The sequence below is a fragment of the Sphingomonas pokkalii genome (assembly GCF_003096275.1).
In the GTDB taxonomy this organism is placed as follows: Bacteria; Pseudomonadota; Alphaproteobacteria; order Sphingomonadales; family Sphingomonadaceae; genus Sphingomonas; species Sphingomonas pokkalii.
This window is the reverse complement of the sequence record NZ_QENQ01000001.1, coordinates 113252-169774: the sequence shown is the minus strand read 5'-3', so window position 1 is coordinate 169774 and position 56523 is coordinate 113252. Positions and strand designations below refer to the sequence as shown.

Sequence of the window (56523 nt, the reverse complement as noted above, 5' to 3'; positions counted from 1 at the left end):
CTGGGACTGGCGCTATTATGCCGAGCAGGTGCGCAAGGAACGTTTCGCGCTCGATGAGGGCGCGGTGAAACAATATCTGCTGCTCGACAACATGGTCGCAGCGCTGTTCGATACGACCAACAAGCTGTATGGCATCACCGCGCACGAGCGGAAGGACGTGCCCGTCTATGCCGAGGGCGTGCGGGTGTGGGAATTGTGCGAGGCGGACGGGCGCAAGATCGGTCTGTTCTATGCCGACTGGTTTGCACGACCGACCAAGCGGCCCGGCGCGTGGATGAACAGCCTGCGCGACCAGAACGACCTGTTCGGCGAGCATCCGATCGTCGTGAACAACCAGAATATCGTGCCGCCGGCGCCCGGCCAGCCTGCGCTGATCTCGCTCGACGAGGCGCGGACCCTGTTCCACGAATTCGGCCACGGTTTGCACGGCCTGCTGAGCAAGGTGCGCTATCCCAGCCTTTCCGGTACCGCGGTGTCGCGCGATTTCGTCGAATTCCCGAGCCAGGTCTATGAACATTGGGTCATCGAGCCCGAGACGCTGCGCAAATATGCCCGCAACGCGGCCGGCGAGCCGATGCCGGAGGCGATGCTGCTGGCGCTGCAGGAATCGCGGACTTTCAACCAGGGCTATCTGACCGTCCAGCAGCTGTCCTCCGCGATTCTGGACATGCGGTTGCATTCGCTGACGGGCATTCCCGCCGATTTCGATGCCCGCGCGTGGGAAGCGGCGGAACTGAAGGCGCTCGACGTGCCGGAGGAAGTGGGGATGCGTCACCGCCTTGCCCAGTTCAGCCACATCTTCGACGGTGGTTATTCGGCCGGCTATTACGCCTATACCTGGGCGGAAGTGATGGACGCAGATGGCTTCCAGGCCTTCAAGGAGGCAGGCAACATCTACGATCCGGTACTGGCGGCGAAGCTGCGCCATGAGGTGCTGGAACGCGGCAACACCCGCGATCCGGCGAAGAGCTATGCGGCGTTCCGCGGGCGCATGCCCACTGCCGACGCGCTGCTCCACAATCGCGGACTGGACTGACCCGGCCGCACCAAGCGTATTCCGGGCATCGCTCTCTTCGCGACGTGCTTGTTGTACAACGCGTGCGAATTTGCCATGGCGACTCTCATGATACATTATATCATCAGAGTCGCCATGGCCCTCTTCCGAACTTCCAGGGCCCTCCACGCATCGCGCGGCGGCGGCAGACATGAGGGGATGGGCGTGCGAGTCACGGGGGCCTCGTCGTGAAAACCCCCTGCATCAGCGTCTGCCGGTTTGACGGGCGTACCGGATGGTGCGTCGCGTGCGGGCGCACCCTGCCGGAATGCCGCGAATGGAAGAAGGCGCCGCGCCCGCGGCGCCTCGCGATCAGCAAGGCATTGCCGGCGCGGCTCGCGAAGCTCGATGCGCGGGGCGTTCGGGTGATCGAGGCGGAAGCATGATGGCACTTTCCGCCCTTTGGCTGATGTTTCTGCTCGGGCTGCGCCACGGGCTCGACCCCGATCATGTCGCCGTGATCGACAATATCGTGTTCCGCGCCGCCGAGGTTCGTCCCCGGCTCGCTCTATGGGTCGGCACCTTGTTCGCGTTCGGTCACAGTCTGTCGGTCGCGGTCGTCGCCATCGGCGTGTCGCTGGCGGCGGATGCCTTCGCGCTGCCTGCCTGGACCGCGCCTCTGATCGATGTCGCCGTCATCTTCCTTTTGCTGGTCGTCGGCACGCTCAATCTGCACGCGTTGCTGACGCAGGCACGCTATACGCCGGTGGGATGGCGGAGCGGGCTGGTGCCGAAGCGGCTGCGCAACAGCACGCATCCGCTGGCCGTGGTCGCGATCGGTGCGATCTTCGGGCTGGTATTCGACACCGCCACCCAAGCGGCCGCCTGGGGTGCCGCAGCGACCGCCGAGGGCGGCACGATGGCGGCGCTGGTGATCGCGGCGACTTTCGCCATCGGCATGATGCTGGCGGATACGCTGGACAGCCAGATCGTCGGGCGGCTGCTTCGCACCGGCGGCCGCTCGACCGCAACCGTGCGCCGCTATCGCCGCGCGGTCGGCTGGCTGGTGGTGGCGTTGAGCTTCGGTACCGCGGGCTATGCGATGGCCGCGCTGGCTGGGCTGGAGATTCCGCTGTCCGATGCGGCATGCACGGCTATCGGTGGCGCCTCCGCAGCAACGATCATCCTGCTCCTGCTCGCCAGCCGCTGCCGCGCAGGATCAGGCAAGCGCGCCTGAGCGCCGCCGCCACCATTTCGAAGGGGGATTCAGCATCACGATGAAGCGATGGGCGGTCTTGCCTGTACCCCGGTGGTCGTGCGCTATCTGGCCGATGGACGCGCCGCGCGCATCGATGCCGAAGCCCGGCGGATCGTGCTGCTGCCGCTGGCCGCTCGTGTAGAGGCGGCCAGACGACCGGGCGCTTACAGGCCAATATCATGTCATCGGCCGCTAGCGCCAAAGCCGCCCCCGCCGGGGGTTTCGATGACAATCCGGTCCCCGCTACCCAGCTCGACGCGCGCGGTGCCGCCGATCGGCTCGATGCGGCCGTCCGCGCGTTCGATCCGCTGGTTGCCAGGCTGACCCGGGCTCCCACCGGCAAGCCCGAACGGTGCCACCGTCCGACGCGAGGCGACCAGCGTCACCGTCATCGGCTCCAGCATCGTCACCGCGCGCACTGCGCCGTCGCCGCCCGGCCATTGCCCCGCCCCGCCCGATCCGCGCCGGATCGCGAACCGGTCGAGCCGCACCGGGTACCGCAGCTCCAGGACCTCGGGATCGGTGATCCGGGTATTGGTCATATGGGTGTGCACCGCCGAGGCGCCGGCGAAGCCCGGCCCCGCTCCCGCCCCGCCGCAGATCGTCTCGTAATATTGATGATGGTCGTTGCCGAACAGGAAGTTGTTCATCGTCCCCTGCGAGGCCGCCGCCGCCCCCAGCGCGCCGAGCAGCGCGTTGCACAGCGCCTGGCTGACCTCGGTATTGCCGGCCACCACCGCGCTGCCCGGCGGCGGCGCGAGGAAGGATCCTTCGGGGATGACGATGCGCAAGGGGGCGAGACAGCCTTCGTTGAGCGGGATCGCCTGCCCCGCCAGGCAGCGAAAGGCATAGAGCACCACCGCGCGCGTGACCGAGGGCGGTGCGTTGAAATTGCCCGCGCTCGCCGGGCCGGTGCCGGTGAAGTCGATCACCGCGGTGCGCGTGCCCGAATCGATCGTCACCGCCACCTTGAGCGGCGCCCCGCTGTCGAGCCGGTCCTCGAACGCGCCGTCGCGCAGGCCCGCGACCACCCGGCGGATGCTCTCCTCGGCATTGGCCATGACATGGCCCATATAGGCGCGGACCATCGGCCAGCCGCGCGCGGCGACCAGCGCCTGCAGCTCGGCCACGCCGCTGGCATTGGCGGCAAGCTGCGCCTTGATGTCGGCGACGTTGACGTCGGGGTTGCGCGCCGGCCATTCGGCCTCGGTCAGCAGCCGGCGGAAGGCAGCTTCCTGGAACACGCCGCCGTCGACGAGCAGGAAATCGTCGATCACCACGCCTTCTTCGGCGAGCCGCGCCGATTCGGGCGGCGTCGATCCCGGCGTGAGCCCGCCGATATCGGCATGATGCCCACGATTGGCGACGAAGAAGCGGAGCGCGCCGCCATCGAATACCGGGGTGATCACGGTCACGTCGGGCAGATGCGTGCCGCCATGGAAGGGATCGTTGAGCGCGATCGCATCGCCCGGCTTCAGCGTCGCACCGCGCCGCGCCAGCACCGTGCGCACGCTGTCGCTCATCGCGCCGAGATGCACGGGGACGTGCGGCGCATTCGCCACCAGCCGCCCCTCGGCATCGAACAGCGCGCAGGAGAAATCGAGCCGCTCCTTCATGTTGACGCTGCTGGAGGTGTTGCGCAGCACCACCCCCATCCGCTCGGCAATGCCCATGAACTGGGTGTTGAACAGCTCCAGCTGGACCGGATCGGCGATCGCCGGATCGGCCTCGATTCGCGCACCGGCGCCGTCATGGTCCAGCACCAGCTCGCCGCCGTCGCGCACGCCGAGCACCCAGCCGGGTTCCACCATCGTCGTCGCGGTCGCCTCGCGGATCAGCACCGGCCCTTCCAGCCGGTCGCCGGGGCGCAGCGTCGCGCGGTCGCGCACCGGCACGTTATGCTCGGCGCCGCCGGTCCATACCGGCACCACCGCCAGCGGCGCAGGCAGCGGCCCGTCGCGCGGCGGCAGCGGCGGCGGCGCGGCGGGTTCGCCGGGCAGCACCGCCTCGACCATCAGGCTCTCGATCACGATCGCGCGACCGGGGCTGGCAAAGCCGAACCGCGCCTGATGCGCGGTTTCGAACGCCGCCCGCATCGCCGCCGCCGTATCGAGCGGTACGCCGAGTGCCGTGTCGGTGCCGGCATAGCGCAGATGCGCGGTGGCGGTGCGACACACCGCGCCGCCGCCGCCGAGATCGTCGGCGGCCTCGTCGCCCAGCGCCGCCGCGAGCGCGTCGAGATCCGCGACGACGGCCTCGGCGAGGACCTGCTCGACCGAGCGCTGGCGCAGCGCCGCGCGGTCCGCCAGCCCCATGCCATAGGCGGAAAGCACCCCCGCCAGCGGATGGATCAGCACCTGGCGCATGCCGAGCAGCTCGGCGACGCGGCAGGCATGCTGCCCGCCCGCCCCGCCGAAACATTGCAGCACGAAGCCGGTGACGTCCTCGCCGCGTTCCAGGGCGACGCGCTTGATCGCCGCCGCCATATGGGCGACCGCGATCGAAAGATAGCCTTCCGCCACCGCGCGCGGGTCCTGCGGCGTGCCGGTTGCCGCCGCGATGCGCGCCGCCAGCGCGGCAAAGCCCGCTGCCACCGCGTCCCGGTCGAGCGGCTGGTCGCCGGTGGGGCCGAACACGGCGGGAAAATGCTCGGGCCGGATCTTGCCGACCAGCACGTTCGCGTCGGTCACCGTCAGCGGCCCGCCGCGGCGATAGGCGGCGGGGCCGGGGTTCGCGCCGGCGCTGTCCGGCCCCACCCGATAGCGCGCACCGTCGAAGTGCAGGATCGATCCGCCGCCGGCGGCGACCGTCTCGATCGCCATCATCGGCACGCGCATCTCCACCCCGGCCACCTCCGCATCGAACACGCGCTCGAAGCGGCCGGCATAAAGCGCCACGTCGGTGGAGGTGCCGCCCATGTCGAAGCCGATCACCCGGTCGAACCCCGCGCGCGCGGCGGTCCGCGCCGCGGCGACCACGCCCCCGGCCGGGCCGGAAAGGATGGCGTCCTTGCCCTGGAAATGCGCGGCATCGGCCAGCCCGCCATTGGACTGCATGAAATGGAGCGGCGTGCTGCCCAGCGCGCCCGCCACCCGATCGACATAGCGGCGCAGCACCGGCGACAGATAGGCGTCGACCACGCTGGTCCGCCCGCGCGCGACCAGCCCGATCAGCGGGCTGACTGCATGGCTGGCGGAGACCTGCGCGAACCCCGCCGCGCGGGCGAGCTCGGCCACCCGCGCCTCGATCGCCGGATAGGCCCAGGCATGGGTGAGCGCGATCGCCACCGCCGCATGGCCCGCCGCCCGCGCCGCGCGGAGATCGGCCAGCACCGCCGCCGCGTCGAGCGGCACGACGGTACGGCCGTCGCGATCGATCCGCCCGCCGATCTCCAGCACGCCGTCATGGAGCGGCAGCGCCGGCCGAATCGCCAGATCGAACAGCGCCGGCCGCGCCTGGTTGCCGATCGCCAGCAGGTCGGCAAAGCCGCGATCGACCACCAGCAGCGTCCGCGCGCCCTTGCGTTCGAGCAGCGCATTGGTGGCGACGGTGGTGCCCATCTTCACTTCGTCGATCGCGCCCATGGGCCAGGGATCGTCCGCCCCGAGCCCGAGGATCTGGCGGATCCCGGCGATCGCCGCATCGGCATAAAGTTCAGGATTCTCGCTGAGCAGCTTGGCGGTGGAAAGGGTGCCGTCGGGCGCGCGCGCGACGATGTCGGTAAAGGTGCCGCCACGATCGATCCAGAACCGCCACCCGCCCATGCCGCGCATCCCCACTTACAATTTATCGACGAATCGCAGCATAAATGTTGACAGTTCGCTTGCATAGCGCAACCTTGCGACTGCAAGCGGGAGGGACGCATGGCAGGTCAGCAAGGGGCAAAAGCGATCGTCTCGTCGGCGCATCTTGCCGATGGCGCCGCGCCGGCCTTGTCGGAGCTGGAGTTCAGCCTCACCCTCGCCGCCACCGCCTATCATCGCTGGATCGCGCGCTGCGCCGCCGCCGCCGGCATCGCGCTGGCCCCGCTTGAGGTGCTGATCCTCCATACCGTCCGTCACCGCGACCGGCCCAAGCGGCTCGCCGACATCGCGCTGGTGCTCGACATCGAGGACACGCACCTCGTCACCTATGCGATCCGCAAGCTCGAAAAGGCCGGGCTGGTGTCGACGCGCCGGGCGGGCAAGGAAAAGCTGATCGGCGCGACACCGGCGGGCGTGGCATTCTGCGCCGCCTATCGCGCGATCCGCGAGACGGTGCTCGCCGAGCCGATCGCCGGCGACGGCCCGGACGCGGCGGCGCTGGCCCAGGCCGCCGGGCTGCTCCGCCGCCTCTCCGGCCAGTATAACCAGGCGGCCCGCGCCGCCGCCACGCTGTAGGGGCGGCGATGCTGGTCCTGTCGGGCGTCGTCATCATCGTCCTGGGCTTCGCGCTGCGCGTCCATCCGCTGCTGGTGGTCACCGCCGCGGCGTTCGCCAGCGCGGCGGCGGCCGGCCATGGCCCGCTCGCGGTGATCGCGCTGATCGGCAAGGCCTTTGTCGATGCGCGCTTCCTCGCCGTCGCCTGGCTGGCGCTGCCGGCGATCGGGCTGCTGGAGCGTGCCGGGCTGCGCGAACAGGCGCGCGCGGTGGTGCAGCGGCTGCGGCGCGCGACGGCGGGGCGCGTGCTGCTCGGCTATTTCCTGCTGCGGCAGGCGGCGGCGGCGCTCGGCCTCACCGCGCTGGGCGGGCATGTGCCGATGGTCCGCCCGATCGTCGCGCCGATGGTCGAGGGCGCCGCCGAACGCGACGCCGACGCCCCGCTCGACGACGACACCCGCCAGCGCCTCCGCGCCCATGCCGCCGCGGTCGACAATATCGCGCTGTTCTTCGGTGAGGACGTGTTCATCGCGGTCGGCTCGATCCTGCTGATCCGCGCGATCCTGCAGCAGGAGGGCGTGACCGTCGCGCCGCTGGAAGTGGCGCTGTGGGCGATCCCCACCGCGCTTGCCGCGCTGCTGATCCATGGGGCGCGGCTGCTGCGACTGGATCGGACCCTCTCGCGATGATCGGGCTCGACGCGATCGGCATCGCCGCCGCCATGCTGCCCGCCGCGGTCGCGCTGCACCATGCCCGCGACACGGGGGCGCCCCGGCATTGGCGCAACGCCGCTTTCTGGGGCGCCTTTGCCGTGACGCTCGGCGCGGGGCCTTGGCTGCCCGATCTGGTCAATGGCGGCCTCGTCCTCGCGATGGTCGCGCTGGCGACGCTGGGCCTCCGGCCCGCCCCGGTCGCGACGAGCGACGAGGCGACCCGCGCCGCGTTTGCGCGGCGATGGGGCGCGCGGCTGTTCCTGCCGGCGCTGGCGCTGCCGATCGTCACGCTCGGCGGCACGCTGGCGCTGCCCGCGGGGCGGCTGGGGGGCCTCGCGCTGGTCGATCCCAAACAGGTGACGCTCGCTGCGCTCGTTGCCGGGGCGGCGATCGCGCTGGTCCTCGCGCTGCGCCTCACCCGCCCGCCGCGCGGCACCGCCGCCTGCGAGGCGCGGCGCCTGGTCGACGGGATCGGCTGGCCGATAGTCCTGCCGCAGATGCTGGCAGCGTTGGGCGGCATCTTCGCGCTGGCCGGCGTCGGCAAGGTGGTGGCGGGCGGCGTGCTCGGGCTGGTCGCGATCGACACGCCCCTGGTCGCGTCGCTGGTCTATGGCCTGGGCATGGCGCTGTTCACGATCGTGTTGGGCAATGCCTTCGCCGCATTCCCCATCCTAACCCTCGCCTTCGGCGTGCCGATCCTCATCCAACAGCTGCATGGCGATCCCGCCGCGGTGGCGGCGCTGGGCATGTTGTCGGGCTTTTGCGGCACGCTGCTCACACCGATGGCGGCCAATTTCAACATCGTGCCCGTCGCCGCGCTGGAACTGCGCGACCGGTTCGCGGTGATCCGCGTGCAGGCACCGACCGCGCTGCTGCTGCTCGTCTTCAACATCGCGGCGCTGACGCTGCTCGCCTTTCCGGGAGGCCCGAAATGACCCCTGATCTCGCCGCCCGCTTCGCCCGCATCGCGCTCGGCCATGTCGAGCGCGCCTATCCGCACAAGGCGGACCATGTGATGGGCGGCGATGCGGACGCCTATCTCCCGCAGGTCGTCCACCCGATCTTCTACGGCAGCTTCGACTGGCACAGCTGCGTCCATGGCTATTGGCTGCTCGCGCGCATCCGCCGGCTGTTCCCCGACCTTGCGGAAGTAGCCGCGATCGACGCGCTGTTCGCCCGCGCGTTCACGCCCGAGAAGGTAGAGGCGGAACGGGCCTATCTCGATCGCGCCAGCGCGCGCGGCTTCGAGCGACCCTATGGCTGGTCCTGGGCATTGATGCTGGCCGGCGAACTGATCGTCGCGGACAGTCCCCATGCCCTGACCGTCCAACCATTGGCGGATGCGTTCGTCGCGCGCTTCCAGGATTTCCTGCCCAAGCTGCACTATCCGGTGCGCGCGGGCTTCCACTCCAACACCGCCTTCGCGCTAGTGCTGGCGGAGCGCTATGCGCGGGTGGCGAACGACGGTGCATTCCGCACGCTGCTCCGCGATCGCGCGTGGCTATGGTTCTCGAACGATCGCAGCGCCCAGGCCTGGGAGCCGAGCGGCGAGGATTTCCTGTCCCCGACGCTGACCGAAGCGCTGGCGATGCAGGCGCTGCTGCCGGCAGAGCAGTTCGCGCCGTGGTTCTCCGCATTCCTGCCCGATCTCGCCGCCGGCCGGCCCGCCGCGCTGTTTACGCCGGCGCAGGTCAGCGACCGCAGCGACGGCAAGATCGCCCATCTCGACGGCCTCAACCTCAGCCGCGCTTGGGCCATGCGAAGCTTGGCACGTTCGGTCTCCGATTCAGTCGCAAGCGTATTGAACGCAGCCGCAGCGCAGCATCTCGCAACGGCCATCGACGAAGTGGCCGGGGACTATATGGGGGAGCATTGGCTCGCCAGCTTTGCGATGCTTGCGCTGACCGGTACCGACGGTACGCGAAGGCAATAGGTTCGACGATCAACGCATCCTGTTTCGACATCCGGCACCCGGCTGATCCGGCGAACCTGCTGCCCGGGCCGGCGCGGTCGCGGCATCGATCTGGACATCGCCGGGCAGGTGTTGCCCGGGTGGACGGTGCCCGGTTCGCCAACGCGCACCAGATATGCGCTGCTTTCGGCAAATGCCCCGCACGCGGTCGTCCCGCAGCAACCGCGCGACATGCACAGCCTCTATGCAACCTATCGCTTCAAGATTGCGGAGGGCGTCAGCGACGGCGTGGCGGGCTGCCTGTACGGACGATCGAGCTCGTTCGCCAATCTGCTGGGGCAACATGTCGTGCCGGCATCGCGTCAGGTCGTGTCGGACTGAGTGAAACGTAGCGAACCAAAACCGCTGATTTGTAAGGGTTTTCTGGCAATTTTTGAGCGACTTGGCGAGCCCCAAAAAGGGCGCAGGTGGCGGAGCGGGAGGGATTCGAACCCTCGATACGGTTTTGCCGTATACTCACTTTCCAGGCGAGCGCCTTCGACCACTCGGCCACCGCTCCGCAGGATACCTGGAAGGCGCGTGCCCTACCGTTCCTTCTCGCCCTAGGCAAGCGTCGGTTCGCATGCGAAGCTACATCCATGGTAAAATCCCTGCTCGCCCTCGTCGCTACCATCACGATCGCGCCGCTTTCCGCCCAGAATTCCCCGCAAACGGCGGCCCCCCTGCGGCCGAACGCGGCCGCAGCCGAACCGGCGGCGGAGGATTGGCGGGACATCCCCGCGGACGAGATTCTGCTGCTGCAGCTGAAGAGCGGTCGTCAGGTGGTGGTCCGGCTGGCTGCGCGGCTCGCACCGGCGCATGTGAACAACATCCGCAAGCTGGCGATGGCGCGCTGGTGGGACGGCGAAAGCGTCTATCGCGTGCAGGAGAACTGGGTCGCGCAATGGGGCGACCCGACCGAGAAGAAGCCGCTGCCGCCCGAAATCCTCGCTCGGCCGCCATCGGAGTTCGAGGTTGCGGGGGTCTCGCCCGCGCTGCGACTTTCGAAACCCGATTCCTACGCCAGCGCCACCGGCATCACCGCCGATGGCTGGCCAATCGCTACCGACGGCAAGGCGACGTGGCTCACCCATTGCTATGGCATGGTCGGCGTGGCGCGCGATCAACTGCCCGATACCGGCACCGGCGCCGAGCTGTTTACGCCGATCGGCCAGTCGGCGCGGCGGTTGGATCGCAACTATACCGTGGTGGGGCGAGTGATCGAAGGGATGCAACATCTTTCCGGTCTGCCGCGGAGCGACGCGCCGATGGGCGTCTATGCGGATGCGGCGGAGCGGACGGGAATCCTATGGGCACGACTCGCCAGCCAGTTGCCGCCGGACGAGCGCCCGCATTTCCAGTATCGCGCCACCGATAACGAACGCTACGCCGCAATGATCGCTCTGCGGGAACACCCGGCGCCGCCAACCGTGGCAACGGGCCTGAACGTCTGCGATCTGCCGGTAGCGGTGCGCCGCCGCCCCTGACGTGGGAGGGCAGGGCTATTTGCCGAGCCAGTCCGCGACCTCCGCGGCAACCTGGTTCGCGGCCTGATTGAGCGCCGGTCCGATGCTGGCGTTTTCGATCGCCTGCACCGGCACCCGCGCCTCGAAGCGGCGGCGTTCGAAGCCCTGCGCGCCTTCGCGACCGATCGCGGCGTCGAAGGTGACGACAGCCTCCATCCGGGCCGCATCGACGCCGAAAGCGCGCAGATCGCCGCCCAGGCTCGCGCTGGGCGTGGTGAGCGACTGCCGGCGGCTCAACACGATCCGCCCCGTTCGTGCGGCGATCGTATCCGCCAGAAGCCGGCCGAACAGGCTTGCCGGGCCTTCGACCCACTGGGCTTCCTTCACATAGGCGATCGTCGTGCCGTTCGGCCCCGAATGGACCGGGACACGCGTCGTCGCCAGCTCCTGCGGCGCGTTGATCGGTGCGATCGCGACGGCCTTCACGTCCGCGGACTGCTGTACCGCGCCGGCAGGCAGCGCGGCTGCGGGCTGCAGCGTCAGCAGGGAGGGCGGCGGCTTGGCACCGAACGAGATGCACGCCGACAGCGGCACGGCAGCAAGCAGCGCGGCGGCGATGGCAGGCTTCTTCATCCGGGTCCTCACTTCTTCGGCTTATAGGTGGGCAGCGCAGGCGCGGAGATCAGGCTGGAAGCTCCCCCCTGATCCAGCCGGTGCGCGACATTGGTGAGCGCGATCGACATTTCGCGCAGATCCTGCACGAGCTGGCCGACCTCGGGCATCGTCTTGTTCGAAAAAGTCTGGATGCCGGGCCGCGCATCGCCGATCGTTGCATCCAGCGTCTCGACGCTCTTGCGTGCCGCGGTGATCGTCGCATTCAGATTGGCGATGGTCGGCTTGATGTCGCTTGCCATCATCCCGTTGGTCGTCTCGGCGAGCTGGCCGATCTGCTGCGCGGCCATGCCCGCCTGCTGGATGGCGACGCGGGTTTCCGCCAGTGTCGCGGCGATTTCGGGACCGCGATCGGCAAGCGACTTGGTCAACCTATTGGTGTTCGCGAGAATGCCAGAGATCGAGGCCTGGTTCTTCGCATCGAGCAGGTCGGAGACGCGTTCGGTGAGCGTGGTAAGGCGTTCGAGAAGCTTCGGCGCCGAGCTGAGCAGCGCGCCCAGGCCGCCCTGCTTGGTCGGAATCACCGGCACGCCCAGCGGGCAGGCGGCGAGGGGATTGTCCTTCGGGCATTCGATCGGCGGCTGGCCCTTCACTGCCCCGTCCAGCTGCACGGTGCTGGGGCCGGTGAAGCTGCCCTGGATGGTGGCGTTGGTGCCTTCCAGGATCGGCACGTCCGGCCGCACGCTGATGCGCACGCGCACCAGGCTGGGATCGGGCCGCCAGAACTGGATTTCCTTCACCTGTCCGGCGGGCACGCCCGAGAAGCTGACCGACGAGCCGGGGCTCAGGCCGTCGACGGACTGTTTGAAGAAGATGTCGTACTGGCGCTCGTCGCCGCCGCCCAGCCGCGACAGCCAGACGATGAACAGCGCGAGCACCGCGAGCAGGATCAGCACCACCGCGCCGACCAGCACATGATTCGAACGCGTTTCCATCAGCCCCTCTTATCCTCATGCACGCGCCGGTTCGGGCCCGCGACCGCGGCGCGCCCGCGCGGTCCGTTGAAATATTCCTGGATCCACGGGTGGTCCAACGCCAGCAGCTCATCAATGGTGCCGACCGCGATCACGCGCTTGTCCGCCAGCACCGCCACGCGATCGCAAATGGCATAGAGCGTATCCAGATCATGGGTGATCAGGAACACCGTGAGGCCGAGCGTCTTCTGGAGCGAGGCGGTGAGTTCGTCGAACGCCGCAGCGCCGATCGGATCGAGCCCGGCCGTCGGTTCGTCGAGGAACAACAGATCGGGATCGAGCGCCAGCGCGCGGGCAAGGCCGGCGCGCTTCTTCATGCCGCCCGAAAGCTCGGCAGGATATTTTGGCGCAGCCTCGGGAGGGAGGCCGGTCATCACCACCTTGTAGGCGGCGATTTCCTCCAGCAGCGCCTGATCGAGCCCGGGATAGAATTCCTTGAGCGGGACCTGCACATTCTCGGAAACGGTGAGCGTGGAAAACAGCGCCCCGCCCTGGAACAGCACGCCCCAGCGCTTGCGCATCGCCACGGCATCGGTTTCCTCGCGGCCCAGCGAATTCTCGCCGAACACTTCCACGGTGCCGTCCAGCGGGGGCTGCAGGCCGATGATCGAACGCATCAGCACCGACTTGCCGGTGCCCGAACCACCGACCACGCCCAGGATTTCGCCACGGCGCACGTCGAGATCGAGATTGTCGTGGACGATCTGCTCGCCGAATCCGTTGCGCAGGCCGCGCACGCGGATCAGGATTTCCTGTTCGTCAGAGGATTGGTTCATATCCAGCCGATCTCGCTGAAGAACACGGCGAAGAAGGCGTCGAGCACGATCACCAGGAAGATCGCCTGCACCACCGCCGTCGTCGTGCGCTGGCCGACCTGCTCGGCATCGCCTTCCACCTGCATCCCGTGGAAGCAACCCGCCAGGGCGATGATCGCGCCGAACACCGGCGCCTTGACCAGCCCGACCCAGAGATCGGTGAGCGGCACCACTTCGCGGATGCGCTGGATGAAGGTGACGGGCGGGATATCGAGGCTGACCCAGCAGAGCAGGCCGCCGCCGATGATCGAGATGATCGAGGAATAGAAGCCGAGCAGCGGCAGCATGAACACCACCGCCAGCGTGCGGGGGAGCACCAGCGCCTCCATCGGCGATACGCCGATCGTGCGCATCGCATCGATTTCCTCGGTCAGCTTCATCGTGCCGATCTGCGCGGCGAAGGCGGAACCGGATCGACCTGCGATCATGATCGCGGTCATCAGGATGCCAAGTTCGCGCAAGGTGATGCGGCCGAGGAGATTGATCGTGTAGATTTCCGCACCGAACTGGCGCAACTGCACCGATCCCTGCTGGGCAATGACGATGCCGATCAGGAAGCTCATCAGCCCGATGATGCCGAGCGCGCCGACGCCGACAACCTCGAAGCGCTGTACCGTCGCGTTGAAGCGGAAGCGACGCGGATGGGTGATGACGTTCCACAGCGCGATCACGGTCGCGCCCATGAAGCCGAGCAGGCCATACAGCGTCTTGCCCGAATTCACGACCGCAGCGCCGATTTCGTTGAGCGCACGGGTAAACGACCCTGGCGACGGCGGCGGGAGCTGGATCGGATGTTCGGCGGCGACCACCTGGTCGAGCAGGTGCTGTTCGTCGGCATCCAGCCCGTCGATCGTCGCGCCGCGATCGCGCGCAAAGCGGTGGATCACCCAGGCGCCAACCGTATCCATCCGGCCTACGGCGCTGAGATCGAGGCGCGTCACCGCACCGTCGATGGCTTCCAGCCTATTCGGAAGGTCGCCCAGAAAGGCGAGCGACAGATCACCGGAGAAGCGGAGCACCGCTTCCCCGTTTGCGTCGGTCCGTTCGAAATCGGCTGCTGCCCTCATCGAATCACCCTTTCCGCGATTCCTGCTGGAACAGCAAGTTTTCCCGTGGCTAGAGAGCGCAATGGAACGCCTCGCAATCTACGACATGGACAAGACGATCACCGCGAAGCCGACTTGGACGCGGTTTCTGCTCCACGTTGCGCGGGCCCGTGCGCCGTGGCGGCTGGCCTTGCTGCCGATCGCCGGCCTGGGCGGCGTCGCCTATCTGCTGCGGCGCATGGATCGCGCCGCGCTGAAGCGGCTCTCCCATCGGCTGATGCTGGGCCGGGCGCTGCCGCCGGCGGAGCTGGCGGCGGTTGCCGAAGCCTTTGCCGAGCTGGAGATGCGCGAAGGCGTGCTGCGTGGCGCCCAGGACCAGATTGCCGCGGATCGCGCCGCCGGATACCGGCTGGTGATGGCAACCGCGTCCCACCGCTATTATGCAGAGGCGATCGGCAGGCGGCTGGGCTTCGACGATGTGATCGCCACCAATGCGAAGCGGGATGGGCGCGGGCATATTCTCTCCGATCTCGAGGGCGAGAACTGTTACGGCCCCGTAAAGCTCCACATGATTGAAAATTGGTTGGCGGCGGCAGGGCTGAACCGTGCCGACTGCCATGTCCGTGCCTATTCGGACCATGTCTCCGATGCGCCGCTGCTCGCCTGGGCCGACGAGGCCTTCGCCGTCAATGCCCATGGACCGCTGGCGCGACTCGCGGCGGTGCGGGGATGGCCCCTGCTGCACTGGCGCGGGTGACGCTTTTTTCGAACCTATGCAAAGGTTCGCAACCGAAACAGCGGCTTGTGCATTATCCTGCCCGATGCGATCGTGATCGTGAGGAAGCGCGTGGGAAGTGACGAGGTGGAAAAGCCGGCAGCGACCGGGGTGCCTGCGGGCACCGACCTGAAGGACGGCACCTCCTACAGCCCGACCGGCGCCAACCCGACGCATCACTGGAAGCGGTCGACGGTGATGGTGCCGGGCCTGGGCGATCGCGGCACGATCTTCTTCGCTGCGCTGCAAATGACGCGGATGCCAATGATCATCACCGATCCGAGGCAGAGCGATAACCCGATCGTCTTCGCGAACAAGGCGTTTCTCGACCTTACCGGATATGAGGAAAGCGAAATCCTCGGTCGCAACTGCCGGTTCCTGCAGGGCGCGGAGACCGATCGAGACGCGGTCGCCGAACTGCGCGAGGCGATCCGGCAACGAGAAGCCATTGCGCTGGAACTGATCAACTATCGGCGCGACGGATCCCCCTTCTGGAACGCGGTGTTCGTCGCTCCGGTTCTCGATGCGGATGGTGAACTGCTTTACTTCTTCGCCAGCCAGTTGGACGTGACGCGGCGCCGCGCCTCGGAGCAGGCATTCCGCCAGGCGCAGAAGATGGAGGCGATCGGCCAGCTGACCGCCGGCCTTGCACATGATTTCAATAATCTGCTCCAGGTCGTCTCTGGCAATATCGACATCGTCGCGACGCAGGTGGCGGACGAACGGCACCAGAGACTGCTGACCAACGCGGCGCGTGCCGCCGATCGCGGATCGAAGCTGACGCGGCAGCTGCTCGCCTTCGCCCGCAAGACGCGACTGGAACCGAGGCGGGTAGAGCTCAACCAGCTGATCCATGAATTCGGCGATCTGCTCGACAACACGGTGGGCGCGCAGATCCGGCTGGTCACGACGCTCGAGCGCCGGCTGCCCCCGGTGCAGATCGACCCGACCCATCTCGAAATGGCGATCCTCAACGTGTTGCTGAACGCGCGCGATGCGATGCCCCGCGGCGGCACCGTGACGATTTCGACGCGGCTTTGGAAGCTCAACGGTGACGCACCGATGCACCAGCTGCCCGAAGGCGATTATGTGGTGCTGACGATCCGCGACGAAGGCACCGGCATGACGGAGGAAGTGCGCCGCCGCGCCATCGAACCCTTTTTTACGACCAAGGGCGCCGAGCGCGGCACCGGCCTGGGCCTGGCCATGGTGCACGGCTTCGTTCAGCAATCGCTGGGTCGGCTGGAAATCGACAGCATCGCCGGCGAGGGAACCGAGGTGCGAATGCTGTTTCCCACCGCGACCAGCGCCGCCACGGTCGCACCGCCCCTGGCGCCAAAGCTGGAGGCTGGCGCCGGCGTGGCGGGGGGCAGCGAGACGATCCTGCTGGTGGAAGACAGCGACGACGTCCGTGCGCTCGCACAGGAACAGCTCATGGCGCTCGGCTATCGCGTGCTGCTGGCCGCCAGCGGCGAAGAGGCGCTGGAGCGGATCAAGACCGAGACGATCGACCTTCTGTTCACCGATATCGTCATGCCCGGCGGCATGAGCGGGCTCGAACTGGTCGAGCAGTTTCGTACCCTTCAGCCGGAGACGCCGGTGCTGATGACCACGGGCTATAACGAGGATCTTGTCGCCGACATTCCGCGCGGCACCAATCTGGACGTTATCGGCAAGCCCTATCGCCGGGAGCAGCTGGCAGACCGCATCCGTTCGGCGCTCGACCGGCGTTCGCCGGAGCCGCGACGTAAGGGGAATCCGTTCGGCGCCGTGGAGGCCTGAACCGCCCGCCCGCCGATCAGCCGTCAAGGATGCGGCGGTACAGGGCGATATACCGATCCGCCATCGCCTCGACCGAAAAGCGGGCTTCGACGGCGGCGCGGCAGGCGGCGCGATCGATCGCTGCGGCGCGATCCACCGCCACCACCGCTTCCTCCGCCGAGGAGAGCAGCAGACCCGTTGTGCCGTCGTCGATGAGCTCGGGCATCGATCCGCGACGGATGGCGATCACGGGGGTGCCGCAGGCCATGGCCTCGATCACCGACAGGCCGAAGGGTTCGTCGAAGTGGATCAGGTGGAGTAGCGCGCGGGCGCTGCCCAGCGCCCGGATGCGCGCCTCGCCGCCGACCGGGCCGTGATAGACGATGCGGTCGTCGAGGTGCGGCTGCACCGCGCGCTCGAAATAGCCGTGATCCTGAATGATACCGTACAGGTTCAGGCGGCGGCCGGTGGCCTGTGCAACCGCGATCGCCTCGGCCGCGCCCTTGTCCGGATGCATCCGGCCGAAGAACAGCAGGTCGTCGCTCCCGGTCGCGTCGAAGGTGAAGTCGTCCAGCGGGATGCCGTGGTGGATCGTCGCGGCATAGCGCAGCGCCGGGTGCCGATCGGCATCGGAGATCGCGACATAGTGCACCCGGTCCTGAAAGGGCTGGTACATCGGCAGGATCCGCTCGGACGAAAAGCCGTGGATCGTCGTGACCATCGGCGTGTCGACCAGCGGCGCGAAGGCGTGGGCAGGGAAATCGGCCTGGTTGTGGATCAGGTCGAACTCGGCGGCGCGGGCGAACAGGTGCGAGAGATGGGCGAACTCCCATACTTTCGCGTCGATCGCCGGATCCTCTTCATAGCCGCGCGGCACCACCCCGGCGAGGCGGGCGGTGGTGACCGAATCCTGCGTGGCGAACAGGGTGACGTCCACGCCCCTGGCGACCAGCGCCTCGGTGAGCAGGCTCGTTACCAGCTCCCACGGGCCATAATGTCGCGGCGGGGTGCGCCAGGCGATCGGCGCGAGCATGGCGATCTTCATACGGCTATGCCCGAAGCGGTGCCGTGCCCCTGCGAAAGCAGGGGCCCAGGGTTGGAGAGCGAATCGCGTGTGGCACTGGGCCCCTGCTTTCGCAGGGGCACGGACGGGGTGGTCATGCGAGCAAAATGCCTTGGTTCGGGGCGAGGGAGAGGACAGCGCCATCCGCAATCCCGCCGTCATCCCCGCGAAGGCGGGGATGACGGGTAGGGGGCGTGGTGAGCGCGGGCGTCAACGTTTCCGCCCATGCCGGCAACACCAGCGTCTGCGCCGCATTCGACAGGTTCAGCGCCACCAGCACCCGCTCCTCGCTATGCCGCCGTTCATAGGCAAGCACCGCACCGTCGCTCGACACGGCGTGCCAGCTCCCCACGGATAGTGCCCGATGCGCCCGTCGCAGCGCGAGCAGCGCGCGGGTGAAGGTGAGCATCGAGCCTGCGTCGTCCCGCTGCACCATCACGTTGCGCTCGGCCCAGTCCGGGTTGAGCGGCAACCAGGGCTCGACCGTGCTGAACCCGGCATGCGCGCTGGCATCCCACGGCATCGGCGTCCGGACCTCGTCGCGGTTGAAGGCGGTATCGGGCTCGCGCAGCGCCTGCGGGTCCTGCACCCGCTCGGGCGGGATGGCGACGTTGGGCATGCCCAGCTCGTCCCCCTGGTACAATGTCGGGGTGCCGCGCAGGGTGAGCAGCAGCAGCATCGCAACCGCCGCCTGCGCCGGCCCCACCCGCGAGGCCACGCGCGGCTTGTCGTGGTTGCCGAGCACCCAGTTGGGCCAGCCATCGGCGGGCAGCGCGCCTTCATAGTCGGCGATCAGCTGCGCCAGCGCCCCGGCGTCCCAGCGCGCATCGAGCAGATGGAAGTTGAAGGGCAGGTGCACGCCATTGCCGCCCTCGCCATAATAGGCGACGAGGCGCGGGATCGGCAGGTAGATCTCGCCGATCAGCACGCGCTCGGGATAGGCGTCCGCCACCTCGCGCATCGCGGCGATGATTCCCATCATCTCGGGCTGGTCGGCCGAATGGGCGGGCAGCAGCCGCTCGATGTCCTGCATCCCCACGCGCCAGTCCGGATTGGCGGGGTTGTCGGGGAAGTCGGGGTGCTTGATCGCCAGCCACAGGACGTCGATGCGGAAGCCGTCGACCCCGCGATCGAACCAGAAGCGCATGGCATCGAGCATCGCCGCGCGCAGCTCCGGGTTGCGCCAGTTGAGCTCGGGCTGTTCCTTCAGGAACTGGTGGAGATAATATTGGCCGGTCGCCGCGTCCCATTCCCACGCGCTGCCGCCGAAATAGCTTTGCCAGTTGTTGGGTGGGCCGCCATCGGGCGCGGGATCGCGCCAGATATACCAGTCGCGCTTGGGGTTCGTGCGTGACGACCGGCTCTCCAGGAACCAGGGATGCTCGCTCGAGCTGTGGTTGGGCACGAAATCGAGCAGCAGCTTGAGGCCGCGCGCGTGGGCGGCGTCGCGCAAGCGGTCGAAGTCCGCGAGCGTGCCGAAGCGCGGATCGACCCCGCAATAATCGGCCACGTCATAGCCGAAATCCGCCATCGGCGATGGGAAGATCGGGGAGAGCCAGACCGCGTCGACGCCGAGATCCACCAGATAGTCGAGCCGTGCGGTGATGCCCGCCAGATCGCCGATCCCGTCGCCGTTCGCATCGGCAAACGAGCGCGGATAGACCTGATAGATCACGCCGGTCTGCCACCACAGCGGTTCGGTCATCGGAAGCGTTCCTTCGGGATGTGGGTGATCCGGCAGGCCAGATCCGCTTCGCCGCTGGCGACGATGTACCGATCGCCGGCGTCGACGAGTCCGGTGGTGAACACCACCGGCGTTGGCAGATAGAGCTGGTGCGCGATGTCCGCGGTCAGTGCCGGATTGGCTTCCAGCAGCGGCACCGTGTCTTCCTGGCGCAGGATGACGCTGGGATCGTCGCGATCGAGCAGCGCCCAGAAGCTGCGATAGATGCCCACGGTGTCGCGCTTCTCGACGCCGTGATAGATCATCAGCCAGCCCGCATCGGTCAGCACCGGCTGGCTGCCGCCGCCGATCCGCTGGTTCGAGGTGGAGCCCTTGCGGGCGCGCAGGCCGGGCTGGTCGAGCGGCTTCCAGTGCAGCCCGTCCGGCGAACGGGCGAGGTGGATCGACGGGCCGCCGAGATACGGCGAATCATCGGGATAGGCGAAATACACTTCTCCCAATGGCCTGGTGAGCGCATGGAAGAACCCGCCGATCCGCCCCTCGAACAGGATCATGTCCTTGTTCTGATGGTCGAGCACCACGCCCAGCAGGTCCCAGTCCAACCCCGTCGAAGATCGGTACATCGCGGTGCAGTGGCGCTCGGCGGAGACGCCGCACACCGTCATCCAGTAGGTGCCGTCGATCAACGTGATCCGTGCATCCTCGACGCCATAGTCGAGGTACGAGGCCGAGGGCGCGATCGCCTTGTCATAGTGCACCGCCACCACCGCACGGCCCGCCGCATCCAGTTCGACCGGCAGCAGCCAGGAGAGCGAGGTGAGGCCCAGCAGTCGGGGGCTGCGTGCCTTCAGCGCGAACTGGCGCGGATCGTCCATGTCTAGGCCGGCGACCGGATGGGCGTCCAGCACATAGCCCGAGGGCGTCCAGCGAATCGCCCGCGCCTGATCGCCGACGACCGGATCGCGCAGCGCTTCCGCGACGCGGACCATCAGCAGCAGATTGCCGTTCGGCAGCCGCGCGAAGCCGGGGTTGAAGGCACCCAGCACATAGGTCGGCTCGTCCACGCCTGCGCGCAGCGGCGAGCGGGTGAGGTCGACATCGTCGGGTCGGAAGATCAGGTAATCGTCGCTCAAGCGCTTGCCCCCTTGGGTGGTACGCCCAGCAACGGAGTCAGTCCCCCGCGGTTCCGGCTCCGGCTTCCTGGGCCTGGCGATGGTGGCGGATCACCTCGTCGATGATGAAACGCAGGAACTTCTCGGAAAATTCGGGATCGAGATCGGCATCCTGGGCCAGCGCGCGCAGGCGGGCGATCTGCGCTTCCTCCCGGCCGGGATCGGCGGGGGGCAGCCCGGATTCGGCCTTGTAGCGGCCGACCGCCTGGGTCACCTTGAAGCGCTCGGCGAGCATGAAGACGAGCGCCGCATCGATATTGTCGATGCTCTGGCGATAGCGGGTCAGCGTCGCGTCGGTCATGCGAATCTCCATTGCCGCTGCGGCACGGCCATGCAAGCACCTCTTGCCTTTGCAATGCACAAAGGCCAGAGGCACGTGCATATGAGCGCTACCGTCCACCGCCTGGGGTCGCGAACCCAACCCTCGCTCGATCCGATCATGGCGCTGGTCGCCCAGGACATGAACCTGGTGAACGCGGTGATCCTCGATCGCATGCAGTCGGAAATCCCGTTGATTCCCGAACTCGCCGGCCATCTGATCGCCGGCGGCGGCAAGCGGATGCGGCCGATGCTGACGCTCGCCAGCGCCCGGCTGCTCGGCTATACCGGCACGCGCCACCACAAGCTGGCCGCTGCCGTGGAGTTCATCCACACCGCGACCCTGCTCCATGACGACGTGGTCGACAGCTCGGACCTGCGCCGGGGCCGCCGCACCGCCAATATCATCTGGGGCAACCCGGCGAGCGTGCTGGTCGGCGACTTCCTGTTCAGCCGCTCGTTCGAGCTGATGGTCGAGGCCGAGAGCCTGAAGGCGCTGCGCATCCTCTCCGGTGCCAGCGCGATCATCGCCGAGGGCGAGGTGAACCAGCTGACTGCGGTGCGCCGGATCGACCTTTCCGAGGATCGCTATCTCGACATCATCGGCGCCAAGACCGCCGCGCTGTTCGCCGCGGCCTGCCGCGTCGCCGCCGTGGTCGCCGAGCGGCCCGAGGCGGAGGAGCTGGCGCTCGATGCCTATGGCCGCAACCTCGGCATCGCCTTCCAGCTGGTCGACGATGCGATCGACTATGTCTCGGACGCGTCGACCATGGGGAAGGATGCCGGCGACGATTTCCGCGAAGGCAAGATGACGCTGCCGGTGATCCTCGCCTATGCGCGCGGCAACGAAGCGGAACGCGCCTTCTGGAAGGAAGCGATTTCGGGCCGCCGCATCGCGGACGAGGATTTCGCCGAGGCGATCCGTCTGGTGCGCAGCTGCCGCGCGGTGGACGATACGCTGGCGCGGGCCCGCCATTATGGCCAGCGCGCGATCGATGCGCTGGGCGGCTTCCGCGCCTGCGAGGCGAAGGACGCGATGGTCGAAGCCGTGGAATTCGCGGTGGCGCGCGCCTATTGACGCGCGCCGCCGGGGTTACTCCTCGGTCGATTTTTCTTCGTCTTCGACTTCGATTACGTCGTCCTCGTCGATATCCAGTGCGTCCTCAATCGCTTCGACGATCAGGTCGAGCTGTTCATAGCTTGCGCTCAGCTCGATGGTTTCGCCTTCCTCGTCTTCCAGATGCAGCGTGTAGTCGCCGTCGCTATCCGGCGTGATGGTGAACTGGGAAAGGATTCGTGCCATGTCGCGCTCCTCTGGCGGTGAGTCCGCCTAACCACGCTTGTCCCGAATGGTTGCAGCCTGATGACGTCCACCCTGCCGATCCACGCCGTGTTGCCGGTGCTGCTCGATGCGCTGCGCGAACGCAGCAATGCCGTGCTGGTGGCACCGCCAGGGGCGGGCAAGACCACGGCGGTGGCGCCGGCGCTGCTCGGTGCGGCCTGGTGCGATGGCGAGATCCTGCTGCTCTCCCCCCGCAGACTCGCGGCGCGCGCGGCGGCGGAGCGGATGGCGGCGCTGGCGGGCGAGAGCGTCGGCAAGACCTATGGCTATGCCACGCGGATGGACAGCAAGCGCTCGGCGGCGACGCGGGTGACGGTCGTTACCGAGGGCATTTTCGTCAACCGCATCCAGTCCGATCCGGAACTGGCCGGCGTCTCCGCCGTGCTGTTCGACGAAGTGCATGAGCGCAGCCTCGACAGCGATTTCGGCCTCGCGCTGGCGCTGGATGCGCAGGCCGCGCTGCGGCCGGACCTGCGGCTGGTCGCGATGTCCGCGACGCTGGACGGAAGCCGTTTTTCCGGACTGATGGGCGACGCACCGGTGGTGGAGAGCGAAGGCCGCAGCTTTCCGCTGACGCTGCGCCATCTCGGCCGTGCGGCCGAGGCGCGGATCGAGGATTCGGTGGCGGGCGCGGTGCGACAGGCGCTGCGGGAGGAGACGGGGGGTATCCTCGCCTTCCTGCCCGGCGTCGCGGAGATCGAGCGGACGGCCGAGCGGCTGGGCGACATTGGCGGCGCGGTGCTCCACCGGCTGCATGGCAGCCTGGAGCCCGCCGCCCAGCGCGCGGCGATCGCGCCCGACCAGCAAGGGCGGCGCAAGATCGTGCTGGCGACCTCGATCGCCGAGACCTCGCTGACGCTCGACGGCATCCGGGTGGTGGTCGATTCGGGGCTCGCGCGCCGCCCACGCTACGATCGTGCGGCGGGAATGACGCGGCTGGTGACCGAGCGGGCGAGCCAGGCGGCGGTCACCCAGCGCGCGGGCCGCGCGGCGCGGCAGGGGCCGGGGACCGCCTATCGGCTGTGGGAAGAAGCGGCGACGGCGGGGCTGCCGCGCTTCGATCCGCCGGAAATCCTGGAAGCCGATCTGTCGGCGCTGATGCTCGATTGCGCGCTTTGGGGTGTGACCGATCCGCGCCAGCTCGCCTGGCTCGATCCGCCGCCCGAGGCGGCCATCGCCGAGGCGCGGGCGCGGCTGGGGGCGCTGGAGGCGATCGACGGCGATGGCCGCCCGACCGAGCATGGCAAGGCGATCGCCCGCCTGCCGCTGCCGCCACGGCTCGGCCACATGCTGGTCCGCGCGAGCGAACGCGGCATGGCGCGAACGGCCGCGGCGGTGGCGGTGCTGCTCGGCGAGCGGGGGCTTGGGGGCAATGATGCGGATCTGGAACTGCGCCTGCGCCGGTGGGAGGGCGAACGCGGCCAGCGTGCGGAGAACGCGCGGCGCCTGGCCGAACGCTGGAGCAAGCTGGTCCCCCCTCCCGCGCGCGGGAGGGGGCTAGGGGGTGGGCGCCCGCTCTCCACGCGCGAATCCGGTGCGGATGCCGGGGGCCCACCCCCCGGCCCCCTCCCGCGCGCGGGAGGGGGAGTGCAGGGTGAAGACGTCGCCCTCTGCGTCGCGCTCGCCTTCCCCGATCGGGTGGCCAAGCGCCGTGACGGCTCGGGCGAGACCTGGGCCTCGGTCGGCGGGCGCGGATTCAAGCTCGATCCGACCTCGCCGCTCGCCCGCGCCGATTGGCTCGCCGTCGCCGAGACGCAGGGCATGGCCGCCGGCGCGCGCATCCTTTCCGCCGCGTCGATCGACGCCGCCACGGTCGAATCGCTGTTCGCCGACCGGATCGAGACGCGCCGCACGGTCAGCTTCGATCCTACCACCGGCCGCATCGAAGCGCTGCGCGAGCGCCGGCTGGGCGCCGTGCGCCTCTCCGGCGGCAGCGATTCGGGCGCGTCGCCAGCGGAAATCGAATCGGCGCTACTCGAAGGCGTGCGCAGCCATGGGCTGCACCTGCTCCCCTGGTCCGACACCGGCCAGGCGCTCCGCACCCGCGCTGCCTATGCCGGGATCGAGGCGCTGACCGACGCGGCGCTGCTCGCCACGCTCGACGACTGGCTGCCCGCCGCGCTGGAGGGCAAGCGCCGGCTCGACGCGGTGTCCCCCGAATCGCTCAGCCAGGCGCTGCAGAACCTGCTCGGCTGGGACGGACAGAAGACGCTCGACCGGCTCGCGCCTGCGCGCTTCGAGACGCCTGCCGGCTCCAGCCACGCGATCGACTATGCCGCCGAGGCCGGCCCCACCGTCGAGGTGCGCGTCCAGGCGCTGTTCGGCCTGGCCGAGCATCCGATGATCGGCGGCAATGTGCCGCTGGTGCTCAGCCTCACCTCGCCCGCTGGCCGCCCCATTCAGACCACCCGCGATCTGCCCGGCTTCTGGAAGGGCAGCTGGGTGGCGGTGGCCAAGGAAATGCGCGGCCGCTATCCGCGCCATCCCTGGCCGGACGATCCCGCCGCGGCCTCCGCAACGCTACGGACGAAAAACGCTGATGCAAGGGCGCGCGGGGCGCGCTAAGGAGCGGTCCCATGAAGTCCGCTCGCATCTATCAGCGCGTCAAGAACGCGATGCAGTCCGGCCGCGCCCGGACCGACAACTGGGTCCTCGAGTTCGAGCCGCACACGCCGCAGCGCCCCGATCCGCTGACCGGCTGGGCCGGCGGCGGCGAGACGGCGAACCAGCTGCGCTTGTCCTTCCCGACGCTGGAAGCGGCCAAGGACTATGCCGAGCGCGAGGGCTATGCCTATCACGTGGTGCCGGCGCCGCAGCGCAAGCTCAAGCTGCAGGCCTACGCCGACAATTTCCGCTGATTGCGCGCGCTTCCCCGTGGGGAAGCTGCGGATGAAGTGCTGAAGCTTTCGTCGTCATCCCCGCGCAGGCGGGGATCCATTTGCCAGGACGCTTGGGATCGAGCCGTGCGGTTCCCACCAATGGATCCCCGCCTGCGCGGGGATGACAGGTGGTGTTGGCCGATCCGTAGAAGCGCGCCTCAGCCCCGCCCCAGCAGCGCGCCGCTGAGCAGCAGCAACATCTTCACGTCGACACCCATGCCCTGCGCGCGGCATTCGTCGATGAACGACGGCAGTTCGGCCATCGGCACATGGTGGACGTTGATGTCCTCGCCATCCACGCCGCCGCCCGCGCCGATTCGCGTCAGTCCATGCGCGCGCACCAGCGTGAAGCTTTCGCTCACCATGCCGGGCGAGGCGAAATACTCGCCAAGTTCCTCGACGCGTTCGCAAGCATAGCCCGCCTCTTCCGCCAGCTCGCGGCGGGCGGCGGCCTCGACCGTGTCGCCTTCCTCGGTATCGCCGATCAGTCCGGCGGGCAGCTCGATCGAGCGGCGGCCCATCGGCACCCGGTACTGGTCGACCAGAATGACGCGGTCCTCCTCGTCGATCGCGACGATCACTACGGCGCGGATGCCGCGGGCGCGGGCGACATATTCCCATTTGCCCTGGCGGCGCACGGTGATCCACTTGCCCGCCCAAGGGGTCTCGATCGGTTCGTCGGTCATGCGCGCTGCCTTAGAGTTCGATCAGCCGATCGGGAAGCTCGTTCACATCGTCGGCGGCGCGCGGGAAATGCTCGGCGAGCACGATGCCGATCTGCGCCACCGCCGCCGCCATGCCCTCGGCGACGCGCCCGTGCTTCACCTCGGCGAGCAATGCCGCCATCGCCGCCCCCCATATCTCGGGCGTGACGCGCGAATGGATCGCCGAATCGGCGAGAATCTCCGCGCGGTGCTCGGCGAGGCTGAGGTAGAGCAGCACGCCGGTGGACCCCGTGGTCCGCTTCTCCGCCGCCGTACGGAACAGCGTCAGCGCGCGGGCATGGACCCGCCGCGTCTTGGTCGATCCCGGGGCGAGCGCGATGCGCAGTGCGTCCTTTGCCAGCGCGACGCGGACGATGAGGAAGGTGAGCGCGCTGACCACCAGCGCGGCGGTGAGGTACCAGTGCGCCGGCACGGTCTGCGCCCAGGGATCGATCATCCGGCTGTGCAGCCATTCGATCGGCCAGGGCTGCCATGCGAGCAGCGCGAGCACCAGCAGCATGGCGAGTGCCGCCCATTGCAGCGCGACATCGGCATAATCGTCGGATCGGCGCGCGAGCACCGTGACGATCTCGCCGCTGGTGTTCGCCTCGGCTGCCGCCACGGCGGTCGCGACCCGTGCGCGGTCCTGATCGGTCAATCGCATCCTCACCAGCTCCCCGAAGCCCCGCCGCCGCCGAACGACCCGCCGCCGCCGGAGAAATCATCGCCGCCGCCGCCACCGTCACCCCAGCTGCCGTCATCGCCGCCGCTCCAACCACCGCCGCCGCCCCAGCCATCATTGCGGCGGCTCGCCTCGCGTCCGATTTCGTTAGCAATGGTCCAAAGCACGATCGGCAGCACGCCGCTGTCACGGTCGCGATAGGCGTCGCCGTCCCACGGGCCCGGGCGCCGCCGCCCGCCGAAGCGCGCCAGCATCGGCACCAGAACGACGACGAGGATGATGAACCAGAACAGCAGCCCGATCGGCAAGCCTCCGCCATGGCGCTTTCGTGCGGAAGACTTGGTCGCGGCATCCTGTGCCGCCTTGGCCTTCTGCTCGGCGGCCTCCAGCGGCTGTTTCATCTGCTCGGCGATAGCCTGCGCGCCCGCCACGATGCCGCCTGCCATGTCGCCCGCCTTGAATCTCGGGACGATGATGCCGTTGATGATCTGGCTCGACAGCGCGTCGGTCATGATCGGTTCGAGGCCGTAGCCTACCTGGATTGTCACCCGCCGTTCGCTGGGAGCGACGATCAGGATTATGCCGTTATCCGCGCCTTTCTGGCCGAGGCCCCAGGTGCGGCCGAGCTGATAGCCGTAATCGGCGATGTCATAACCCTGCAGGTCCGGGATCGTGGCAATGTAGAATTGCCGGCTCGACGCCTGCTGGATGTCGCGCGAAAGCTGGGTGAGCTGCGCCACCTGCTCCGGCGAGAGCAGGTGCGCATCGTCCACCACCCGGCCGGTCAGCTTCGGAAAGGTCGGATCCGCCAGCGCGCTCGTCGCCCCGGCCAACAGGGCGACGAGCAGCACGAGGAAACGCAGCACACGCATCAGCGACGCTCCGGGGGCGGGACGGATCAGTTGCCGTTCCCGAAGTTCACCGTGGGTGCGACGTCGGCGCCGGCCTTGGCCTGGAACGGCGTCATCGGCTTGGCGCCGTAGAAGATCTTGGCGCCCACCGCGTCGGGGAAGGTGCGGATGCGGGTGTTATAGTCCTGCACCGCCTGGTTATAGTCGCGGATCGCAATGGTGATGCGGTTCTCGGTGCCTTCGAGCTGGCTCATCAGCGTCGTGAAGTTCGCCTGGCTCTTCAGGTCCGGATAGGCCTCGGTGGTCGCGAGCAGGCGCGAGAGCGAGCCGCCCAGCTGCTGCTGCGCCGCCTGGAACTGCTGGACCTTGGCCGGATCGGTGAGATCATTGGCGTTGACCTGCACCGAGGTCGCCTTGGCGCGGGCGTTCATCACGTCCGCCAGGATCTTGCCTTCCGACGCCGCCGAGCCCTTCACCGTCGCGACGAGGTTCGGCACCAGATCGGCGCGGCGCTGATATTGTGCCTGCACGTCCGCCCATTTCGCCTTGGCGTTCTCCTCGGCGGTGGGGACGCTGTTGAGCCCGCAGGCCGAGAGCGACAGGGCTGCGATCGGCACGAGTGCGGTACGAAACTTCATGGGGAAGCAACCTCCAAATCCCATCAACAGGGTGTCTTATACGATGCCTACACTCCGGTACGGAAGCGAAATCGGATCCGCAGGGGGCTTGGCGCTTCGATCGGACTTGGCCATGGTCCGCCCGTTTCGCAATGGGAGAGACGGCGGATGTTGAAGGACTTCAAGGCGTTCATCGCACGGGGGAACGTGCTCGATCTCGCGGTCGGCGTGATCATCGGCGCGGCGTTCGGCAACATCACCAAGTCGCTGACCGACGATATCATTATGCCGGTCGTCGGCGCGCTGTTCGGGGGCGTCGACTTTTCCGGCTATTTCATTCGGCTGGGTGCGATTCCGGCAAGCTATAGCGGTTCGACGACCAGCTATGCCGCGCTGAAGGCGGCGGGCGTGCCGCTGTTCGGCTTCGGCCAGTTCATCACCGTGGTGATCAACTTCATCATCCTGGCGTTCATCGTGTTCGTGCTGATGCGGATGGTGAACAAGGTGCTCGCCGCGGCCGAGCGGGAAAAAGCCGCGGGTGTCGCGCCGCCTGCCGCCGATCCCGCCGATGTGGTGCTGCTGCGCGAGATTCGCGACGAACTGAAGAAGCGGAACGAGGCGGCTTAGGCCGCCGCGAGATCCTCTGCCACGGCATCGGCCAGGCTGGTGCCGTCCAGGATACGGGCGGTTTCGTCGCGTACCCGGGCCATCGCCTGGCGGATCGCGCAGGCGGCCTCATCCTTGCAGTCGTTGCAGGGGCGGTAGGCGGTGCGGCTGACGCAGGGGACCAGCGCCAGCGGCCCTTCGATCACCCGGATGATCTCGCCCAGCGAGATGAGGTGCGCCGGGCGGGCAAGACGATAGCCGCCCATCTTGCCGCGCGTGGAGGTGAGGAAGTTCGCCTCCCGTAGATCGGCCAGGATCAACTCGAGGAACTTGCGCGGAACATTGGCCTCCGCGGCGATGCGATTCATCGGCACGGGCGCGCCGCTGATCGGCTGTTCGGCAAGGAAGAGCATTGCGCGGAGCGCGTAGCGGGAACGCTGCGTCAACATGATGCACTCTCCATGCCAACCGAATGGGGCGGTGTGAAGGCGCTTAATCCGTGCAACCTGACCTTTTCATTAAGCGCAAAGGCCCTATATGGGGTTTTGCCGGGTTCGCCCGGCTATGGCGATAAACAATGGCGTGCAATAGATGCAGCGGACCCGGGGGCAGTACCCGGCGGCTCCACCATAACCGGTGGTGTATCTGGACACCGTTTCTGACGGGGCCGAACCAGGATCGACGTGTATTGAAAAGCGCTGTCTTCGCTCGGAATGGGACCACCGCAACGGCCCATTACACAAGTGCCAACGATAACGAAGCACTCGCTATTGCGGCGTAACCTCACGGCTTAACGGCCTAAGGTTATTCTAAAATGCGCGGTTGGGCCACACCGGGCAACAGAAGTGGACTCCAGCGGCCGCCAGGGGGGCCGGGCAACAGAACCCCCTGGACCTTCCGGATTCAGAGGCCGGCGAGCCAGGGCTCGACCGCGGCGAAATGCCCCTCCCAGCTGGGCATGGCATAGCCCTGCACGCGCGCCAGCTGCGCCGCGCGGACATCGCCGTCCTGCAGGTGGTGGGCAATCGCCGCGAGCCACGCCGCGCCATCGAGCGGATCGCAATAGATTGGCAGGTCGCCGGCGAGTTCGCGGAACACCGGCAGGTCGCTCGCCACCACCGGCGTGCCGACACCGAGCGCCTCCACCACCGGCAGGCCATAGCCTTCGGCGAAGCTGGGCATCAGCAGCGCGCGGGCGCCGCGCAGATGGCCGGCCAGCGCCCGGTCGTCGCAATCCTCGATCACCGTGACATGGCCCTGGAGCATCGGCAACCGGTCGAGCATCGCCAGCGCCGTCTGTGCTTCCCAGCCGCGCTGTCCGATGATGACCAGCTTTGGGCAGGCGGCGGCATTGTGGGTGATCAGCCGGCGCCAGAGCTGGAGCAGCAGGACGTGGTTCTTGCGCCCCTCGATCGTGCCGAGGGTGACGAAATAGGGCCGGTCCAGCGCGCTCGGCGGCGCGTCGGCGGGGAGGGGATGGCCGCCGAGCAGCGCCGCCAGCATCGGCGGGCAGGGCTTGCCCTCGGCCGCGGCAAAGGCGGCGAAATCGTCGAGCGTCGCCTGCGAATTGCCGATGATGCCGGTGGCGCTGGCGAGGGCGTTGGCCATGCGGCGGTGGTGGCGGAGATCCTCGCCGACGCGGCAGAATTCGGGGTGGGTGAGCGGGATCAGGTCGTGGATCAGATAGACCGGCCGCACCTGCGCCCGCTGGGCCCAGGTCACCAGCCCGGTCGCGTCGAGCCCGGTATGGCCGACATTGAGGTAGAGGCGCCCGTTGCCCGCCTGACCGCCGCGCTGCGCCACCACCGCACGCATTGCCAGCCGCGGCGCGCGGGTGCGGAAGCCGGGGCCTCCCTCGCGGATCAGCCGGAAGATCGCGTCGGACAGCGCGGGCGTGAGGACCTGGCGCAGATTGCCGCGCTGGACCACGGCCTGGGCGCGGGCGGCGAAGCGATCGACATAGGCCAGGCAGACCCGGTCGATGCCGGTTGGCAGACGGCCGGTCCAGGTGCGCCAGATCAGCCGGCTTACATCGATGAGAAGATCGCGCTGCATGGTCGCTGGAACGGAGTCTGCCTCGGCCGATTGGCGAATGCTGCTGGAACGCCGGAACAGTGGGTGGGCCGCCGAATTGCGCCGCCGGGCCCGATAAAGCAACCCGTTGCTGTGCGGTGGCGCAATGGCTAGGGAGAATTCTGAGACGAGCCGCCCTGCCGGCGGCACCGCATGGGGCCGAGGATGGCACGACAGATACTGATGCCATTGTTCCTGCTGTCGCTGGCAGGCAATGTTCTGGCAGTGCTGCTGGATCCCAGCTGGTGGGCGATTCCGGCGCTGCTGGTGGGGTGGTATGCTGCCGATCTCGCCTCGGGGCTGGTCCATATGTATATGGATTATCGCCCCTGTCCCGCGGGCAAAGGCCTGGATGCGCTGTATTTTTATCCGGGATCGCGCGAGTCCGAAGCATATAAGCTGCTGTGGCGCGAACGGATGTCGAAGGTGGGGCCGCTCGACCGCCTGGTCTATGATTTCAAGAACCACCATCCGCGCCCGAACGCGCTTGGCCGGCGCGACCTGTGGCGGCTGATCGGCAGCACCGTGATCCTGGCAGCACTGCCTGTTTCGCTCCTGCTCAACGCCACCGCCTATGCCGGGCTGCTTCCCGGCTGGGCGGCGGCGGGGGGCCTTGCCCTGATCGTGGGTGGTGCCTTCGCGCAATATTTCCACGGATCGCTCCATCGCGAGCGTAATCCCTGGATCGTGACGGCGCTGCGCCGCTGCCGGTTGCTGATGACGCCCGCGGCGCACCAGTTGCACCATGATACCTTGCAGCGCGACTTCGCTACCAATTGTGGATGGTCCAATCCGCTGGTGAACCGGCTGTTCCTTGCCCTGCGGCGACGCGGGATGCTGGACGATTCGGGGCTGGAGCCGGGGGCCTGATCGCTCCGCGCTTCAGGCGATGATCGAAACCGTTTCGAAGTCCGGGATTTCGCGTTTCTCGCGGCCCATCAGCCGTTCGAAGCTGGTTTCGATCAGGGTTTCGGTTGCGGACTCGCTCGCGAGACCGCCGCGGATCAGGCAGTGCTGGTGCAGCACGCGGCGGAACGCATCGAACAATGCCATGTCCGGCGCGGCCGGTGCGTCCCAGAACGCGTCCAGATGCCCCTGGTGCGTGATCCCGGGCACGTCGTAGATCGCATCGCCCAGCACGATCACCGGCCGGCCTGCGGCGAGCGCGAGCGTACCGGAGGTGCTGTTCACGCAGACCATCCCCTTGGCCTGTTCTGCCAGTGCGACGAGATCGCCGCCATCGAGATGGTGGACGCGATCCTCGATCCCGAGCGCACGGGCCCGGTGGCGCAGAAAGCGGCGCCAATTGTGGAAGCTGCAATCGAGCGGATGTTCCTTCACCAGCAGATGCGTGCCCGGCGGTGCGTTATGGGCGAAACTGTCCAGCACATAATCCGCAGCGGTGTACATCGTCCCGAACGGCGAATGTTCGCGGATCTGATAGTCGCCGTTCAGCTGGAGCGCGAAGAGATAGAAGGGCTTGTCCTTCAGCAGTGCCAGCGTTTCGCCCGCCTGCACGGTCCGGCGGCGGGACAGCAGGAACTTGCGCATCCAGCCAAAGCCTTCGATCACGATGATGGTCTTGCGGTGCGACGTGTAGAATGGAAAGCGCAGGCGCCCGGTGACGACGCGGTGATAATACCAGTAGGAATCGCGTGCGCGTCGGCCGAAGCTGGCAGTGATCGGCGGCAGGTTCGGAAGCGGCGGCAGGGTGCGGGCGCGGGCCAGCAGGGCTTCTGGATCGCGATTCAGCGTGGAATGGCCGTTCACCCCGTCCGGCTCCAGCGTCATCCAGTCGGGGCGGATATACCCTTCTTCGAAGACATGGATCGCGACGCCGCGCAGCTTGGCCAGCCGATGCGCCGCAAGATGCATCGGGCGGCAATCGCCGTACAGGACCAGATCGGTGATCGCATTCTCGCGCAGGAAGCGATCGAGGAAGATCGGCCAATGGCCTGGCAATCCGCGATAGTCGGTCGCTTCGCCGGGCCAGTCATAGACGTCGCCGCCGTTCAGGTTGATGCGATGGACGGATACGCCATGCGCGGCGATCTTCCGGCCCAGCTGCCAGAAGAACGGCCCCGGTGGCCCCTGCAGGAACAAAAAGGATCGCCTGGGGCGATGGATCCGCTTCATACACCCGATCCGATACGGACTAACATCCGTCTAACCATACCCTGTGCCGTGCGCAATCGTTCTAGAGGCGTCGGGGTTACCGTTTGTCCCGCGATCATCCGTTCGACCAGGCGTTCGACGTCGCAGGGCAACCCGGTCACCGGATCAAGATAGCGGGGGTAGAGGATCAGCGCCGCAGCGACCAGTTCTGGCAGGGTGCGGCGGGCGGTGCGGCGGGCGGGTACCGGCCCGAGATCGGTGGTGAGCCCCCAACCCGCATAGAATGGCACGCCGTGGGTGATCACTTCCCTGTTGCGCAACAGGGCTTCGAACCCGGCAAGGGATGTCAGCACATGCACCGCATCCGCGATATCGAGCAGGCTCGAAATCGGCGCCTGCCGCTCGATGCGATCGGCGTAGCGGGCGGCCACGCCGTCGTCGATCGCCCCCTTGCGATGGCCGGCCTCCACATCGGGGTGGGGCTTGTAGATCAGGAACGCATCGGGCTCGGCGGCGCGGGCAGCCTGGAGGAGCTCCAGATTGGTCTTGCCGCCCCCGCCGGTACGAACCGAGCGATCATCTTCCACCTGCCCGGTGACGAGCACATGACGGCGATCCCCGCCCGGCGGCGCGAGCCGTTCCAGGCCGCGGCCATATTTGCCCAGCCCGGCATCGACGATCCGCCGGATCAGGGCCGACGCCCGTTCGAGGGTTGCGGGATCGAATGCGGCCGTCTCGATCAGGACTTCGAGATCGCTTGGCTGGGCGGGATCGAAATGGATGCCGCGAAAATCGACCGCGACCGACAGCGGCGGCACGCAGTTGGCCCCCAGGCCGGCAGAGCGCAGGAAGCCGTCTTCGAGCTCCGCGATCTGCGCGCCGCGGCGTTCGAGCCGACGCAGCGTCGCGCCGGGAACCCGCGTCCGCCACAGCAGCGCCGTGCCCGGCGTGGCGGGCGAGGGGCGATAGCGCGGGCCGCTGCCGCCGTTCCAGAGCAGCGCTTCCACGGTTTCCCGTTTCCATCCGGCCACGCCCAGCACCTGGCCGATGCCGCGATTGCCGTCGATCAGGCGGCGCCAGGCGGCGAGCTGGTCGACGATCGCGGCGATGCTGCAGGGGGCGCCGGTGAACGGATCACGATAGTTGCGGCCCGCCAGCAATTCGGCATGGAGTATGCGCCCGATGCCCCCCGGCGTCTCGACGCCGTCGAAGCGGCCGGGGCCGAATATCCGGATCGCGCGCCCGGCAAGTGCCGCCACCAGTGCCAGTTCGTCGTTCGCGTCGATCAGCAGCAGCGATGCCTGCTCGGCAAGCGCCCATGGATCGATCGCCTCCCCGCTTGCAAGCTGGGGAAGGCCGCTGCCGGCGTGCCGGACAAGAACCGCCCGGCCCTGTTGCTCGGGGGACAGCGCCGCCACCATCGCAGCACGCTGCGTTGCGTCGGCGGGCGCCAGAAGGATGTCGCGACCCGCCGGGAAGCGCGGCTGCGCACCCCAGAACGCCCCTCCGATCCGATCGCGGCGCAGGGCTTCTGCCAAGGCATCGGGATCGCATTCTTCGTCGTGCGAAGCTGGCACCACGATCGGCAGTGCCCGCGCCCGCGGGAAGGGGGGAACACGCAGGAACATTGCCGGTTCCTGCCGCCGGACAAGCATGTCAGGCGAGCCCGCGGGCAGCGAGAATGGCTTCGATCGGGGCAAGATCGCTGGGATTGTTGAGTTCGATCGGATCCCAGTCCGGCGCATCCAGCACGACGACGTCGATCGGAATGCCGTGATGGAGGAAACGCAGCTGCTCCAGCCCTTCGGCCAGTTCGGCGGGCGAGGGGGGAAGCGCGCGGTAGCGCTGCAGTGCCTCCGGCCGATAGGCGTAGAGGCCGAGATGGAGCAGCACCGGGATCGCGCCTTCCAGCGGCGGTCCGCCCATGAACGGCAGCACCCGCTTCGAGAAATAGAGCGCCCGCCCCTTCGAATCGACGACGACGGTGGTGCCGCCGCTTCGGCCGGCGGCCTGATCGATCACCAGATGGGCATAGACGCTTGCCGAACAGGGGACCGCCACGGTGGCGACGGCGCAGTCGGGATGGCGCTCCATCCAGTCGGCGAGAGCGGCGACGAACTGGGGCGGCGTGAGCAGCGCGTCGCCCTGAAAATTGATGGCGTAGCTGGGCGAGATCGCCAGCGCCTCGATCGCGGCGGCAACGCGTTCGGTGCCGTTCAAGCAGCTGGCGGGCGTCAGCACCGGCTGTTCGCCAAGCGCCTGCACTGCCGCTGCGATGCGATCGTCGTCGGTCGCGATGTGCAGCGGCAGGGGCAGCCTGGCCGATCGCGCCGCCGCGATGCTGCGCGCGATCAGCGGCTGCGCGATCCCGGTTGCGCCGCGCAGCAATGCGAGCGGCTTGCCGGGATAGCGCGACGACGCATAGCGCGCCGGGATCACGATGATTCCTTCGCCTTGCACGGGCACGTCGACGGCCGGGTTCGGGATCATACGTTGAGGCGGAGATCGTGGATGTGCAGCAGCCCCCAGGGCCGGCGCGACGTTTCGGTTTCCATCACGAACAGGACGGTGATCTTGTTCTGCTGCATCCGGGCGATCGCATCGTCCACCGAGGCGTGCTTGGCGATGGTGATCGGATCGCGCGACATGATGTCGCCGGCGACCGCGATCAGCATCCGATCGAATGCCCGCCGCAGATCGCCATCGGTGATCACGCCGATCAGATCGCCTTCCGCGTCGACCACGCCGGCGACCCCCTTGCCGAACGAGGTCATCTCCAGAACGACGTCTCGGGCGCTGGCATCGGCGCGCACCAGCGGCAGCGGTTCGCTCTCGCCGATAAAGGCCTTGATCGTCTGCATCCCCCAGCCGATCCGGCCGCCGGGATGCCAGTGGGCCAGCTGCGTGCGCGAGATGCCGCGCTTGCGCATCGCCGACACCGCCAACGCGTCCCCGAGTGCCAGCATCATCGTGGTGGAGGTGGTCGGCGCGATCCCTTCCGGGCACGCCTCGCTACAGGGCGGGAGCAGCAGCGTCACCGTCGATCGCCGCGCTACCATCGATTCCGCCCCGGCGGTGATCGCGATCGCGGGCACCTTCAGCCGTTCGGCGTGCGAAAGCACGGCGGCGATTTCCGCGGTCTGGCCGGAATTGGAGAGCAGCAGCAGCAGGTCGCCTTCGCGCAGCATGCCCAGATCGCCGTGCGAAGCCTCGCCGGGATGCAGGAAATAGGCGGCGCTGCCCGTGGCGGAAAGCGTCGCCGCGATCTTGCGGGCGATATGCCCCGATTTGCCCATGCCGGCGAGAACGACCCGGCCCGGCGTCTGCACGAGCAGCTCGACGGCTTCGGCGAACCGGTGGTCCAGTTTCTCGGCGAGCAGCGTCAGCGCTGCTGCCTCCGCACGGATCACCGACGCGCCGGATTCAACCATGGACTCTACGCTCAATGCACGCATTTCATTCCCCGCACGCCCCCCGTGCATTACGATCGCCGCAGGTGCGCCCGGACCAACAACACCCGTTTTCATTCAGTTCCGCCAGCATCTTGCAGCCCGTTGGCCGGGATGCAAGCCTGGGTGCCGGCCATTCGTCGAATCGTGCGGCGGCGGCCAGGCTATTCCGCGCGTTCGGTTCCCGCGATCCAGCCGCCGCCGAGCACGCGATCCGCGGCATAGAGCACCGCCGCCTGCCCGGGTGCGACGCCATATTCGGGTTCCTCGAACACCAGGCGTTCGCCATCGAAACGGGCGGGCACCGGCTTGGCGAGGCTGCGGACTTTGGCGTGCATCGGCCCCTGATAGTCGCCGGCCAGCCAGTTGACGCCTTCCAGTCGCGCGGCGCGTACGGCCAGCGCGCGGCGCGGGCCGACGATCACCTGCTGGGTGGCGGCATCGAGTCGCAGGACGTAATAGGGTTCGGCGGCGCCGCCGATCTCGAGCCCGCGGCGCTGGCCGACGGTGAAGTGGATCAGCCCGCGATGCTCCCCCAGCTTGCGGCCCGCTTCGTCGACGATGTCGCCGCCGTCTGCCGCCTCAGGCCGCAGCTTCTTTACCAGCGATGCGTAATCGCCGTCGGGGACGAAGCAGATATCCTGACTGTCGGGCTTCCCCGCCACCGCCAGATCCAGCTCCGCCGCCAGTGCGCGCACTGCCGGCTTTGGCAGGCCGCCCAGCGGGAAGCGGAGGAAATCGAGCTGCGCCGCGGTTGTCGCAAACAGGAAATAGCTCTGGTCGCGCGCCGGATCGGCGGCGCGATGAAGTTCGGCGCCCTGCGGCCCGACGGCACGGCGGACATAATGTCCGGTGGCGAGACAATCGGCCCCGAGATCGCGGGCGAGCGCGAACAGATCGGTGAATTTCGGGCCCATATTGCATTTCACGCACGGAATGGGCGTGCGGCCGGCGAGATACTCGTCGGCGAAGTCGTCGATCACCTGGGTGCGGAAGCTGCTGGCGTGATCGAACACATAATGGGCGATGCCCAGCCTGTCGCACACCGCCCGGGCGTCGCGAATGTCGCGGCCCGCGCAGCAACTGCCGGCCCGGCCCACCGCTTCGCCATGATCGTAGAGCTGGAGCGTGATGCCGATCGTTTCCGCCCCGCTGCGCGCCGCGAGCGCTGCCACGACCGACGAATCGACGCCGCCGGACATGGCAACGACGATTCGCCGCGCCGACAACGGCTCGGGCAGCTGGAAATCACCTGGGTTCATGGCCGGCCAAATAGGGGTTTCCCGTTCCGGACGCTACCCGGTGCGCTCGGAAAGCCTTCGGGAACCAGGTTAAGCTACCCTTTGCTTGGCTTTTACCCGGCCTTCAGCACTGCCGGCGTAAAAGCCAATTTTAGATAAAGCGAACTGGAATGCATTGGTGGATTTGAGTTTTGCCCGTTTGGCCAGCGACCCGACAGCCGCCGCGATGCCGATTGGCCTCGCGGTGCTGCTGGTCGGCATCGCCGCGCGGCAGGCCGCAAGCCCAACGGCGCGGATCCAGACACGCCTGTCTATGCCACTGCCGCGCGCTGCACTGCTCGCCCCCGCCCATGGTGCATTCCACCTGGGGGCCGCCGCCGCGTTACGGCGGTGGCAGGAATAGTGAAGTGCGCGTTTACCTTGCCATTTTAGCCGATGTTCAAGACGAGTGCGTAACAGTCGCTGCCGTGTCGCGTAACGGGGCCTCGGCCCAAGAGGTTGGTAGATGATTGAAAACCAGAAGATCCGTCCCGCAAAGGTTATCGGTCCGCTCGGCGAGCCGCTGACGCTGGAGACGCTGCCGCCGCCGGAAACCACGCGCTGGGTGGTTCGCCGCAAGGCCGAAGTCGTCGCCGCGGTGAACGGCGGACTGCTGACGGTCGATGAGGTTTGCGAGCGGTACGGCCTGACGGTGGAGGAATTCGCCGGCTGGCAGCGCGCGATCGATCGATCGGGGATGCCGGGCCTGCGCGTGACGCGGATCCAGCATTATCGTTCGTTGTACGAGCGTCAGCAGAAATTCTGAACGAGGAGGCGCTGCCCCTGCGCATTGGTTCCCCCGGCTCCAGAAAATAAGGCCCCGGAACAAACTAGACGATCGATCGATTTCCTTTTCGTCGCCCGGGGCGCCGGGCAAGTAAAAGGAGGGACGAATGGTAGGCTTTATCGTTTGGCTCGTCATCGGCGGTGTGGTCGGTTGGCTTGCAAGCATCATCATGCGGACCGATGCCCAGCAGGGCATCTTCCTGAACATCGTCGTCGGCATCGTCGGCGCCTTTATCGGCGGACTGTTGTTCGGTGGTAACATCAACAGCGGCGTCATCACGCCGATGACGTTCCTGGTATCGCTGGTTGGTGCCGTCATCCTGCTCGCGATCGTGAACTTGGTTCGCCGCGGCGCCGTCCGCTAATCGGCGACCGCCCGCGATCGACGAACAAAAGGGCCGCCCTGCCGGGGCGGCCCTTTTTCGTGGCTGCGTGGCGGCCGCGCAGCGACCTATTTGAGCAGGAAGCGCACCGAAACGCTGGCGGTGATCTTCTGCTCGCCGGGCACGATCGCGCTGTCTTCCTGCGGCGCGAATGCCTTGGCGCGCATCGCGAGCATCGGCATCGGCGCTGGTGGCACGGAACTGCCGCTCTCCGATATCAGCAGGATGCGCTCCACTTTGAGACCCGCGGCCTGCGCGTAGAGCGTCGCGCGGGCGCGGGCGCGGGCGATCGCATCGCGACGAGCCTCGTCGAGCGCGCCCTCTTCATCCGACAGCGTCAGGTGCGGGCCGGCGATGTTGTTCGCGCCCTGGGCGACCAGAATGTCCAGGATCGGGCCGCTCTTCGCCACATCGCGAAACCGCACCGTCACCTGGTTCGACGCCTGATAGCCGGTGATCACCGGAGGCTTGTTCTCCTGATAGCGATATTGCGGCGAGAGGCTGACCGCGGTGGTCTGCAGGTCGCGTTCGGCGATTCCCGCCTTGCGCAGCGCCGCCAGCACCGCCGCCATGCGGGCGGCATTCTGCTGCATGGCCGCCGCGGCCGTCGGCGCTGCGATGACGACTCCGGCCTGGATCACGGCGAGATCGGGCACGCGCGTGGTCGTCCCTTCGGCGACCACGTCGAGCACGGTGGCATCGGCAGGCAGCGCCTGGGTGACCGGGCCGGCCTGGGCAAATGCCGTGGGCGCGGTAGCCAGCGCCACCAGGGCGGCGAGCGGCAAGGTGCGGATCATGGGTATTTCTCCAGTGGTTGGTCGTTTCCCTGCACCGGCTTGTCGACGGCCGCAGACGAACACAGCCTGAACGGATCTGCCGAAGGCGGGATCCATCGTTACTTGCACGGAAGCGCACATACAGGAGATTTTCTTGGCTGTGACTTGAACGAACGTGTACAAGCAGGCATTCGTCGGGGCGTGGTACATCGGCCTTGTGGCCGGTGATATATTCCGATAATACAGTGCGACCGGAGACGATCGCTCGTCCCGAGCGGGGTAGGCGCATGAATTACGAGGCAGGCATGTTGGGACGGCAGGAGCGGCTCGGTTTCGAGGGGGAACCGGAGCGGCGTGGACGGCGCTGGCTGTGGATCGGCCTGGCCGCCTTCGTTCTGGTCGTGATCGCAGCCGCTTTGATCATGCGCAGCCCAGCCGGCGAGCAGGTGCCGGCCGCGAAGGACGGCAAGGCCCAGACCCAGTTGCAGACGGTGACGGTCGCCGCGCCGGGCCGCCAGGCGATTTCGACGATCGTCACCGGCAACGGCTCGCTGGCCGCCAAGCGCGAGATGCCGGTGGGCGTTGCCGGCGAAGGCGGAATCGTCACGCGGGTGCTGGTGGATGCCGGCAGCTGGGTGGAGAAGGGCCAGGTGCTGGCCGTGGTCGATCGTTCGGTGCAGGTGCAGACTGCCGAGTCGCTGGCAGCGCAGATCCGCGTCGCCGAAGCCGAGGCGAAGTTGGCCCAGGCCAATCTCGAACGCGCCCAGAAGCTGGTGAGCAACGGGTTCATTTCGCGCGCCGATATCGACCAGCGCACCGCCACCCGCGACCAGGCGCTTGCCCGTGTCCGCGTCGCCAAGGCGCAACTCGCCGAAACCCAGGCGCGCAACCACCGGCTCGATATCCGCGCGCCGGAAGCCGGCCTGGTGCTCGCGCGCCAGATCGAACCGGGCCAGATCGTGAGTTCCGCATCGGGCGCGCTGTTCCGCATGGCGATGGGCGGCAAGTTCGAACTGCGTACCCAGCTCGCCGAATCCGATGTCCAGAAGCTCCGCGTCGGCGCCCCTGCCGAAGTAACCCCGGTCGGCACCCAACTGCGCTTCAAGGGGCAGGTCTGGCAGGTTTCGCCGGTGATCGATCCGACGACGCGGCTCGGCATCGCGCGGGTGGAGCTGCCTTATAGCCCGGCGCTGCGTCCCGGCGGTTTCGCCAGCGCGACCATCGTCGCAGGCAATGTGACGGCGGTGATGCTCCCGCAATCTGCGGTGCAGAGCGACCAGCAGGGCAATTACGTCTACATCCTGAACGACAGGAACGAAGCGGTCCGCCGTCCGGTAACCACCGGCGACGTTTCCGATCAGGGCGTTCAGATCAGGACTGGGCTGGACGGCACCGAACGCGTGGTGATGACCGCGGGTGCGTTCCTCAATCCGGGCCAGAAGGTCATACCCCAGCTCGAGAAGAAGTAAGGGATCGGCGCGATGAGCTTTCGCAACATCTCGGCCTGGGCCATCCGCAATCCGGTACCGCCGATCGTCCTGTTCCTGTTCCTCACCATCGCCGGGCTGGTCAGCTTCAGCCGCATGGACGTGAACAACAGCCCGGACATCGACTTTCCGATCGTCTGGATTTCGATCAGCCAGCCCGGCGCCGCGCCGAGCGAGCTGGAGACGCAGATCACCCAGAAAGTCGAATCCGCGGTCCGCAGCCTGCAGGGCATCGACGAGATCAACTCGACCGTCTCGGAAGGCAACAGCCAGACGGTGGTGCAGCTGGCGATCGGCACCCCGATCGATCGCGCGGTGGAAGACGTGCGCAGCGCGATCCAGCAGATCCGCGGCAACCTGCCCGACGGCATCCTGGAGCCGCAGGTCGGCCGCGTCGACAGCGCGAGCGACAACGAAGTGGCCAGCTTCGCCGCCACCGCCACCGACATGACGGTGGAGCAGCTTTCCTGGTATATCGACAACAGCGTCACCAAGGAGTTGCTGTCGATCAACGGCATGGCCGCCGTACAGCGCAATGGTGGCGTCAATCGCGAGATCAGCGTCGTGCTCGATCCCGCCAAGCTCGCCAGCTTCGGCCTGACCGCGAGCCAGGTGAACCAGCAGTTGCGCCAGGTGAACCTGAACGCCGCGGGCGGCCGTGCCGAGATTTCGGGCTTCGAACAGTCGCTGCGCGTCGTCGGCAACGCCAAGGACGCCTATACGCTGGGCCAGACCCAGATTTCGACCGGCGTCGGCCGTACCGTGCGGCTTGCGGATATCGCGCTGGTGAAGGATGGCTATGCCGAGCAGCGCAAGCTGGCGCGCTATGACGGGCATCCGGTGATTTCGTTCGACATCCAGCGCGCCAAGGGCGCATCGGACGTCACCATCTTCGAAGAGGCGCAGCAGAAGCTGCGGGCGCTGGAAAAGAACAATCCAAAGGTTCGTTTCGAGCTGCTCAACAACCAGAGCAAATACGCCCTGGAGCAATATCATACCGCGATGGAGGCGATGATCGAAGGCGCGGTGCTCGCCGTGGTCGTCGTCTTCCTGTTCCTGCGCGACTGGCGGGCGACGGTGATCTCGGCACTGGCCATCCCGCTATCGGCGATTCCCAGCTTCTGGTTCATGGACATGCTGGGCTTCACGCTCAACCAGATGACGCTGCTTGCGCTCAGCCTGGTGGCGGGCGTGCTGGTGGACGATGCGATCGTGGAGATCGAGAACATCGTCCGCCACATGCGGATGGGCAAATCGGCCTATCAGGCTTCGATCGACGCGGCCGACGAGATCGGCGTGGCGGTGCTTGCCACCACCATGTCGATCGTCGCGGTGTTCCTGCCGGTGGGCCTGATGCCCGGCATTTCGGGCCAGTTCTTCAAGAATTTCGGCCTGACGGTCGTTGCTGCGGTGCTGATGTCGCTGGCCGTCGCCCGGATGCTCACGCCGATGATCGCCGCCTATTTCCTGAAGGCGCACGGCCATGTCGAACATGGTGGCGGGCCGGTGATGCGACTATATGTGCGGCTGCTGGAATGGACGCTGCTGCATCGCTGGGTTGCGATTCTCGCCTATGTGCTGTCGCTGGGCGGCACCGTCGCGCTGATGGTGCTGATGCCGCAGACCTTCCAGCCGGCGCAGGACCAGGATAGCGTGACCGCCACGATCGAAATGGTGCCCGGCACCACGCTGGCGCAGACCGACCGCGTCGTGCAGCAGGTCGCCGCGATCCTGCGCGCCGAACCGGGGGTGGAACATACCTATGCCCGTACCTTCGTCGCCAATGGCCGCGTGACCGCCGACCTGGCCGACAAGAAGAGCGGACGCACCGAGAAGAGCACCGAATTCGAAAAGCGTGTGGCACCCAAGCTGCTCGCCATTCCGGATGCGCGGGTGAACTTCCGTTCGCAGTTCGGCTGGGGCTCCTCGGGGCGGGACCTGACGATCACGCTGGGTGGTGAGGATCCGGTGCTGCTCAACCAGACTGCGCTCACGCTGGTGAAGCAGATGGAGGGGCTGAAATCGGTCGTCGCGCCGCGCGTCTCGGGCGATCTGCAGCGGCCGGAAATCGTGATCTCGCCGCGGCTCGACCTCGCCGCCGATCTTGGCGTAACCACCGCCGCGCTGTCCAATGCCATCCGCGTCGCTACGCTGGGGGACATTGAGCAGAACAGTGCGCGCTTCTCGCTTTCCGATCGGCAGATCCCGATCCGGGTTGCGCTCAACCAGGATGCGCGCGCCAAGCTGGAAACGCTCCAGAACATGCGCGTACAGACGGGTAACGGCGGATCGGTGCCGCTGTCGGCGGTGGCGGACATCCGTTTCGCCGCCGGGCCGACCAAGATCGATCGCCTGAACCTGCAGCGGCGGCTTGTCGTCGGCGGCGATCTCGCGATGAACCCGGCGACCGGAAAGCCCTATGTTTCCGGTGACGTGATGAAGGAGATCCACGCGCTGCCGATCATGAAGGCGCTGCCGATGGGCGTGACCGAGATGACGGTGGGCCAGGCCAAGTGGCAGGCGGAGATGATCACCAACTTCCTCATCGCGCTGGCATCGGGCATCTTCCTGGTCTTCGCGGTGATGGTGCTGCTGTATCGCCGCTTCGTTTCGCCGATCGTCAACATGGGCTCGCTGCTCAACGCGCCGCTGGGCGGGTTGGTGATGCTTGCCCTGCTGGGGATGCCGATCAGCCTGCCGGTCTATATCGGTATCCTGATGCTGTTCGGGATCGTCGCGAAGAACTCGATCCTGCTCGTCGATTTCGCGCTGGAAGAGATGGAGAAGGGCGTGCCGAAGGTGGCGGCGATCGTCGATGCCGGCCACAAGCGCGCTCAGCCGATCTTGATGACCACCATCGCGATGGTGGCCGGCATGGTGCCGACCGCCCTCTCGCTGAACGGCGACTCGTCGTTCCGCGCGCCGATGGGCGTGGTGGTGATCGGCGGTCTGATCGTCTCGACGCTGCTCACGTTGGTGATCGTGCCGGCGCTGTTCAGCCTCGCGGTGGGGCTGGAGGGCTGGCTGGGTCCGCGCCTGTCGCGGCGGCTGCTCACCTATCGTCCGGGCGATGACGGCAGCCGCGTGCTCGGGCCTGCGCCCGAGGCGGGGGCGATCGATCACAAGCCGGGCGACGACGGCGTCCAGCCGGCGGAGTGATATCGACGCGGCTTGCTTGCGAGCCGGGCTGGGGGAGGGCATGGTCTGCGGCATGAACGACCGCCGGATGCCCTCCCGTTCCTGCCTGATGTCCCGCCCGGGGAGCATGTGGCGCTGAGCCGCGTTCCGCTCGCCATGGCCCCAGTCTCCTCCTTGTCCGCCGACAGTGCTCCCTCTGGCCTCCGCCGGATGCGGCGGGCTGCCACCGGCCTGCTGCTGTTCATGGCAGCGTTGTTCCTGCTCGCGCGCCATTATGCGGATCTGCACCCCGTTCTCCCGTTCGTGCGTGCCTTTGCCGAAGCGGCGATGGTAGGTGGTCTGGCCGACTGGTTCGCGGTGACGGCGTTGTTTCGCCACCCGCTGCACCTGCCGATCCCGCACACCGCGATCATCCCGCGCAACAAGGATCGCATCGCCGAGACGCTGGGCCAGTTCCTGCGCGCCAATTTCCTGATCCCGCGGGTGGTGGCGCGGCGGATGCAGCGGCTGGACGTGGCGGGGGCGGCCGGGCGCTGGCTCGCGGCGCCGGCGCACGGCACCGGCCGGATCGGCGCGGGCGCCTCCCGGCTGGCGGCCAATATTCTCGAATCGCTCGATCAGGTGCGGCTGGGCGGCATGGCCAAGGGGGCGATCGCGTCCCGGCTCCGTGCGATCGATGTCGCGCCGCTGTTCGGCCAGGCGCTGGCAGCGGCGATCGCCAATGGTCGCCACCTGCCGCTGCTGGATTCGATGATCCGCGGCGGCGCGCGCATCCTGGAGGCCAACGAGCATCTGATCCGTGAGATGGTTCATGCCCGCGCGGGCGCGGTGATGCGCTGGACCGGGCTGGACGAGACGCTGGCCACCAAGATCATCGAGGGGCTGAAGAAGCTGATCGACGAGATGGCCGAAGACCCCGAACATCCCGTGCGTGGCAAGGTGGAGGAAGGGCTGGAGCGCCTCGCCGAGCGGCTGCAGCACGATCCGGAGCTGCGCGCACGGGTGGAGGCGTTCAAGCTGGAGATGCTCGAGAACCAGGGCTTTCAGCGCTGGATCGATGGGCTGTGGGAGCAGAGCCGCGCGGCGATGCTGCGCTTGGCGCGCGATCCCGAGCGTGCCCTGGGCGGCCGGATGGGCGAGGCGCTGCGCCAGTTCGGCGGCACGCTGCAGACCGACGCCCGGCTGGCGCGCACGATCAATCGCTTCGTCCGCCGTACCGCCGTGGGCGCCGCATCCGATTATGGCGACGGCATCGTCCGGCTGGTATCGGATACGATCCGCGGATGGGACGCGCAGACCGTCACCTCCCGCCTCGAGAATGCGGTGGGCCGCGATCTGCAATATATCCGCATCAACGGCACGCTGGTGGGCGGTATGGTCGGCGTGGCAATCCACGCTGTCGACGTGCTGCTATAGGGGCGCGTCAGTTCTTCAGCCGATATCCGGTGCGGAAGATCCACACGATCAGCGCAAGGCACAGCAGCAGAAAGCCGCCGGTGAAGCCCAGGCTCCACCCGATCGCGACATCGCCCTTGCCGAAGAAGCTCCAGCGGAAGCCGCTGACCAGATATACGACCGGGTTGAACAGGCTGACCGTGTGCCAGGGCTGGGGCAACATGTCGATCGAGTAGAAGGCCCCGCCGAGAAAGGTGAGCGGCGTCACCAGCAGCGACGGCACGATGTTCAGCTGTTCGAAGCTGCGCGCCCAGATGCCGATGATGAAGCCGAACATGCTGAAGGTGATCGACGTGAGCACCAGGAAGGCGAGCATCGCTGCCGGATGATCGATCCTGAGCGGCACGAACAGTGCAGAGGTGGCGAGGATGATCAGCCCGATCACCACCGATTTGGTGGCGGCGGCGCCGACGAACCCGACCACCATCTCGATCGCCGAGATCGGAGCGGACAGCAGTTCGAACACGGTGCCGGTGAACTTGGGGAAATAGATGCCGATCGAGGCGTTGGCGATGCTCTGGGTCAAGAGGGACAGCATGATCAGCCCCGGCACCAGAAAGCTGCCATAGTGTACGCCACCGATCGAATCGATCCGGCTGCCGATCGCCCCGCCGAATACGATGAAATAGAGCGAGGTAGTGATGACCGGTGTCGCGATCGATTGCCACAAGGTGCGCATCGTGCGCGCCATTTCGAATGTGTAGATCGCCCGGATGCCGTGAAAATTGATGCCGCTCATCCGCGTGCTCCCACCAGATCGACGAAGATGTCTTCCAGGCTCGACTTCGAGGTATCGAGATCCTTGAAGGCGATGCCCAGATCATGCAGCGTGCGCAGCAGCGACGGGATGCCGGTGCGTTCCGCCTGGGCATCGAAGGTGTAGCGCAGGCGGCGGCCTTCATCCTCCAGGCTCAGCTGCCAGTCGGCGAGTTCGGGCGGCAGCGCGGCCAGCGGCTCGACCAGGCTCAGATCCAGCTCGCGCTTGCCGAGCTTGCGCATCAGCGTGGCCTTTTCCTCGACGAGCAACAGCTTGCCCTTGTCGATCACGCCGACCCGGTCGGCCATCTCCTCGGCCTCTTCGATGTAATGCGTCGTCAGGATGATGGTGGTGCCACGATCGCGCAGCCGGCCGATCAGCTTCCACATGTCGCGGCGCAGCTCGACATCGACGCCAGCAGTGGGTTCGTCGAGGAAGAGGATGTCCGGCTCGTGCGAAAGCGCTTTGGCGATCATCACCCGACGCTTCATCCCGCCCGAAAGCTCCATCACCTTCGCGTCGCGCTTGTCCCAAAGGGAAAGGTCTTTCAGCAACTGGTCGCAATAGGCGGCATCGGGCGCCTTGCCGAACAGCCCGCGCGAGAATCGGGCGGCCGAGCCGACGCGCGAGAACATGTCGACCGCCACCTCCTGCGGCACCAGCCCGATCTTGGCGCGGGCGGTGCGGGGGTGGCGGATCGCATCATCGCCATCGACGAGGATCGTGCCCGTGCTGGGCGTGACGATGCCGCAGATGATCGAGATCAGCGTGGTCTTGCCGGCGCCGTTGGGGCCCAGCAATGCGAAGATCTCGCCACGCTTGATATCGAGATCGACATGATCGAGCGCGGTGTGGCCCGATGCGTAGGTCTTGCTGACCTGGCGCAGCGACAGGATGGGTTGCATGAAAGGATAGCCCCGGCCGGAAGGAGCCCGATAGCTAGGGTGGCGTTCACCCCGGGGCAAGGTGTGGGACCAAGTCCTTCGACGATAGAGTATTTGCATCGAAGCCGTATCCTCCCCCGCCAAGGGGAGGTGGCAGGCGCAGCCTGGCGGAGGGGGAGGACGCACGCCGCTATCGGTCTGGCATCCTCCCCCTCCGACCCGCTTCGCGGACCACCTCCCCCTGGCGGGGGAGGATACGGCTTCAGCTTTGGGGGTGGACCCTTACTTCGCCTTCCGCGCGGCTGCGACCGCGTCGGCCAGCGCCTGATAATCGCGCGCGCCGTAGAGGATCTGCCTGCCCACCACCCAGGCGGGCGTGCCGTTCATCGCCAGCTTTGCGCCGATCTGATGGTTACGATCGATCTCCTTCGCGATCGCTTCGCTCGTGGCCAGTTTCTGCGTCGCGGCCGGATCCAGTCCGGCCTTGGCCAACGCCGCCCCGATCGCGGCATTGCTGGGGCCATCGCTGGCGAACAGGGCATCGTGAAACGCACGGAACTTGCCCTGCTGCGCCGCGGCCAGGGCGAAGCGCGCGGCAGTGACACTCGCCTCGCCCAGCACCGGATACTCGCGATAGATGACCCGGACGTTGGGATCCTTGGCGATCAGCTCGGCCAGCGCCGGCAGGCTGGCGCGGCAATAGCCGCAGGCATAGTCCATGAAAACGGTGACGGTCACGTCGCCCTTGGGGTTTCCCGCCCAGGCGCTGCCGAACGGCGTGGTGAGGGCGGGGAGCGCGGCGGGCACGGCGGCCTGGGCATCGCCCTGCGCCTTCAGCGCTTCGGCATTTTCCTGCTGCTGCAGCCGCTCCATCATCTCGCGCAGGATCGCCGGGTTATCGAGCAGATAGTTGTGGACGATCCGTTCCACCTGCGCCTGGCTGCCGCCGATCCCCGGCAACAGCCGTTGCAGCCCGAGCGCGCCAAGGCCACCCAGCAGCGCGGCGACGAGGAGCACGCCGGCGAAGAATAGTTTCAACCGATTCATTATTGTCCGCCGCGCCCCTTGTTGCGCTTGTCGTCTTTCATCGCCTGTTCGGAGACCATCGCGATATCCTGTGCGCGGATCCATTCGGGCGATCCTTGCGGCAGGCCGGCCATCGCCCGGCGTGCGCTGAGCATCGCCGTGCCGGCATCGCCGATCAGATTGGCGCGTTCTGCGGTGGCGAGCGCGGTGCGCGGCTCGTCGCCCATCCGATCATAGACGGTGCCGAGGTTGATCCAGGCGAAGGGATTGTCGCGATCGCGGGTCAGCGAATCGCGCAGCACCTGCTCGGCTTCCTTCAGGTTCGCCTTGTCCTCGGTCGCAACCAGTGCGTGGCCGAACGTGCTGGCGATCAGCGGCGCGTTGTTCGAAAGCTGTGTCGCCTTGCGCAGTGGATCGAGCGCAGCCTTGGGATGGCCCGATTCGAGCAGGATCTGGCCCTGCAACTCGAGGAAATACGGGTCGTTCGGCGCCATTTTGACCAGTGCCGCGGTTTCTTCGGCGGCCTGTTCGGGATAGCCGGACTGATGATAGGCGTAGGCACGGGCATAATGCGCCGGCGCCGAGGTGTCGGTCTTGGGATAGATGCGCAGCGTCTTCTTCGGATCGTTGGTATAGCCGCGCAGCTTGGCCTGGACGCGCTTGAAGCGGCGTTCGAGGTCCGCATCCAGCGGCTTGTTCCAGCTGGGCGAATTCTGAAGATCGGTCGTCAGCGTCTGGACGCGATCCTGCGACATTGGGTGGGTCTGCGCGAACGGATCCACCTCCGGGCTGGTGCTGTAATAGCCATAGCGGTGCATTTCCTGCGTCAGCTTCTGGAAGAAGCCGAGCATCCCCTTGCCGCTGATGCCGGCGGTGTTGAGGAAGCGCACGCCCGCCGCATCGGCGGAGGATTCCTGCACGCGGCTATAGGCGAGATACTTGCCGATTGCGGCGCGCTGGCCGGCCATCAGGATGCCGGTGCCGGCTTCGGCCGAACCCGCGGCCATCGCCGCCGCGCCCAGCAACAGGCTGAGGATCGAGATGTTGCCATAGCCGCCGTCGCGCTGGAAAACCGCGTGCCCGCCGACGATGTGGCCGATTTCGTGGGCGACGACGCCCTGAACCTGATTGGCGGTATCGGCTGCATCGATCAGGCCCGAATTGATATAGACGATCTGCCCGCCAGCGACGAAGGCGTTGATCGACGGATCGGCGATCAGCACCACCTTGCCATTGGCCGGATTCAGCCCGGCGGCGGCGAACAGCGGCTTGGCCATGTCCGCCAGCAGCGCCTCGGTCTCGGCGTCGCGTAACACCGATTGCGCCATCGCCGGGCGTGTCGCGAACAGTGCGAGACACAGCATCGCGAGCAGCGTGGCCAATCGGTGGATGCGCGCCATGATCCCTACTCCCGGAGAACTCGTTCGCGGCGTCGCCCTGGCGAGGCGGCCCTGAACCGATCATGAAGCCCCGGCGCGGCATGTGGCCGCGCCGGGAAACGTCATCAGGCGCCGAAGGTCCGCTGCCACCAGCCGCGGCGCGGCTGACCTTCCTCGCCAGACGCGTCGGACGTGGCTTCCGCTGCGGCCGGCTCCTCGGCTGCCGGAATCGCGTCCTGCGCCGCCGGTGCGTCGACGGCTGGCGCCTCGGGTGCGGTTTCGGCCGCGACGTCTGCCTTCTTGCGACGGGTGCGCTTCGGCTTGGCCGGCGCTTCTTCTGCCGGCGCTTCGGCGGCGACAGGCGCGGCTTCCGCTTCGACATCGGCCTTCTTGCGGCGGGTGCGCTTCGGCTTGGCCGGTGCTTCCTCCGCAGGGGCCTCGGCAACAACCGGCGCTTCGGCGGCCGGTGCGGCTTCGGTTTCCGCCTTCTTGCGGCTGCGGCGCTTCTTCGGCGCCGGTGCCGCTTCGGTCTCCGCCTCTACCGCTGCCGGGGCAGGGGCTGCTTCGGCTACGGGCTCGGGCGCGGCGACGGGCGCTTCGGCCTCATCGGCCTCGCCAGCGTCGTCGGCGGCCTGCTCGGCACCCTCTTCACCGGCACCGCGACGGCCGCCGCGACGGCCGCGACGACGGCGCTTGCGGTTGCGCTCGCCTTCCTCGCGCTGGGCAGCGGTTTCCTCGGTCTCGGCAGCCGCCTCGACTTCGGCCGGGTCGGCCTCGTCGGCCTCGACATCGCCCTCGGCGCCTTCGGTCTCGACCTGCTCGTCCTGACCGGCTTCGCCTTCCTCGCGACCACGACGGCCGCGACCGCGACGGCGGCGACGGCGCTTACCGCGGCCTTCGCCCTCACGCTCGCCGCGCTCCGGGCGTTCGCCACGCTCGCGCGGTTCGGCGGCTTCGGCGTCCGCTTCCGCTTCGAGCTCCTCTTCCTCTTCCTCGATCTCCTCGACGAAGTCCTCTTCCGGCTCCTCGAGCAGCGGCTCGATCTTCGGTGCATAGGCCGGCGGCGGGCCCGAGGCCTCGACCGTCATGCGCGCGCCTTCCAGTTCGCCGTCCGCCGCGACTTCGATCATCACGCCGTAGCGATCTTCGATCTCGGCCAGCTCACCGCGCTTCTTGTTGAGCACGTAGAAGGCGGCTTCCTGGCTGGCGCGCAGCAGGATTTCCGAGCCGCGGCCGCGGGCTGCCTCGTCCTCGATCATGCGCAGTGCCGACAGGCCCGCCGACGATGCGGTGCGGACGAGGCCGGTGCCTTCGCAATGCGGGCAGGTGCGGGTGGAGGCTTCGAGCACGCCGGTGCGCAGGCGCTGGCGGCTCATTTCCATCAGGCCGAACGGCGAGATGCGGCCGACCTGGATGCGGGCGCGATCGTTCTTCAGCGCCTCCTTCATCGCCTTCTCGACCTTACGGACGTTGGACGAATGATCCATGTCGATGAAGTCGATCACGACCAGGCCCGCCATGTCGCGCAGGCGGAGCTGGCGGGCGATTTCCTGGGCGGCCTCGAGGTTGGTCGCGGTCGCGGTCTGCTCGATATTGTGCTCGCGCGTCGACCGCCCCGAGTTGATGTCGATCGACACCAGCGCCTCGGTCGGGTTGATCACCAGATAGCCGCCCGACTTGAGCTGCACCACCGGATGGTACATCGCCGACAGCTGCTCCTCGACGCCGGCGCGCTGGAACAGCGGCACCGCATCGGCATATTGCCGCACCTTGCGGGCATGGCTCGGCATCAGGAGCTTCATGAAGTCCTTGGCCTGGCGATAGCCTTCCTCGCCCTCGACGATCACCTCGTCGATGTCGCGGTTATAGATGTCGCGGATCGCCCGCTTCATCAGGTCGCTGTCGCCATAGACCAGCGCGGGCGCGGAAGAAGACAGCGTCTTCTCGCGGATCTCGTCCCAAAGGCGGGCGAGATAATCGAAATCGCGCTTGATCTCGGTCTTGGTCCGCTGGAGGCCGGCGGTGCGGACGATGCAGCCCATCGAGGCAGGCAGCTTGAGGTCCGCCATGATGCCCTTGAGGCGCTTGCGATCGGCGGCCGAGTTGATCTTGCGCGAGATGCCGCCGCCATGCGCGGTGTTCGGCATCAGCACGCAGTAGCGGCCGGCAAGGCTGAGATAGGTGGTCAGCGCCGCACCCTTGTTGCCGCGCTCTTCCTTGACGACCTGGACCAGCAGCACCTGGCGGCGGCGGATCACGTCCTGGATCTTGTAGCGGCGGCGCAGATTCATGCGGCGCTGGCGCAGCGCTTCGGCTTCGTCGCCATTGCCGCCACGGCCGCGGCGGCGGCGACCGCCCTGGGCTGCGTCCTCGCCGTCGGATGCTTCCTCGTCGTCATGGCTACGCTCGACGACTTCGACGCCGTCTTCATGGTCGTCATGATCGTGGTGATCGTCGTCGTCATCCCCGTCGGCCTCTCGCAGCGCGGCTTCCTGCGCGGCATGCTCGGCCTCTTCGCGCAGCAGTGCTTCGCGGTCTTCTTTGGGAATCTGGTAATAGTCGGGATGAATTTCCGAGAAGGCGAGGAAGCCGTGGCGGTTGCCGCCGTAATCGACGAACGCCGCCTGCAGCGACGGCTCGACACGGGTTACCTTCGCGAGATAGATATTGCCCTTGAGCTGCTTGCGCTCAGCGGACTCGAAGTCAAATTCCTCGATTCGATTCCCTTTGACGACGGCCACGCGGGTTTCTTCCCGGTGGCGTGCGTCGATCAGCATACGCATGGTCATTGATGATTCTCCGGGCGCGCCGGCACAGTTCCTCGAAGGAATGGGGCGCGAGCGCGCGATATAAGAAGCGCCCGCGACCGGCGGTGCCGATCGCGGTGGCGCGGGTTTCAAAAACTGCTGTTGCTGCACGGGCACGAGCGGACCAGCGGTCCCCTTGCTCCACCATCGCCACGCTGCCGGCCGCGAGGGCCTGGCGATGCGGACGGTGGGGAAATTGCCTCATGCGAGCGTCAACCTGAACTGTCGCGACATTTAGGGCCGCGGCCTGATCCGGCGCAATGCCGGAAGCGTTACTTGCCTAGCACCGCTATGTCGTTGCGGCAACTGGCGCCGGAAGAAGGGGACTTGTATCTTTCCGCCCCGCGAGGGCGCCCCTGTCGACGACCGGCGGCAGGCTACCGCCCAAAGCTTGGCATCGGGTTAACCATGGCGCCGCGATATCGCTGGACCGGCAGGCGCCGCGCGCGGCATAGGCGGCGGGGTGCTGCTCGCAATGGCCCTGATCGCCGGTTCCCCGATGGTGGCGCCCGGCCCCGACCTACCATTGGTGGTGCTCGATCCCGGGCATGGCGGGCGCGATCCCGGCGCGATCGGTGTCGGCGGCGTGCCGGAGAAGACGCTGACGCTGGCCGCCGCGCGCGCGATTCGAGACGCCCTGCTTGCGTCGCGCCGGGTACGTGTGGCGATGACGCGTGAGGATGATCGGTTCGTCTCGCTCGAGCAGCGCACCGAGCGTGCTCGCCGGATGGGCGCGGCGCTGTTCCTTTCGCTGCACTGCGACGGCGCAACCGATGCGAAGGCGTCCGGCGGCACGATCTATACCTTGTCCGAAGTCGCATCCGACAAGGAAGCCGCACGGCTGGCGGCCCGGGAGAACCGCGCCGATCTGCTGCCGGGCGTCGATCTGCGGGCGGCCGGGGCTGATGTCGCATCGCTGCTGATCGATCTGGCGCAGCGGCGGACGATGGAGGTTTCCGCCCGCTATGCCGATCTGCTGGAGCGCGAGGCGGGCGTGGCGATGCGGCTGCACCCGCGCCCGCGGCGGATGGCGGCGCTGGCGGTGCTGAAAGCGCCGGACGTGCCCTCGGTGCTGTTCGAACTGGGCTATGTCTCGAACCCGCAGGATCTGCGCTTCCTCGGTTCGGCGGCGGGGCGTGCACAATTGGCGGCGAGCGTGCGTCGCGCCACCGAGATCTTTCTCGCCACGCGCGGCCCGCGCCGCTGAACCTGCGGCAGGCCGCCGACACCGCTCCCTTTTCTCGCGCGGAAAAGGTGCTACACCCCCCGCCGCATGGCCGACGGCGACACTTCCCCCACCCATCTGCGTATCGAGCGGGAGCCCGGCCGCTGGCGCGGGCGCTGGCAGCGGCTGCGGCGACGCTGGTGGTTCCGCGTGCTGGCGACGCTGGCGCTGCTGGCCGGGCTGGGGGCGTTCCTGCTGTGGCTGCTCGTCGCGCGCCACCTTCCATCGGTGGAGACGCTGCGTCGCTATGAACCGCAGCTGCCCAGCTATGTGCGCGCCGCCGATGGGGCGCCGATCCATGCCTATGCCCAGATGCGGCGGGTACAGCTGAGCTATAATGAGTTCCCGCCGCTGCTGGTACGCGCCTTCATGGCGGCGGAAGATCGCACCTTTTTCTCGCACCATGGGCTCGATTTCCCCGGCTTGGTGCGCGCTGCCGGTGAGGGCCTGATCCGCGGCAAGACGCCGCGCGGCACCTCCACCATCACCCAGCAGGTCGCCAAGAACCTCGCCGTCGGCAACGAGGCGAGCTATATGCGCAAGCTGAAGGAAGCAATCCTTGCCTGGCGGATCGAGGATACGCTCAGCAAGCAGCAGATCATGGAATTGTACCTCAATTCCATTGAGCTGGGGCGCAATTCGGGCGGCGTGGCGGCGGCGAGCGAGGCCTATTTCGGCAAACCGCTCGACAAGCTGGCGCTATCGCAGCTCGCCTATCTGGCGATCCTGCCCAAGGGGCCGGCCAATTACGATCCCGATCGCAATACGCAGCGGGCGCTCGCCCGCCGCAACTGGGTGCTGGGTGAGATGCTGCGCAACGGCTTCATCGATCAGGCACAGCATGATTCGGCCGTAGCGGCACCGCTCGGCACCGTGCCGCGCCAGACGCCGCGCTTCGAGCGGGTGGGCGGCTATTTCGTCGAGGAAGTCCGCCGCCAGCTCGCGCGGGAGTTCGGCGAGAATCGCGAGGACGGCCCCTATAGCGTGTATGATGGCGGCCTGTGGGTACGCAGCTCGCTGGACCCGCAGTTGCAGGCCTATGCCCAGCGGGCGTTGCGGGACGGGCTGTTGCGCTTCGATCGCGGGCGGGGCTGGTCCGGCCCGATCGGCACCGTCGCGTTCGAAGGCGATGGCTGGTATTCGGCCTTTGCTTCCAAGAATATCGGCGTCGATTACGACAATTGGCGCGCCGCAGTCGTGATCGCGCGTGATTCCCGCGCGGCCCAGCTTGGCTTCGACGATGGCGAGACTGGTGTGCTGCCCGCCGCTGCAGCCGCCATGCCGATCCGCGGCAAGGGCGGCCATGCCTTCGATGCGATCAAGGTGGGCGACATCGTGGCGGTCGCGCCCGAAGGTGGCGGCTGGAGCCTGCGCAGCGTGCCGAAGATTTCCGGCGGCATGGTCGTCGAAGACCCGTCCACCGGCCGCATCCTGGCGATGCAGGGCGGGTTCGATTCCAGGCTGCAGGCGTTCAATCGCGCCACCCAGGCAACCCGCCAGCCGGGATCGACGATCAAGCCGATCGTCTATGCCGCCGCGCTCGAGAACGGGATGACGCCCGCCTCGATCGTCGTCGACGGCCCATTCTGCGTGTGGCAGGGGGCGGGGCTGGGCCAGAAGTGCTTCCGCAACTTCGGCAATGCCCGCGGCGCCGGCCCGCACACGCTGCGCTGGGGCATCGAGCAATCGCGCAACCTGATGACGGTGCAGATCGCCAACACCACCGGCATGGACAAGGTCGTCGACCTCATCCAGCGCATCGGCATTTCGAAGACGCGGTTCAATCCCTATCTCTCCTATGCGCTGGGTGCCGGCGAGACGACCGTGCTGCGGATGGTGAACGCCTATTCGATCCTGGTGAACCATGGCCGGGCGCTCAATCCCACCCTGATCGATTTCGTGCAGGATCGCCGCGGGCGGGTGATCTTCCCCGCCAACTGGCGTGCGTGCCAGGGGTGCAACGCGCCCGATTGGAACGGCAAGCCGATGCCGCGACCGGTTTCGCGGGCGCGACAGGTGCTCGATCCGATGGTCGCCTATCAGATGGTCCATATCACCGAGGGCGTGATCCAGCGCGGCACCGCAACCGTATTGCGCGATCTCGGCCGGCCGATCATGGGCAAGACCGGTACCACCAACGGGCCGACCGATGTGTGGTTCGTCGGCGGCACCCCGCAGATGATCGGCGGCCTGTATCTCGGCTATGACAGCCCGTCGAACCTGGGCGGTTATGCCCAGGGCGGATCGATCGCCGCGCCGATCTTCAAGGAATTCGCCGTGCCGGCGTTCAAGGGCATGGACGTGCTGCCCTTCACCGCGCCGCCGGGCATCCGCATGGTGCGGATCGACCGCGGCAGCGGGCGTCCGGTGCAGGGCGGCTGGCCGACCGAGGATCCGCTGTCGCCGATCATCTGGGAAGCATTCCGTCCGGAAAGCGATCCGCGCCGCACCCGGCGCACGGCGAATGCGGAGGTTGCGCCCGCCGCTGCCCCGACCACGCAGCGCAAGGCCGATCGCCAGGGCGACAGCGACTTCTTGCAACGCCAGGGCGGAATCTACTAGCGGGGCCGGCGCACCCTATATTGGCTTGAATCGCCGCATCGTCCGTGATGCGGCCGGCGATTACTTCGGAAGGTTTGGAACATGCGCGCTGAAGCGCAGGCATATGTCGACAAGATCAACGCGGCGCTCGCGCTGCTGCGCCGCTCGCTCGACTGGGACCGCGCGCTGCGCCGCCTCGACGAGCTCAACGCGCGCGTCGAGGATCCGACGCTGTGGAACGACGCCAAGAAGGCGCAGGAC

At 67.6% G+C, this 56523-nt stretch carries 52 protein-coding genes, 1 tRNA gene and 1 other RNA gene (2 of these 54 only partly in view); 26 read left to right on the top strand and 28 right to left on the bottom strand.

What is annotated here, in order from left to right:
• The 3 genes from DD559_RS00805 to DD559_RS00795 form a co-directional block, all read left to right on the top strand.
• Positions 1–1036, top strand: partial view of a M3 family metallopeptidase gene (locus DD559_RS00805; RefSeq protein ID WP_116467520.1) — the end only. 1052 nt of this gene lie to the left of the window's left edge; only the last 1036 of its 2088 coding nucleotides appear in the window; its start codon lies off the left edge, out of view; its stop codon occupies positions 1034–1036.
• A gap of 206 nt (positions 1037–1242) precedes the next feature.
• The gene (locus DD559_RS00800) at positions 1243–1440 is read left to right on the top strand and encodes a DUF1289 domain-containing protein (RefSeq protein ID WP_116467519.1); all 198 of its coding nucleotides are present in this window, start codon (positions 1243–1245) and stop codon (positions 1438–1440) included.
• Entirely contained in the window at positions 1437–2231 is a 795-nt protein-coding gene (locus DD559_RS00795; protein ID WP_116467518.1) for a HoxN/HupN/NixA family nickel/cobalt transporter, read from the top strand. The genes DD559_RS00800 and DD559_RS00795 overlap by 4 nt, the downstream gene beginning before the upstream one ends.
• 203 nt (positions 2232–2434) lie before the next feature.
• Here the strand turns inward: DD559_RS00795 and DD559_RS00790 are convergent, their stop codons facing one another.
• Positions 2435–6025, bottom strand: coding sequence for a hydantoinase B/oxoprolinase family protein (locus DD559_RS00790; protein WP_368389673.1), 3591 nt, complete (start codon positions 6023–6025; stop codon positions 2435–2437).
• A gap of 90 nt (positions 6026–6115) precedes the next feature.
• On the opposite strand from DD559_RS00790, the gene DD559_RS00785 reads away from it, so the two are divergent.
• The 5 genes from DD559_RS00785 (at position 6116) to DD559_RS19715 (ending at position 9616) form a co-directional block, all read left to right on the top strand.
• Positions 6116–6631, top strand: a complete 516-nt coding sequence (locus tag DD559_RS00785; protein WP_116467517.1) for a winged helix DNA-binding protein — start codon at positions 6116–6118, stop codon at positions 6629–6631.
• Between the two features lie 8 nt (positions 6632–6639).
• Positions 6640–7299, top strand: a complete 660-nt coding sequence (locus tag DD559_RS00780; protein ID WP_116467516.1) for a DUF969 domain-containing protein — start codon at positions 6640–6642, stop codon at positions 7297–7299.
• Positions 7296–8258, top strand: a complete 963-nt coding sequence (locus DD559_RS00775; RefSeq protein WP_116467515.1) for a 5-oxoproline transporter, DUF979 family subunit — start codon at positions 7296–7298, stop codon at positions 8256–8258. Before DD559_RS00780 ends, DD559_RS00775 begins: the two co-directional genes overlap by 4 nt.
• The gene (locus tag DD559_RS00770) at positions 8255–9256 is read left to right on the top strand and encodes a DUF2891 domain-containing protein (protein WP_116467514.1); all 1002 of its coding nucleotides are present in this window, start codon (positions 8255–8257) and stop codon (positions 9254–9256) included. Before DD559_RS00775 ends, DD559_RS00770 begins: the two co-directional genes overlap by 4 nt.
• A gap of 126 nt (positions 9257–9382) precedes the next feature.
• Positions 9383–9616, top strand: a complete 234-nt coding sequence (locus DD559_RS19715) for a hypothetical protein (protein ID WP_116467513.1) — start codon at positions 9383–9385, stop codon at positions 9614–9616.
• A gap of 87 nt (positions 9617–9703) precedes the next feature.
• Here the strand turns inward: DD559_RS19715 and DD559_RS00760 are convergent.
• Positions 9704–9794 (bottom strand) — tRNA-Ser (locus DD559_RS00760).
• A 79-nt stretch (positions 9795–9873) separates the two neighbouring features.
• Here DD559_RS00760 and DD559_RS00755 point away from each other — a divergent pair.
• A complete protein-coding gene (locus tag DD559_RS00755) occupies positions 9874–10761 on the top strand; it encodes a peptidylprolyl isomerase (RefSeq protein WP_116467512.1) in 888 nt (295 codons plus the stop codon).
• A gap of 15 nt (positions 10762–10776) precedes the next feature.
• On the opposite strand, the gene DD559_RS00750 is transcribed toward DD559_RS00755, so the two are convergent.
• Genes DD559_RS00750 through DD559_RS00735 form a run of 4 tightly spaced genes read right to left on the bottom strand, consistent with a single transcriptional unit; the run spans position 10777 to position 14268 of the window.
• Positions 10777–11373, bottom strand: coding sequence for an ABC-type transport auxiliary lipoprotein family protein (locus DD559_RS00750; protein WP_116467511.1), 597 nt, complete (start codon positions 11371–11373; stop codon positions 10777–10779).
• A gap of 8 nt (positions 11374–11381) precedes the next feature.
• On the bottom strand, positions 11382–12347 hold the full coding sequence (locus DD559_RS00745; protein ID WP_116467510.1) for an MlaD family protein: 966 nt from the start codon (positions 12345–12347) through the stop codon (positions 11382–11384).
• Positions 12347–13162 carry an ABC transporter ATP-binding protein gene (locus tag DD559_RS00740; protein WP_116467509.1) on the bottom strand — a complete coding sequence of 272 codons (816 nt, stop codon included), beginning with the start codon at positions 13160–13162 and terminating at the stop codon, positions 12347–12349. The genes DD559_RS00745 and DD559_RS00740 overlap by 1 nt, the downstream gene beginning before the upstream one ends.
• Positions 13159–14268 (bottom strand): ABC transporter permease, encoded by a 1110-nt coding sequence (locus DD559_RS00735; protein WP_116467508.1) that lies wholly within the window; start codon positions 14266–14268, stop codon positions 13159–13161. Before DD559_RS00735 ends, DD559_RS00740 begins: the two co-directional genes overlap by 4 nt.
• Positions 14269–14329: 61 nt before the next feature.
• On the opposite strand from DD559_RS00735, the gene DD559_RS00730 reads away from it, so the two are divergent.
• Both DD559_RS00730 and DD559_RS00725 read left to right on the top strand, forming a co-directional pair.
• Positions 14330–15004, top strand: a complete 675-nt coding sequence (locus tag DD559_RS00730) for an HAD family hydrolase (protein WP_116467507.1) — start codon at positions 14330–14332, stop codon at positions 15002–15004.
• A 90-nt stretch (positions 15005–15094) separates the two neighbouring features.
• Positions 15095–16804: a histidine kinase famiy protein gene (locus DD559_RS00725; protein ID WP_116470621.1), complete on the top strand. Its 1710-nt coding sequence runs from the start codon at positions 15095–15097 to the stop codon at positions 16802–16804.
• 16 nt (positions 16805–16820) lie between these two features.
• Here DD559_RS00725 and DD559_RS00720 read toward each other — a convergent pair whose 3' ends face one another.
• The 4 genes from DD559_RS00720 to DD559_RS00705 form a co-directional block, all read right to left on the bottom strand.
• Positions 16821–17828 (bottom strand): glycosyltransferase family 4 protein, encoded by a 1008-nt coding sequence (locus DD559_RS00720; protein ID WP_116467506.1) that lies wholly within the window; start codon positions 17826–17828, stop codon positions 16821–16823.
• Between the two features lie 112 nt (positions 17829–17940).
• The gene (locus DD559_RS00715) at positions 17941–19551 is read right to left on the bottom strand and encodes an alpha-amylase family glycosyl hydrolase (protein ID WP_116467505.1); all 1611 of its coding nucleotides are present in this window, start codon (positions 19549–19551) and stop codon (positions 17941–17943) included.
• Positions 19548–20663: a glycoside hydrolase family 130 protein gene (locus tag DD559_RS00710; RefSeq protein ID WP_116467504.1), complete on the bottom strand. Its 1116-nt coding sequence runs from the start codon at positions 20661–20663 to the stop codon at positions 19548–19550. The genes DD559_RS00715 and DD559_RS00710 overlap by 4 nt, the downstream gene beginning before the upstream one ends.
• Before the next feature lie 37 nt (positions 20664–20700).
• Positions 20701–21003: a chorismate mutase gene (locus DD559_RS00705; protein ID WP_116470620.1), complete on the bottom strand. Its 303-nt coding sequence runs from the start codon at positions 21001–21003 to the stop codon at positions 20701–20703.
• An 81-nt stretch (positions 21004–21084) separates the two neighbouring features.
• Here DD559_RS00705 and DD559_RS00700 point away from each other — a divergent pair, with 81 nt between their 5' ends.
• Positions 21085–22098 (top strand): polyprenyl synthetase family protein, encoded by a 1014-nt coding sequence (locus tag DD559_RS00700; RefSeq protein ID WP_116467503.1) that lies wholly within the window; start codon positions 21085–21087, stop codon positions 22096–22098.
• 15 nt (positions 22099–22113) lie between these two features.
• Here DD559_RS00700 and DD559_RS00695 read toward each other — a convergent pair whose 3' ends face one another.
• Positions 22114–22323, bottom strand: coding sequence for a hypothetical protein (locus tag DD559_RS00695; protein WP_116467502.1), 210 nt, complete (start codon positions 22321–22323; stop codon positions 22114–22116).
• Positions 22324–22383: 60 nt separating this feature from the next.
• Between DD559_RS00695 and hrpB the strand changes: the two genes are divergently transcribed.
• Together hrpB and DD559_RS00685 are read left to right on the top strand one after the other, a co-directional pair.
• Positions 22384–24927, top strand: coding sequence for an ATP-dependent helicase HrpB (gene hrpB / locus DD559_RS00690; RefSeq protein WP_116467501.1), 2544 nt, complete (start codon positions 22384–22386; stop codon positions 24925–24927).
• 11 nt (positions 24928–24938) lie between these two features.
• Complete coding sequence (locus DD559_RS00685; RefSeq protein WP_116467500.1) at positions 24939–25220, top strand: ETC complex I subunit; 282 nt, start codon at positions 24939–24941, stop codon at positions 25218–25220.
• Positions 25221–25399: 179 nt separating this feature from the next.
• Here the strand turns inward: DD559_RS00685 and DD559_RS00680 are convergent, their stop codons facing one another.
• Genes DD559_RS00680 through DD559_RS00665 form a run of 4 tightly spaced genes read right to left on the bottom strand, consistent with a single transcriptional unit; the run spans position 25400 to position 28116 of the window.
• Positions 25400–25927 carry an NUDIX hydrolase gene (locus DD559_RS00680; RefSeq protein WP_116467499.1) on the bottom strand — a complete coding sequence of 176 codons (528 nt, stop codon included), beginning with the start codon at positions 25925–25927 and terminating at the stop codon, positions 25400–25402.
• A gap of 10 nt (positions 25928–25937) precedes the next feature.
• Entirely contained in the window at positions 25938–26609 is a 672-nt protein-coding gene (locus tag DD559_RS00675; RefSeq protein WP_116467498.1) for a TPM domain-containing protein, read from the bottom strand.
• 2 nt (positions 26610–26611) lie between these two features.
• Complete coding sequence (locus DD559_RS00670) at positions 26612–27499, bottom strand: TPM domain-containing protein (RefSeq protein ID WP_116467497.1); 888 nt, start codon at positions 27497–27499, stop codon at positions 26612–26614.
• A gap of 26 nt (positions 27500–27525) precedes the next feature.
• Positions 27526–28116, bottom strand: a complete 591-nt coding sequence (locus DD559_RS00665; protein ID WP_116467496.1) for a LemA family protein — start codon at positions 28114–28116, stop codon at positions 27526–27528.
• Positions 28117–28263: 147 nt separating this feature from the next.
• Here DD559_RS00665 and mscL point away from each other — a divergent pair, with 147 nt between their 5' ends.
• Entirely contained in the window at positions 28264–28722 is a 459-nt protein-coding gene (gene mscL / locus DD559_RS00660; protein ID WP_116467495.1) for a large conductance mechanosensitive channel protein MscL, read from the top strand.
• Here mscL and DD559_RS00655 read toward each other — a convergent pair.
• A complete protein-coding gene (locus DD559_RS00655; RefSeq protein WP_116467494.1) occupies positions 28719–29150 on the bottom strand; it encodes an RrF2 family transcriptional regulator in 432 nt (143 codons plus the stop codon). The two genes, mscL and DD559_RS00655, sit on opposite strands and share 4 nt — an antisense overlap.
• A 59-nt stretch (positions 29151–29209) precedes the next feature.
• On the opposite strand from DD559_RS00655, the gene ssrA reads away from it, so the two are divergent.
• Positions 29210–29555: a transfer-messenger RNA gene (gene ssrA, locus DD559_RS00650) on the top strand.
• 49 nt (positions 29556–29604) lie between these two features.
• Here ssrA and DD559_RS00645 read toward each other — a convergent pair.
• Positions 29605–30756 carry a glycosyltransferase family 4 protein gene (locus DD559_RS00645; protein ID WP_116467493.1) on the bottom strand — a complete coding sequence of 384 codons (1152 nt, stop codon included), beginning with the start codon at positions 30754–30756 and terminating at the stop codon, positions 29605–29607.
• A 183-nt stretch (positions 30757–30939) separates the two neighbouring features.
• Between DD559_RS00645 and DD559_RS00640 the strand changes: the two genes are divergently transcribed.
• Complete coding sequence (locus DD559_RS00640; RefSeq protein ID WP_165830945.1) at positions 30940–31644, top strand: fatty acid desaturase CarF family protein; 705 nt, start codon at positions 30940–30942, stop codon at positions 31642–31644.
• Between the two features lie 12 nt (positions 31645–31656).
• Here the strand turns inward: DD559_RS00640 and DD559_RS00635 are convergent, their stop codons facing one another.
• From DD559_RS00635 to mnmA, 5 genes are all read right to left on the bottom strand, one after another.
• Positions 31657–32910, bottom strand: a complete 1254-nt coding sequence (locus DD559_RS00635) for a capsule polysaccharide biogenesis protein (protein ID WP_116467491.1) — start codon at positions 32908–32910, stop codon at positions 31657–31659.
• A complete protein-coding gene (locus DD559_RS00630) occupies positions 32907–34517 on the bottom strand; it encodes a capsular polysaccharide export protein, LipB/KpsS family (RefSeq protein ID WP_116470619.1) in 1611 nt (536 codons plus the stop codon). The genes DD559_RS00635 and DD559_RS00630 overlap by 4 nt, the downstream gene beginning before the upstream one ends.
• 28 nt (positions 34518–34545) lie before the next feature.
• Positions 34546–35379 (bottom strand): 3-deoxy-manno-octulosonate cytidylyltransferase, encoded by an 834-nt coding sequence (locus DD559_RS00625; RefSeq protein ID WP_116467490.1) that lies wholly within the window; start codon positions 35377–35379, stop codon positions 34546–34548.
• Positions 35376–36320 (bottom strand): KpsF/GutQ family sugar-phosphate isomerase, encoded by a 945-nt coding sequence (locus tag DD559_RS00620; protein ID WP_240610066.1) that lies wholly within the window; start codon positions 36318–36320, stop codon positions 35376–35378. The genes DD559_RS00625 and DD559_RS00620 overlap by 4 nt, the downstream gene beginning before the upstream one ends.
• 182 nt (positions 36321–36502) lie before the next feature.
• Positions 36503–37600 (bottom strand): tRNA 2-thiouridine(34) synthase MnmA, encoded by a 1098-nt coding sequence (gene mnmA / locus DD559_RS00615; protein WP_116467488.1) that lies wholly within the window; start codon positions 37598–37600, stop codon positions 36503–36505.
• Between the two features lie 205 nt (positions 37601–37805).
• Here mnmA and DD559_RS19710 point away from each other — a divergent pair, with 205 nt between their 5' ends.
• The 3 genes from DD559_RS19710 (at position 37806) to DD559_RS00600 (ending at position 38769) form a co-directional block, all read left to right on the top strand.
• Positions 37806–37982, top strand: a complete 177-nt coding sequence (locus DD559_RS19710) for a hypothetical protein (protein ID WP_165830944.1) — start codon at positions 37806–37808, stop codon at positions 37980–37982.
• Between the two features lie 102 nt (positions 37983–38084).
• Positions 38085–38384 (top strand): CtrA inhibitor SciP, encoded by a 300-nt coding sequence (gene sciP / locus DD559_RS00605; RefSeq protein WP_019369349.1) that lies wholly within the window; start codon positions 38085–38087, stop codon positions 38382–38384.
• Positions 38385–38511: 127 nt separating this feature from the next.
• Positions 38512–38769: a GlsB/YeaQ/YmgE family stress response membrane protein gene (locus DD559_RS00600; protein ID WP_116467486.1), complete on the top strand. Its 258-nt coding sequence runs from the start codon at positions 38512–38514 to the stop codon at positions 38767–38769.
• A gap of 86 nt (positions 38770–38855) precedes the next feature.
• On the opposite strand, the gene DD559_RS00595 is transcribed toward DD559_RS00600, so the two are convergent.
• Entirely contained in the window at positions 38856–39584 is a 729-nt protein-coding gene (locus DD559_RS00595) for an SIMPL domain-containing protein (protein WP_116467485.1), read from the bottom strand.
• A gap of 266 nt (positions 39585–39850) precedes the next feature.
• On the opposite strand from DD559_RS00595, the gene DD559_RS00590 reads away from it, so the two are divergent.
• From DD559_RS00590 to DD559_RS00580, 3 genes are all read left to right on the top strand, one after another.
• Positions 39851–41032 (top strand): efflux RND transporter periplasmic adaptor subunit, encoded by a 1182-nt coding sequence (locus DD559_RS00590; protein WP_116467484.1) that lies wholly within the window; start codon positions 39851–39853, stop codon positions 41030–41032.
• A 12-nt stretch (positions 41033–41044) separates the two neighbouring features.
• Positions 41045–44209: an efflux RND transporter permease subunit gene (locus DD559_RS00585; protein ID WP_116467483.1), complete on the top strand. Its 3165-nt coding sequence runs from the start codon at positions 41045–41047 to the stop codon at positions 44207–44209.
• Positions 44210–44398: 189 nt separating this feature from the next.
• The gene (locus DD559_RS00580) at positions 44399–45604 is read left to right on the top strand and encodes a DUF445 domain-containing protein (RefSeq protein ID WP_240610065.1); all 1206 of its coding nucleotides are present in this window, start codon (positions 44399–44401) and stop codon (positions 45602–45604) included.
• 7 nt (positions 45605–45611) lie between these two features.
• Here DD559_RS00580 and DD559_RS00575 read toward each other — a convergent pair whose 3' ends face one another.
• The 5 genes from DD559_RS00575 to DD559_RS00555 form a co-directional block, all read right to left on the bottom strand.
• Positions 45612–46382 (bottom strand): ABC transporter permease, encoded by a 771-nt coding sequence (locus DD559_RS00575; protein ID WP_206364414.1) that lies wholly within the window; start codon positions 46380–46382, stop codon positions 45612–45614.
• A complete protein-coding gene (locus DD559_RS00570; protein ID WP_116467482.1) occupies positions 46379–47305 on the bottom strand; it encodes an ABC transporter ATP-binding protein in 927 nt (308 codons plus the stop codon). The genes DD559_RS00575 and DD559_RS00570 overlap by 4 nt, the downstream gene beginning before the upstream one ends.
• Before the next feature lie 261 nt (positions 47306–47566).
• Positions 47567–48331 carry a DsbA family protein gene (locus DD559_RS00565; protein ID WP_116467481.1) on the bottom strand — a complete coding sequence of 255 codons (765 nt, stop codon included), beginning with the start codon at positions 48329–48331 and terminating at the stop codon, positions 47567–47569.
• Positions 48331–49710 (bottom strand): M48 family metalloprotease, encoded by a 1380-nt coding sequence (locus tag DD559_RS00560; RefSeq protein WP_206364413.1) that lies wholly within the window; start codon positions 49708–49710, stop codon positions 48331–48333. Before DD559_RS00560 ends, DD559_RS00565 begins: the two co-directional genes overlap by 1 nt.
• 104 nt (positions 49711–49814) lie before the next feature.
• Complete coding sequence (locus DD559_RS00555; RefSeq protein WP_116470615.1) at positions 49815–52466, bottom strand: Rne/Rng family ribonuclease; 2652 nt, start codon at positions 52464–52466, stop codon at positions 49815–49817.
• 493 nt (positions 52467–52959) lie between these two features.
• Between DD559_RS00555 and DD559_RS00550 the strand changes: the two genes are divergently transcribed.
• From DD559_RS00550 to prfB, 3 genes are all read left to right on the top strand, one after another.
• Entirely contained in the window at positions 52960–53703 is a 744-nt protein-coding gene (locus tag DD559_RS00550; RefSeq protein WP_240610064.1) for an N-acetylmuramoyl-L-alanine amidase family protein, read from the top strand.
• A gap of 66 nt (positions 53704–53769) precedes the next feature.
• Positions 53770–56283: a penicillin-binding protein 1A gene (locus tag DD559_RS00545; protein WP_116467479.1), complete on the top strand. Its 2514-nt coding sequence runs from the start codon at positions 53770–53772 to the stop codon at positions 56281–56283.
• A gap of 81 nt (positions 56284–56364) precedes the next feature.
• A protein-coding gene (prfB, locus tag DD559_RS00540; protein ID WP_116467478.1) for a peptide chain release factor 2 crosses the window boundary here: on the top strand, positions 56365–56523 show its beginning. 969 nt of this gene lie beyond the right edge of the window; only the first 159 of its 1128 coding nucleotides appear in the window; its start codon is at positions 56365–56367; the stop codon falls past the right edge of the window.

Coding starts and splice junctions, on each gene's coding strand:
- DD559_RS00795 (WP_116467518.1), top strand. CDS start 1,437: ATGATGGCACTTTCCGCCCTTTGGCTGATGTTTCTGCTCGGGCTGCGC.
- DD559_RS00790 (WP_368389673.1), bottom strand. CDS start 6,025: ATGCGCGGCATGGGCGGGTGGCGGTTCTGGATCGATCGTGGCGGCACC.
- DD559_RS00785 (WP_116467517.1), top strand. CDS start 6,116: ATGGCAGGTCAGCAAGGGGCAAAAGCGATCGTCTCGTCGGCGCATCTT.
- DD559_RS00780 (WP_116467516.1), top strand. CDS start 6,640: ATGCTGGTCCTGTCGGGCGTCGTCATCATCGTCCTGGGCTTCGCGCTG.
- DD559_RS00775 (WP_116467515.1), top strand. CDS start 7,296: ATGATCGGGCTCGACGCGATCGGCATCGCCGCCGCCATGCTGCCCGCC.
- DD559_RS00770 (WP_116467514.1), top strand. CDS start 8,255: ATGACCCCTGATCTCGCCGCCCGCTTCGCCCGCATCGCGCTCGGCCAT.
- DD559_RS00755 (WP_116467512.1), top strand. CDS start 9,874: ATGGTAAAATCCCTGCTCGCCCTCGTCGCTACCATCACGATCGCGCCG.
- DD559_RS00750 (WP_116467511.1), bottom strand. CDS start 11,373: ATGAAGAAGCCTGCCATCGCCGCCGCGCTGCTTGCTGCCGTGCCGCTG.
- DD559_RS00745 (WP_116467510.1), bottom strand. CDS start 12,347: ATGGAAACGCGTTCGAATCATGTGCTGGTCGGCGCGGTGGTGCTGATC.
- DD559_RS00740 (WP_116467509.1), bottom strand. CDS start 13,162: ATGAACCAATCCTCTGACGAACAGGAAATCCTGATCCGCGTGCGCGGC.
- DD559_RS00735 (WP_116467508.1), bottom strand. CDS start 14,268: ATGAGGGCAGCAGCCGATTTCGAACGGACCGACGCAAACGGGGAAGCG.
- DD559_RS00730 (WP_116467507.1), top strand. CDS start 14,330: ATGGAACGCCTCGCAATCTACGACATGGACAAGACGATCACCGCGAAG.
- DD559_RS00720 (WP_116467506.1), bottom strand. CDS start 17,828: ATGAAGATCGCCATGCTCGCGCCGATCGCCTGGCGCACCCCGCCGCGA.
- DD559_RS00715 (WP_116467505.1), bottom strand. CDS start 19,551: ATGACCGAACCGCTGTGGTGGCAGACCGGCGTGATCTATCAGGTCTAT.
- DD559_RS00705 (WP_116470620.1), bottom strand. CDS start 21,003: ATGACCGACGCGACGCTGACCCGCTATCGCCAGAGCATCGACAATATC.
- DD559_RS00700 (WP_116467503.1), top strand. CDS start 21,085: ATGAGCGCTACCGTCCACCGCCTGGGGTCGCGAACCCAACCCTCGCTC.
- DD559_RS00695 (WP_116467502.1), bottom strand. CDS start 22,323: ATGGCACGAATCCTTTCCCAGTTCACCATCACGCCGGATAGCGACGGC.
- hrpB (WP_116467501.1), top strand. CDS start 22,384: ATGACGTCCACCCTGCCGATCCACGCCGTGTTGCCGGTGCTGCTCGAT.
- DD559_RS00685 (WP_116467500.1), top strand. CDS start 24,939: ATGAAGTCCGCTCGCATCTATCAGCGCGTCAAGAACGCGATGCAGTCC.
- DD559_RS00680 (WP_116467499.1), bottom strand. CDS start 25,927: ATGACCGACGAACCGATCGAGACCCCTTGGGCGGGCAAGTGGATCACC.
- DD559_RS00675 (WP_116467498.1), bottom strand. CDS start 26,609: ATGCGATTGACCGATCAGGACCGCGCACGGGTCGCGACCGCCGTGGCG.
- DD559_RS00670 (WP_116467497.1), bottom strand. CDS start 27,499: ATGCGTGTGCTGCGTTTCCTCGTGCTGCTCGTCGCCCTGTTGGCCGGG.
- DD559_RS00665 (WP_116467496.1), bottom strand. CDS start 28,116: ATGAAGTTTCGTACCGCACTCGTGCCGATCGCAGCCCTGTCGCTCTCG.
- mscL (WP_116467495.1), top strand. CDS start 28,264: ATGTTGAAGGACTTCAAGGCGTTCATCGCACGGGGGAACGTGCTCGAT.
- DD559_RS00655 (WP_116467494.1), bottom strand. CDS start 29,150: ATGTTGACGCAGCGTTCCCGCTACGCGCTCCGCGCAATGCTCTTCCTT.
- DD559_RS00645 (WP_116467493.1), bottom strand. CDS start 30,756: ATGCAGCGCGATCTTCTCATCGATGTAAGCCGGCTGATCTGGCGCACC.
- DD559_RS00640 (WP_165830945.1), top strand. CDS start 30,940: ATGGCACGACAGATACTGATGCCATTGTTCCTGCTGTCGCTGGCAGGC.
- DD559_RS00635 (WP_116467491.1), bottom strand. CDS start 32,910: ATGAAGCGGATCCATCGCCCCAGGCGATCCTTTTTGTTCCTGCAGGGG.
- DD559_RS00630 (WP_116470619.1), bottom strand. CDS start 34,517: ATGTTCCTGCGTGTTCCCCCCTTCCCGCGGGCGCGGGCACTGCCGATC.
- DD559_RS00625 (WP_116467490.1), bottom strand. CDS start 35,379: ATGATCCCGAACCCGGCCGTCGACGTGCCCGTGCAAGGCGAAGGAATC.
- DD559_RS00620 (WP_240610066.1), bottom strand. CDS start 36,320: ATGGTTGAATCCGGCGCGTCGGTGATCCGTGCGGAGGCAGCAGCGCTG.
- mnmA (WP_116467488.1), bottom strand. CDS start 37,600: ATGAACCCAGGTGATTTCCAGCTGCCCGAGCCGTTGTCGGCGCGGCGA.
- DD559_RS19710 (WP_165830944.1), top strand. CDS start 37,806: ATGCCGATTGGCCTCGCGGTGCTGCTGGTCGGCATCGCCGCGCGGCAG.
- sciP (WP_019369349.1), top strand. CDS start 38,085: ATGATTGAAAACCAGAAGATCCGTCCCGCAAAGGTTATCGGTCCGCTC.
- DD559_RS00600 (WP_116467486.1), top strand. CDS start 38,512: ATGGTAGGCTTTATCGTTTGGCTCGTCATCGGCGGTGTGGTCGGTTGG.
- DD559_RS00595 (WP_116467485.1), bottom strand. CDS start 39,584: ATGATCCGCACCTTGCCGCTCGCCGCCCTGGTGGCGCTGGCTACCGCG.
- DD559_RS00590 (WP_116467484.1), top strand. CDS start 39,851: ATGAATTACGAGGCAGGCATGTTGGGACGGCAGGAGCGGCTCGGTTTC.
- DD559_RS00585 (WP_116467483.1), top strand. CDS start 41,045: ATGAGCTTTCGCAACATCTCGGCCTGGGCCATCCGCAATCCGGTACCG.
- DD559_RS00580 (WP_240610065.1), top strand. CDS start 44,399: ATGCGGCGGGCTGCCACCGGCCTGCTGCTGTTCATGGCAGCGTTGTTC.
- DD559_RS00575 (WP_206364414.1), bottom strand. CDS start 46,382: ATGAGCGGCATCAATTTTCACGGCATCCGGGCGATCTACACATTCGAA.
- DD559_RS00570 (WP_116467482.1), bottom strand. CDS start 47,305: ATGCAACCCATCCTGTCGCTGCGCCAGGTCAGCAAGACCTACGCATCG.
- DD559_RS00565 (WP_116467481.1), bottom strand. CDS start 48,331: ATGAATCGGTTGAAACTATTCTTCGCCGGCGTGCTCCTCGTCGCCGCG.
- DD559_RS00560 (WP_206364413.1), bottom strand. CDS start 49,710: ATGGCGCGCATCCACCGATTGGCCACGCTGCTCGCGATGCTGTGTCTC.
- DD559_RS00555 (WP_116470615.1), bottom strand. CDS start 52,466: ATGCTGATCGACGCACGCCACCGGGAAGAAACCCGCGTGGCCGTCGTC.
- DD559_RS00545 (WP_116467479.1), top strand. CDS start 53,770: ATGGCCGACGGCGACACTTCCCCCACCCATCTGCGTATCGAGCGGGAG.